This is a genomic window from Bacillus sp. BS3(2021), assembly GCF_021043345.1.
In the GTDB taxonomy this organism is placed as follows: Bacteria; Bacillota; Bacilli; order Bacillales; family Bacillaceae; genus Bacillus; species Bacillus paralicheniformis.
In genome coordinates this window covers 978,987-1,034,473 of record NZ_JAJNDM010000001.1, presented here as the reverse complement: position 1 = coordinate 1,034,473, position 55,487 = coordinate 978,987, and the positions used below count along the sequence as shown (strand labels likewise).

Sequence of the window (55,487 nt, the reverse complement as noted above, 5' to 3'; positions counted from 1 at the left end):
TCAACATACGCTTTCAATTCCTTTGCTTTTTTCAGCGAGTCGCCAACATGTTTTTCGATCGCTTTCGCATGGGAATGCGCTTTTATTGTTCCATTATGTGAAATTTTCACAGTCTCTCCGCTTACTTTCGGATTGGCCGCTTGATAGTTGTAGTATCCATATCCGTCCATGACTCGGCTGTTCCTCCTCTACGCCTTTTTCTCTTCAGCTTCAGCTTTTGCTTTATAATACTCCCACTTGCTTTTCGCCTTCGACTTGGCGCTTTGAATGTCATCGACCATATCTTTAAAATGCTTGACCAATTCCTTCAGCTTGGCATCCTTTTCATGGCGTGTATCCTCAAATTCGTGGGAAGGGATTTTCAAGTCCGGGAGATTGCTGTTGTATGCTTTCAAACTTGCATCAACTTCTGCTAATTTCGTCTTAACATCGCTTTCTTTATCAGATAAAAAGTCGTATAAATTTTTATACTCGTCGCGTTTTCGTTCATTTTCCGTGTAGGATATGTGCAAAAAGTTGCCTACTGAATCCCAAAAACCTTCGCTCAAAGCAGCTGCCCCTTTCATTTATCCTAGTCAATAAAAACTATTTTCCTGTAGTGGATGATATTGTAATAGGTTTATCTTACAGGATGGTCCTAGGCGAATGAATAGGTTAAAAGGATTGTTTTTTCGACGAAAAAATAAAATAACCGGTCTTCGAGAGATTTTTATAAGCAAAAAGGATCAGTCTGTTTTCCCCTCTTTTCCGACCGGTCATTTCCTGAGAAATATTTTCTTTTGAAGAACATTCCATTATAATGAAGTTGGTTGGATTTTACATCATGAAAGGAGAAGCGCTATGCGTGAACATAAAGGATGTATCAAGTGCGGAAGTACAGATGCGGGGCAAAAAGAAATCGCGACGACCGGCACCGGCCTGTCAAAATTGTTCGATGTGCAGCATAACCGTTTTCTCGTCGTTTATTGCAAAAACTGCGGGTATTCGGAACTGTACAACAAACAATCTTCAACCGCCGGAAACATTCTCGACCTGTTCTTTGGAGGATGACGGCCCGAAAGGAGAAACGGTTATGAGAGAAAAATACGGATTATTGATTGCCATATTTATTTTGGCTTTATGTGTGCACTCCAATATCGTCGTAGAACATGCACTCTTACAGGCGATCATAAAAACAGTCTCACTATTCGTGATGATCGCTTCGGCGCTTGCAGCATTTGTCAAAGGCATCAGACAGCCGTCATAATCACTGGGAGAGGGGGTTAGTCATTGCCCCGTTCCCAGTGATTTGACTAAATCGAGAATCCATTCTTTCACGTCGACAAGGCGATTGTATGCCGGCTTTGTATCGGTTCCGGTGATGATCATGGATACGAGGGAGTCCTGCTTGTGCAATGCACCGTGGCTGGCTCCTCCGACGTGCGTCGGCGACCCTTCGCCGATAAATTCGTATCCAGGCTTTGCATTGGCGATCAAAAAGTCGCCTTCATGCGAAAAAAATGAAGTGTACAGTCTGGCCAGCGCATCGGGAAACTTTCCGTATGTCATGCTGCTTTGCTCGACCGTCAAATCGAGAATGTTTACATCCCCTTCCAGCGTCCACGTTTGTCCAAATTCATCCGTGTATTTGCCTCCCGGCCGAAATGTGAGCTTCCCGTGCTGCTCCCCCGAAACGACCTCAATTGAATCCGTTTCATTTTTCCAGCCGATGATGTCGATCCTCTCGTCCTGTTGCAGAATATCCGCGATCCTCGCGAGCGGAAGCTTCGCTTTATCGAGCGAATAGATGAACGCCATTCTTTCGTTAACGGCAAGAACGATGTCGTCATCGTCCGCCACGCCTTTCTTTAATTTCACAATGCGAAAGGCGTCCAGAAGGCTTCTCAAATCAATCAATGCTTCTTTTTTATTGCCGCTGATCCAGGCCTGTCCGTTATCCCCCATCACGATCCAAATGTGATCTTTTAAAGCGGCTTCCCATGACGGAAAGCTGTCTAAAATCTTTTGAACATGCCGGTCTGCTTTCGCGACCCCTGCTGCGTCGTTTCTCCCGTGTTTATGTACGTGCTGGTCGAGATCGGGAAAATAGACGAGTGCAAGAGGCGGCACTTTGTTTGTTTTGATCAGATGAACCAATTCATTCGCAGAAAACCGGTCATTAAAGCCGAATTTTTTGAAAAGCGAGCGGTTTGCCGGATTCACTTTGGAAAAACCGCCGTACGAGAACAGCTGGGACGTGTTGATTTTGACTGATTGGTTTAATCCGGAAATTATTGAAAAAAGAAAAGGAACCTGTAAATAGCCGTCCCGGCTCCCCCTGTGCAAAAGTGCATTGATCGAGCACGTTTCAATTCCTTTTTCATCAAGCTCTTCGTGAAGCGTCTTCACCTGTTGGCTTAAATGAACCTGATTCAAATTGTAAAAGACGTCTCTGGAGGATTGTTTGATGCCTAATTTCAGAAGCTCTCGAATATGGCTGCCATAATTGATGATCCGTTTTTCCTTCGCGTTGTACCACACAAGACCCGGAACTTTATGGCGGTCGCTGCTCGCCCCTGTAAGCAATGTGCTGTCAACATTGACGGACATCGTCGGAAAAGGGCTGATCATATCAGGGACATAGCGCCCGTTTTCCAGAAAATATCGCAGACCAGGAGCCTGTCCGGTTTTCACGGCTTCTTGAAGCGATTCATCCATTAATGAATCAATCAGCAACATGACGACTGATTTCTTGCGGCTCTCAGACATCGTTCTTCCTCCTTCCTTATACGTGAGCATTCCCTAAACCGCTCCGGTTATGAATGATCCCGTCTAAAATGTCGCTGATATCCCGGTCCGATTTTTCACGCAAATATTGACCAACGCTCATTTGATAGCGTCTGATGTCTTCTTCCGAACGGAAAAAGGAGAGCAGCTGCTGTTCAATCGGCTCCTGTTTTTGCTGATTCAGTTCAATGACAAGGTTTTTCTTTTTCAGAATATCGAGATTCATCTCTTCCTGTCCGGGCAGCGCATGGTAGATAAATACCGGAAGCTGTTTTTCAATGCACTCGCTGATCGTGACGCCGCCGGGCTTCGTCATGATGCCCGACGCCTCCTCGTATAAACGGTTCATTTCTGCTTTGCTTTCGATATAAGGCAGCGCTGTAATGTATGGATTGTTTAAATCATGAACATACCGGTAGAGCTTTCGGTTTTTTCCGCATAGTATTTGGTATGCGACATCCCCATTCGGCGACAGCTCCTGCACAAGCTTAAAAATGCCGCCCACCCCCATGCTTCCGCCGGTTATGAGGATGTTGCACACCGCTTTTTTGTCCCCGTTCTGCCCAGGCTTTCTCTCCATTTTATAGGAACGATGCACGGGTATTCCGGTCAAAAAAATCTTCTCTTCATCAACGCCTTCTGCGATCAGCTGTTCTTTGATGTCTTTGATCGGCGCAAAATGATAATCAATCTTTTCTCTTCCCCAAATTCGGTTGACGAAAAAATCGGTATAGACATTGACCACTTTCATGTCGGGAAATCGGCCTTTTAAGCGGTTCAGCAAATAGGAGGGCAATGCATGCGTACAGAACACGATATCAGGCTTTTTTTCCGCAATGATCTGCTGCATATCCTTCAAAAAGATCAGCTCGTACAAGAGGTGGCGCTTTGCGGTTTGATGGCGCCCGCACGCCAGGAGATGATAGACCGAGCTGTAGACTTTCGGAAAATACTGAATCCATGACAAATACGCCGCAGAAGAGGCTTTTTCAAGCCGCCGATAAGCATGTGAAAAAATGTCGATTTTTTCACATTGATGGGATTTGAGAAGCAGTTCTGCCTGCAGTGAATCGGCAACGTGATGATGACCGGTGGAAATGCTTAAAAAAGGGAAAATCAGAATCTTTGTCATCTCCATCCTCCATTTCAGAAGAAAAATGTTTTCCATTTATATTTTTCAAATATCCAGCCAAAATATAAGTGTATTTTTTCAGGAAAGGAAAGTGGCGACTTGAGAAACTGTTTTTTGTCGATTTGGAGTGTAATTGACCCGTTTTATTATTTTTTTTCAAGACTGACACTCATTGATCAAACGAAATCGAGCATTTTTCGCGTCCGTCTCACAAGGTACAAAGGGATCGATGTGGTGTTAAACGATGGGACGGTTATTAAGAAGAACGATGTTCTGATCAAAATTCATCTGCATAATATTAAGCTGATCAAAGAGCTTCAAAATATTGAGAGCGCTGTCAGAAGAGGCATCCTCATTTATCAAAAGGCGTACTTTTCAATGCCGATCCTGGCCGAATATGTTAAAAACCATCACCGGACAGACCAAATCAAAGGCATCATCGGCATTACGACGCTGCATAAAGGCGTTGAAAGGCTCGGTTTTGAAGCCGTTGAGCCCGCAAACCAGTTTTACAGAGTCTTTAAAAAACTGACGCAGATTCCGATTTTATATTTAACAACAAAGCAATTTTCTCTTCGTAAAATTCCTCCTTCCCAATATTTGTTTATCTCGAAAGAAAAATTGTTCAAGTCCTATCTGCAGAAATAACAAAAAAAAGAGACTGATCCCTCAAAACAGGAACAGCCTCTTCTTTTTATGAAATGTGATGGAACGTCATTTCCGGACGGCTTCCAATGCGGATATTCGCTCCCGTCTGGCCCAATCCCTCGCTGATATAAAACGGTTTGTCATGATGATAGTGAAGACCTTTAATCATATTCATTCGCACAAGCTTTCCCATCTTCAGAAGATGATAAGGCTTCGGCCAATGAATCTGACCGCCGTGAAAGTGCCCTGACAGAAGATAGTCAAAGTGAAATTCCTGCATATCAAGCACAACGTTCGGATCATGCGTCAATACAAGGTTGTACCCTTCCTTCAGCTCTTTATATGAAGCGGCAATATCGCTTCGCTTCGTGCTGTAATCATCAATCCCGATAATGTTGAGTGCCTCACCTTCCACTTCAATCGAGACATGCTGATTTCGAAGGGTGATGCATCCGTTATCTTCCAGCACACGTTTCAGCTTCCGAAAGTGTTCACCTTTCAATACGTAGTCATGGTTGCCGAATACAGCGTACATCCCGTATGCCGGCTTTAGTTTTTGCAAAGCTTTTAAGTAGTTTGCAAGCTTTGGTATATTTCGTTTCCTATCAAGAAAATCTCCTGTTAAAGCAATGAGATCCACTCGTTTTTTATTGGCAAGTTCAAGAATCTGTTCAGGTGAAATCGAAATGTTTTCTAAATGAAGATCAGACAGATGAAGAATGTTCAGCTTTTTCTTTAAAGCGGGAGCCTGGACGCGCTCGACCGAAATCGTGTTGACTTTCACATCTTTTGTATTGTGGTTCGCTTTATAAAAAATAGGCATTAAACCTAAGATAATCAATAGACATGCGATAATAAACATTTCAATATCTCCTCCCTCTTACTAGTATAGTAAGTTGGCAGGCAGTTTTATAGTGGGAAATAATAGGATATCATTCTTTTTACCTATAATAAAAACCGATTTCCAGCTGGAAATCGGTTCGTAATTTTACAGAAACAAAATGAACAGAAGAAGCCCTAAAATGATGCGATAGATGGCAAACGGGACAAGCTTGATCTTATTGATCAGCCTGAGGAAAAAGCGGACGACAAAAAGAGCGACAATAAAAGCGCTGATAAACCCTGTAATAAAGAAAGGAAACAGGTCTGCACTTAAATATGCCCAGTTTTTAATTAAAGAGAGCAGGCTGGCTCCCATCATGATCGGAATCGCCATGATGAAGGTGAAATCGGCGGCCGCTCTGTGGTTCAAGCCGAGAATAACACCGCCCGAAATCGTCGAACCCGAGCGCGAGAAGCCCGGCCAGAGCGCCAGACATTGAAACAGCCCCATACCGAGCGCCTGCTTATACGTCATCCGGTCAACCGAATCTGTCGTCTCCATGCGCCGGTTAATCCAGTCGGCCGCGAGCATCAGCACCGCGCCGGCGATGAGACCGACCGCAACGGTGTGTACGGAAAACAGGTACTGATCAATATAGTCTTCGAATAAAAAGCCGAGCACAGCGGCGGGAACAAGTCCTACAGCGATTTGGGCAATGGAAAGGCGGTTTCCCGATTTCTGCTCTTCCGTCATGTTTTTCTTCACACCTAAGAGGTTGAGAATCCGGTCTTTAAATACGATGGCGACAGCGAGGATGGAGCCGAGTTGAATCACGACTTTAAAGGTATTCGCCGCCTCCGGCGTGAGCAGTTCTTTCGATTTCAGCCAGACGTCGTCAACAATGATCATATGCCCTGTTGACGAAACAGGGGCATATTCTGTTAATCCTTCAACAATTCCGAGTATGATGGCGACAAAAATATCCCAAATGTTCATATGTCATTCCTTTCGCTTCATAAAACTTGTCCTCTAATAAACTATTTATATCGCCTTTAAAAGCCGATTATGCAAGCGGGATTCAGACTTCTTCGTTTTTTTCATAAAGGTGTGAACGCTGTTTAAACCATTCAAACAAATGCGTGACCACCACTTTGATGACCGCGTATCCGGGGATGGCGAGAATGACGCCGATCACGCCGAACAGCTTGGCTGCCGTCAGCAGCACAAAGATGATTGTTACCGGATGGATGTGCAGGTTTTTTCCCATAATTTGCGGCGAAATAAATTTTCCTTCAAACAGCTGCACCACAGTCCAAACGATGATCAGCTTCACAAGCATAAACGGGGAAGTAACCAGGGCAATAATGATTGCCGGCGTGATCGCAATCGTCGGTCCGAGATACGGAACGATGCTCGTACACGCCGCCACAAGGGCCAATAAGGAAGCGTAATCAAGACCGATGATCATATATCCGATAAACAATAGGCAGCCGATACAGAAGCTGACGATGATCTGCCCCCTGATATACGAACTGAGCCGGTGATTCATCTCGGACATCATCACATACGTCTGTTCCCGCAAGCGGACCGGTACGAGCTTCAAAATAAAGAGCGGCAGTTTTTTACCATCTTTCAATAAGTAAAACAGGATAAACGGCACGGTCACAATCGAAATCACAACTTCTGTCACGGCGCCTATGAACGTTCCCACTCCGGTAAATGTGCTGTTTAAAATAGTGGTGGCCTGATCGGATAATTTGCTTGCCAAATCGGTCAGATTGATGTTCAGCGTCTGCTGGACCTGATTAAAAAACTGGCTTCCGATCAGCTGTTTAATTTGGTCTTCCACAATGTGGACATACCTTGGGAAATTATCGACAAGGCTTGTGATCTGTTCCCTTAACAGCGGGATAACGGAGACGATCGAAATCGTGATCAGACCGATGATCACAATATAGAGAAGAAGAATCGAATAAATCCTTTTCACATTTTTCCGCTCTAGAAAATCAACGATCGGATTTAACAAATAATATACGACACCTGTCAGCACGACAGGCAGGGCGATGGTTTCCACAAGAACGATGAAAGGCGTGAAAATAAACGATGCTTTTGTAAATACAAGGATGTTCAATCCGATCAAGAGCAGAACGAGCAGAAACAAAACGAATTTATTGTCTAAAAAAAACTTCTTAAATCTGCCGCCCCACATATTCAAAGAGTCCATGGCGATCCTCCATTAACGTTGGTTTTATACATTAAATTGTACACTATTACTCCTCATACTAAAAATAAAACCATTGCTATTGGTCTTTTTTTCCGCTTGCAAATGTTTATTGATGATATACATATACGCCGGTGCTTCCGGCTTTTTGTCTTTCGCCGGCAAAAGAAAACACTGTATAATAAACATATCCTACAGCGAAAGGGGAAAATAGCATGATACGGTTCGGGGTAGTCGGAACAAATTGGATCACCGACCGGTTTCTTGAAGCGGCCCGTTTGGTCGGCGATTTTCAATTAACCGCGGTATATTCAAGGAGCGGGGAGCGCGGACGTGAATTCGCGCAAAAATACGGGGCCGAGGCGGTTTTTACCGATATCAGCGAAATGGCTGAGAGCGATGTTATTGATGCGGTATATATCGCAAGTCCCAACTCTTTACATAAAGAACAGGCCGTCACATTCATGAAAAGCGGAAAGCACGTCCTGTGCGAAAAACCGCTTGCGTCCCATGTCAAAGAAGCGGAAGAAATGGTAAAAACAGCGCAGGAACACCGCGTGACATTTATGGAAGCGATGAAAACGACATTTCTTCCGAATTTTAAAAACATCGAACGCAACCTGCACAAAATCGGCAAAGTCCGCCGTTTTACAGCCAGCTACTGTCAATACTCTTCCCGCTATGACGCCTATAGAAACGGAACCATCTTAAACGCATTTAACCCGGCTTTATCGAACGGTTCCCTGATGGATATCGGCGTCTATTGCGTCCATCCCGCGATCGTCCTGTTCGGCAAGCCCCTCGAAGTAAAAGCAAACGGGCTGATCCTTGAGTCGGGGGCGGACGGTGAAGGAACAGTGCTGTTAAAATACAAGGAGCATGAAGCTGTTTTGATGCACTCGAAAATCTCCAATTCCTTCACTCCTGCTGAAATTCAAGGGGAGGAAGGCTCTATCGTCATTGATAAAATCCACCGACCTGAAAAAGTCGACATCCGCTATCGGGACGGACGGGTTGAACATCTTACGCTGCCGGATGACAAACCGGCCATGTTTTATGAAACAGAGGAATTCATTCATTTAATTAAACAAGGGCGGATCGAGTCTTCGCTCAACACATTTGAACGCTCTATCAACACCTTGGCTGTCATGGATGAAGCCCGCAAACAGATCGGTCTCGTTTTCCCCGCTGATCAAAAATAAAAAATGAGCCGCCTCGATTCGAATGAACGGGCGGCTCATTTGTTTTAGGATTGCGCCAAAAGATCGGCAAAGGCTTTGACATAGATCGGCAGGTCCGGCGGGCGGCGGCTTGACACGATATGACCGTCGACGACCGCTGCTTCATTTACCCATACCGCTCCGGCATTTTCCATATCGTCTTTGATCCCAGGTGTGCTTGTGACCTTCCTGCCTTCCAATATTCCTGCGGAAATCAGCACCCAGCCGGCATGGCAGATTTGCCCGATAGGCTTCTTCCTTTCGTTGAACCACCGAATCATCTCCAGTACCTCGGGATATCTTCTGAGCTTGTCAGGCGCCCAGCCTCCCGGAACCAGAACTGCGTCGTATTCCTCAATATTCACACTTTTCAGCTCATAATCAGAGACAGCAGGTACGCCGTATTTGCCCTTATATTCATGATCCGCTTTTTCACCAATGAGGTGTACGATCGCGCCTTCTTCTCTCAGCCTTAAAACTGGATACCACAGTTCTAAATCTTCGAAGTCATCGCTGACAAGCGCGATCACTTTCTTGCCTTCCAGTCGCATGATTTATCCCTCCTGTACAACCAGTGTACGATAGATGACAGTCTGTTTAAACCTATTTATCCCCTTCCCCGTCCCTTTTTAAAAATGCTTTTCCCGCGTAAAAGGCTACCGGATCGCCGGCAGCCTGATGTTTAGTCAATCTTAAATTTTTTCGTCAAATCGCGCAGTTCTTCAGCCATTTGTTCAAGCGTAGCCGCAGAAGAACTGATTTCTTCCATTGAAGCGAGCTGTTCTTCAGCCGAAGCGGCGATGTCTTGAATGCTTCCTGAGCTTTCACGCGATACGTCTGCAATTTCTTCAACCGCTCCCGCGACATGCTGTGACCCTTCTGACAGCTCTTCAACTGCCGCATTCATCGTCTGCAGCTTGCCCGCGATTTCGTTTGTCATGTCATAAATCTGCTTAAAGCTTGTATCTGTTTCATCTGTGATGGTAAGTCCCGACTGTACTTCACGGTTGACGTCCTGGAACATGTCCAGCGACTTTCCGATCTCATTGACGATTTCCTGAATGAGCGCTTCGATTTCTTTTGCCGATGAGGCGGATTGCTCAGCCAGTTTGCGCACCTCTTCAGCCACTACTGAAAACCCTCTCCCGGCTTCACCGGCTCTTGCGGCTTCAATTGCAGCGTTCAACGCGAGCAAATTCGTCTGATCTGCGATGCCGTTGATCACCCGCAGGATTGCCGTAATGTCTTTTGACTTGCTTTCAAGTCCTTTCACGACGGATTCTGCCTGTTTAACGGAATGATCGATGGAATTCATTTGTCCGACCGTTTTTTGAACAAGCTCTCCGCCTGTACCGGCAATGTCCGTCGATTGAATGGATGATTCTGTAATCGATGCTGAAACTTTGGACATTTCATGCAATTGGCTGTTCATGTCAGCCAGCTGCTGTGCACTGACTTCCACTTTCTCGTTTTGGCTTTCGTTTCCGTTTGAAAATTGTTCGATCGCAGATGTAATATGTTCTGTCGCCTTGCTTGTCTGATCCGCGCTCGCGGTCAGCTGCTCTGACGAAGAAGCGACGTTTTCAACTGATGTCTGAATGACGCTGATTAAAGAGCTCAGCGATTCGGCCATTTCGTTGAAGCTTGATCCGAGCTGTCCGATTTCATCTTTTGAACGGACAGTGATTTTTTGCGTCAAGTCGCCTCCGCTGATGCTTTTCGCAGAGGAAACGAGTTCGCGGAGCGGACCTGTGATCGATCTGATGATGAAAATCATCAGAAGCACACCGATGATGATGCTGACGCCCAACGTAATCAAAGCTGCATTCAACACAGGCTGTGACGCTTCTTTTAGTTCAGTGATATACATGGTTCCGCCGATTTTCCAGCCGGTCAGTTTATTGGTCGCGAATGCCATCTGCTTTTCGCCGTCAGACGTATATTTGATTGTTCCTTTGTCATTGGCGTATAATTTTTCAACCCAGCTGCCTTCGATGTCTGAGCCCGCATCATGTTTCGGGTGGGCGACAAACTTTTTATCGGCGCTGGTGATAAAGGCAAAGCCTTTTTTCCCGATGGTCACGCGTTCTGTCGCTTTAATGAGCTCTTCGATTTTCATATTGACGGCGACCACGCCGGATCCGTCTTCATGCATCTTGGCGATGGTGATAACCATCGTTCCGGTTGACGCCGTTTTGTAAGGGTCTGTAATAATGACTTCGCCCTTGTGTTCGACGGCTTTTTTATACCAGTCCCGCTCTACCGGATTATATCCGCTCGGCATTTCCTGATCCGGGTAGCGGATGAACTTTCCGTCCTTTGATCCGGTAAAGATCCCTTCCACATCGGGATGGAGCTTGGCGAACTGTTCGAATTTCACTTTTAAAGCGTCACTTTCTTTTCCTTTAAAAGAGTTTTCTTTAATGAACCCGCTGAAATAGGACATGGCATTTGTTTTCTGGCTAATATTCTGATTGATGATTTCGTTCAGCTGATTAACGTTTTCGCGCGCATTGTCCATGATTTCTCCGTCAAGCGTACTGCTTGCCGTTTGATACGCGCTATAGGAGAGGACGATGATTGGAACGGTTAAAATAAGCAAGAATGAAAGAATTAATTTCTTTGCAATGGAGGGACGTTTCACCCAATTTATAATATTTTCCATAGAATTGTTGACTCCTCTTTTCTGTTATATTTCTAATATCGGATTCTTTTAAAAGTTTTTATACGCGTTTTATAACTTTTTATAGTCTAAAATAACTAAAAAAACATCCGGAGGAAAACCGGATGTTTTAAAGCTATTCAATCTTAAATTTCCGTGTCAAATCACGCAGTTCTTCAGCCAGCTCCGCCAATGTGGTGGAAGATGCGCTGATCTCTTCCATAGAAGCGAGCTGTTCCTCGGCTGAAGCGGCGATGTCCTGAATGCTTGCCGAACTTTCTTTCGATACATCAGCGATTTCTTCGACCGCGCCCGCGACTTGGCGGGAACCTTGCGTCAATTGTTCGACAGCGGCATTCATCGTCTGCAGCTTGCCTGCGATATCATTGGTCATATCGTAAATCGTTTTGAAGCTTGTCTCTGTTTCATCTGTGATTCGAAGTCCTGACTGTACTTCATGATTGACCGATTTGAACATGTTCAGGGAGTTGTCGATTTCCTTGACGATTTCCTGAATTAAATGTTCAATTTCCTTCGCCGAACCGGCGGATTGTGCGGCGAGCTTCCTGACTTCTTCAGCCACTACCGAGAAGCCGCGGCCCGATTCCCCGGCCCTTGCCGCTTCGATCGCTGCATTGAGCGCGAGCAGATTCGTTTGATCGGCGATTCCGTTAATCACACGCAAAATGCTTGTGATGTCTTTTGATTTGGCTTCGAGCCCTTTGACGACCGCTTCCGCTTGCTTGACAGACCGATCGATCGAGTTCATTTGGCCGACCGTCTTTTGAACAAGCTCTTCCCCTTTGCCTGCAATCTCAGTCGATTTCAGCGACGCATCAGTAATCGCGGCTGAAGTTTTTGACATGTCATATAACCCGTCGTTCATTTCATTCAGCTGATGCGAGCTTGCTTCGACTTTTTCTTTCTGGCTTTCATTACCGTCAGAAAACTGTTCAATGGCCATTGTAATATGCTCAGTCGCTTTGCTTGTCTGCTCTGCGCTGGCATGAAGCTCTTCAGATGAAGAAGCTACATTGTCAACTGATGATTGAATGACGCTGATTAAAGAGCGCAGCGATTCGGCCATTTCATTAAAGCTTGTACCGAGCTGACCGAATTCGTCTTTTGAACGGACTGCGATTTTTTGTGTCAAGTCGCCGCCGCTGATGCTCTTTGCGGATGACACGAGCTCGCTTAACGGCTTGCTGATTCCGCGGATAATGAAGTAGATGAGAATCCCGCCGAGCACGATCGCGGCTGCCAAAATGATGATCGCCATGTGGAAGACAGGCTGAGCAGCCTCTGATATCTCATCCGTGAACATCGTTCCGCCGATTTTCCAGCCGGTCAGCTTGTTCGTCGTAAAGGCCATTCTCTTTTCTTTTCCTTCAAATGTATATTGAAAATCACCTTTTTCACTGCCGTACATTTTTGTAACCCAGTCGCCTTTGCCTTCGGTTCCGGCTTCGATCTTCGGATGAGCGACATATTTTTTATCATTGCTTGAGATAAACGCAAAGCCGCTTTTTCCGATGTTGACGCGTTCTGTCGCTTTGATAAGTTCATCGATTTTCATGTTAACGGCAACAACCCCTGAGCCGTCCTCCGTCTGCTTTGCAATCGTAACGACCATCGTTCCGGTCGACGCTGTTTTATAAGGGTTTGTGATAATCGCTTTTCCTTTATTTTCAACGGCTTGCTTATACCAGTCCCTATCCGCCGGGTTATAATCTTTCGCCATTTTTTCAGCGGGATAGCGGATGAACTTGCCGTCTTTTGAACCTGTGTAGATCGCTTCCACATCCTGGTTCAGCTTGGCGTACTGCTCGAATCTCTCGACAAGTGATGCGTTCCCTTTTTCTTGATAAAGCTTTTCATTCACCCAGCCGCTGAAAAAGGAAACAGCCTGCTCTTTCTTTCCGATATTCTGGTCTATGATCTCATTCAGCTGTTCGACATTATCGCGCGCGCTTCTCATGATTTCCGTTTCAAGAGAGCTTCCCGCCGTTTGGTACGCACTATAGGATAAGGCCAAAATCGGCAAAGTTAAAACCAATATAAAGCTGAAAAACAGCCTTTTTGAGATAGACGGACGTTTAAGCCAGTCCAATACCTTTTTCATTTGATATAACTCCTTTAGCTTCTAGATTATGAAACTAATATCGGAGCTTTCATTTACTTTTGCATATTAAAAAACTTTAAAAAGTATTTCTGAAGATTCTTAAAAAAGAGCTTAAAAAAGAGGCTGACCAGCAGCCTCTTTTCATCAAATTGTAAACTTTTTCGTTAAGTCGCGCAGTTCTTCAGCCATTTGTTCGAGCGTCGCAGCGGATGAGCTGATTTCTTCCATTGAAGCCAGCTGTTCTTCCGCTGAAGCAGCGATGTCTTGAATGCCGGCAGAGCTTTCACGCGATACGTCGGCGATCTCTTCGACCGCGTCGGATATTTCGTGAGAACCTGTTGACAAATGCTCTACGGCGGCGTTCATCGTCTGCAGCTTGCCTGCGATTTCGTTCGTCATGTCGTAAATATGTTTAAAACTCGTTTCCGTTTCTTCCGTAATTTCGAGCCCTGACTGTACTTCTTGGTTGACCGATTTGAACATGTTGAGCGAATGTTCGATTTCCTTGACGATATCCTGAATCAGCTCTTCGATTTCTTTTGCCGATCCTGCTGATTGGGCCGCAAGCTTTCTGACTTCTTCAGCGACAACCGAGAATCCTCTGCCTGATTCGCCGGCCCGCGCTGCCTCGATGGCGGCGTTCAGCGCCAGTAAATTCGTTTGATCAGCGATTCCGTTTATGACGCGCAGGATCGCGGTGATATCTTTCGATTTCGCTTCTAGCCCTTTGACAACCTGTTCGGCCTGTCTGACGGACTTGTTGATCGAATTCATCTGCCCGACGGTTTGTTGGACGAGCTCTCCGCCTGTTTCGGCAATTTCCGTCGATTTACCCGAGGATTCTGTAATCGATTCCGATACGCCTGCGATTTCATTCAGCTTGTCATTCATTTGGCTGAGCCGCTGTGAGCTCGCTTCGACTTTTTCATTTTGACTTTCAGCGCCGCTTGAGAACCGCTCGATGGCTAATGTAATGTGCTCCGTCGCTTTACTTGTCTGGTCGGCGCTTGCCGTCAGCTGCTCTGATGAAGATGCCACATTGTCGACCGATTCCTGAATTGTGCTGATCAGCGAACGCAATGAGTCAGCCATTTCGTTGAAGCTTGCGCCCAGCTGTCCGAATTCGTCTCTGGAGCTGACATCGATTTTTTGTGTCAGATCTCCTTCACTGATGCTTTTTGCAGAAGAGACGAGTTGATTTAAAGGCTTGCTGATCGCGCGGACGATAAAGTAAACAAGAATGCCGCCCAGAATAATCGCGCCTGCCAATGTCATGACTGCCATGTGAAGCACAGGCTGTGCAGCGTCTTTAATCTCTGCTGTATTCATCTCTCCGCCGATTTTCCAGCCGGTTAGTTTATTGGTCGTGAAGACCGTTTTCTTTTCTTTGCCTTTTTCATTAAATGTGAACAAGCCGCTCTCTTTGCTGAACATCTCCTCTGTCAGATCGGCTTCTGCTTCTGTGCCGGCTTTCATTTTCGGATGGGCGACATACGTTTTCCCTTCGCCGATGATGAATGCATAGCCGGTTTTTCCGATGCTGATGCTGTTTGCCGATTTGATCAGCTTGTCAATGTTTAAGTCAAGGGCGACTACTCCTGATCCGTCTTTGTTCTGCTTGGCGATCGTGACGACCATATGGCCTGTTGATGCAGACTCATAAGGTTCAGTTACAATCGTTTTCCCTTTTTCCTGGACAGCCTGTTTGTACCAGTCGCGTTCTACCGGGTCATACCCGTCAGGCAATGGAGCATTCGGATATTGTGCGTAAACGCTATCCTCCGAACCGGTGAATACGAGTTCGACGTCGGGATTTTGTTTTGCAAATTGCTCAAACCGCTGTTTAATGGCGGTCTGCCCTTTCTCTTTGTACGCTTTTTGATCAATCCATTCGCTGAAATACGCAATAGAAGTCTCCTTGCTGCCGATATCTTGCTGAATGATGTCGTTCAGTTCATCGATATTGTCTTTCGCACTTCTCAAAATCTCATCCTCAAGCGTGCTGCTGGCCGTAAAATATGAAGTAGCCGAAAGAACCAAGATCGGAATTGTTAAAATGAATATAAATGAAAAAATTAATTTTTTAGAAATAGAAGGCCGTTTCATCCAATTTAAAAGCTTTTTCATGTGTGATTCCCCTTTCTCTACTTTTATCGGAGACGGGGTCTATTTTTTAAGTAAAAAAAGCGGAAAATTAGACCGTTTTCCTGCCCAAGCATCAGGCATACGCTAATAAAAAAGGGAAAAGGGTGTATCCTATGATAAGTGTTTCGGGCTACTGGCTCCGTCCTGAGGATATCGAAAAACTGAATGTCAGTCAGACGCAAAGAGACATTGCCAACCGGATGCTGGCCATGCCGTCCAGATATAGATACGGTTCAATCTCAGAACTGTTATTTGAGCTGAGATTCAGAGTGCATACCGTCGAATCAGCCAGAGAGCTGATCAACAGCGGAGCAAAGTTTGCCACCTTTTCAAAGACATACGGGAATGAAGAGTTTTGGAGGGTGACGCCTGAGGGGGCTTTGGAGTTGAAGTACAGAGCGCCGGCTTCAAAGGCGATTCGAAATATTTTTGAAAGCGGCTCTCTTTATGCTTTTGAGTGCGCAACTGCGATTGTCATCATTTTTTATATGGCGCTCCTCAAAACGATCGGCGATCAGACATTTGACCGGAATTATCAAAGAATCATTTTATACGATTGGCATTATGAGCGGCTGCCGATCTATACGGATAAGGGGAACGACTACCTTCCGGGAGACTGCCTGTATTTCAAGAACCCTGAATTCGATCCCGAAAGACCGCAGTGGCGCGGAGAAAACGCTATTTTACTTGAAAATAATCTCTATGCGGCACACGGTCTGGGGATCTTAAGCGGCGAAACGATCATTGAAAAACTGAACGGGCTGAGAAAGCCTCATGCACAGACGTCCGCCTATCTGCTTTCTCAAGTGACACGGGTTGATATTCCTGCATTAATACAAATGATCAGATAGCACATCGGCAGGCGCAAGCTGATCCATCAGCTCCTTCACCGTCGTTAGCCGGACGGAGGCCCGCACGCCCTGCCCGGACCACAATGACATGCCGTCCGGATTCCCTTCAAGCTTCGCCTGTTTTCTCATCGGCTGCGTCAGCGTATTTTGCAGAGGATAAGGCAGCGCTTCAGCTTCGTCCGGGCGCCTGTCTTCCATCCATTGATTGACGATGCCTCTTGCCGGCTTCCCTGAGAACAAACGGGTCAGCCTTGTGTCTGTTTCAACCGCTTCGAGCAATTTTTGTTTGTATGCAGGGTGTGTTCCGCTTTCTTCGCACGTCAAAAAAGCGGTGCCGATTTGAACGCCCTGTGCGCCGAGGGCAAAAGCTGCCGCAACACCTCTTTTGTCAAAAATGCCGCCCGCTGCAATAATCGGAACCGACACATGATCTGCCGCTTGGGGAATTAAAGCCATCGAGCCGACAGCGGGTTCTCCCTTCGTTTTCAAAAAGGCACCCCTGTGGCCGCCAGCTTCACTTCCTTGAACAACGATGACATCCATCCCCAATTCTTCAAGCATCAAGGCTTCTTCAACCGAAACGGCGGTGCCCATTAAACAGCAGTTTCGGTCTTTCAGTTCTTTGACGGCATCGGCCGGCGGCGGGCCAAACGTAAATGAAACGGCGCTGACCCCTTCCCTTAAAATGATTTCGATTTTCTCGTAAAAATCGTCCCAATCGTGTTTCTCTTCTGGCACAGGTGAAGCCGAACGCGCATAAGGTATCTTCTCTTTCCACCCTTCATATTCTTCCCGTCTGACGTTTTCCCGTTTTTCCGGAATGAAGAGGTTGACTTGAAACCCGGCTGATGTCAGCTTTTTAGTCTCCAGAATCTGTTGTTGAAGAACTTCCGGCGTCAAATAGCCGGATGCAAGGCTGCCTAAGCCGCCGCAATCTGATACGGCGGCGGCGAGCCTTGGTGTTGTCGGTCCACCCGCCATCGGCGCCTGGATCACAGGCTTTGATAAAGAGAGACGTTCCATGAACTGATTCATTTTATTTTCTCCTTTCAATCGGCTGTGATTTTAAAATAGCATGTCCGGTGCCTCGGGCCGTCGAACTCGCAAAAATATATGCCCTGCCAAGTCCCGAGGACAAGCCAGCCCCCTTCAATGATCATATGTTGCGATGCCCCGACCGTGCTCGCTTTCAAATGCGCCGCGGTATTCCCTTCCATATGGCGGTCAAGCTCATGTTCCCACGGATACACTTCATCGAACCGTCTCAGCATATCGCGTTTAACATCGGGGTCGGCATTTTCATTAATCGTAATGCCTGCCGTTGTATGCGGACAGTAGACAATAACAGTGCCGCTGGAAACGCCATTTTCTGAAATGAATCTTTGGACGTCATTTGTAATATCAAGCATTTCATCGCGCCGGTTTGTTTGAATCTGTATTTTTTTCAACATACGAATCCGCTCCTTTCCTGGCACCCTTTCTCTATTCGTTATAAATCGCCGATTTCCTGTCTGATCATGTAAACGCGCGCCTCATAAGGCTTCATCACAAAAGATGTAAGGTGCTTGTGCGCGTTGATATCAGCATTTGACAGCAGCAGTCCGTCCGTACATAACGGGTATGCGGGATGATGGTAAAACGCCTGGCGCGCGCTAAGGTTGACGATCACGATGGCCGTTTCTTCCCGAAGCTTTCGCAAGTATGCGAAAATCTGCCGATCCTCAGGCAAGAGCAGTTCATATGATCCGTCGATGAAGACGTCATACCGCTTTCTGATCGCGATCAACCGTTTATAAAAATGATAGACTGACCGGGGGTCATGCTGCTGATGAACCGTATTGATCAGCTTGTAATTTTCGTTCATGCAGAGCCACGGTTCTCCTTTAGTAAAGCCGGCATTTGGCCGATCCGTCCATTGCATCGGCGTGCGGGCGTGATCCCTGCTCTTTTTCCAAACCGCCTTCATGATGTCTTCGTGTGAGCGGCCCTTTTCTTTTTGAATCCGGTAATCATTTTTAATCGATACGTCATCATAATCATCTATATCGAAGAAAATCGCGTTTGTCATTCCGATTTCCTGCCCTTGATAAATAAACGGGGTGCCTTTCATCAAAAAATACATCGCAGCTAAGGCCTTGGCGCTGTCTACTCTGTATTTCCCGTCATCTCCCCAGACTGAAACGGCCCGGGGTTGATCATGATTTTCGATAAAAAGCGCGTTCCACCCTTTCCCCTCAAGAGCCGATTGCCAGTTTGACAATATCCGCTTGAGTTCGGGGAGATCGAGTTCTCCGCCTTCAATCCCCCAAAGACCGAGGTGTTCAAATTGGAAAATCATGCTGAATATCCCGTTTGATTCTCCAACCCAGTCCTCCGCTTCTTCAGCGCTGACACCGTTTGCTTCGCCGACTGTCATGATATGGGGATACCCGGCGAACGTATTTTCTTTTAGTTCCTGCAATAACGCTATAATCCCGTCGACATTCATATGATAAGCAAATGAAGGCACAAAAGAGAGCCCTTCCGGATTCGGCAGATCCGGAAGTCCTTCTTTTTTCTTAATGTGTGAAATCGCGTCAACCCTGAACCCGTCGATTCCTTTTTGAAGCCACCAGTTGATCATGTCATAAAGAGCGCTTCGCATGTCACTGTTTTCCCAATTCAGATCCGGTTGCTTTTCGTGAAACAAGTGCAGATAATATTGCTCTGTTTTTTCGTCATAAGTCCAGGCTGAGCCGCCGAATATGCTTTCCCAGTTGTTCGGTTCGCTCCCGTCCTTTCCGTCTTGCCAAATATACCAGTCCCGCTTCCCGGAATTCCGCTCTGCCCTTGATTCGATAAACCATGGATGTTCATCGCTCGTATGATTGATGACGAGATCGATGATCAGTTTCATTCCGAGCTGATGCGCTTCAGTCAGCAGAGCGTCAAAGTCGTCCATCGTGCCAAATTCCGGCATAATGCTTTGATAATCCCTGATGTCATAACCGTTATCGGCATTGGGAGAATCAAAGACCGGACAAATCCAAATGGCATCTGCCCCGAGCTCCCTGATATACGGAAGCTTCTCTCTGATCCCGTTGATATCTCCGATGCCATCCCCGTTCGAATCCATAAAACTGCGCGGATACACTTGATATATGACAGCCTCTTTCCACCATGCCCTTGTCATTCAAACACCCCTTGTTGTATGAATAAAATATTTTTAGACTCCGAACATAAACATCCTATAAACTTTGATATACCAACGATTATACGTTTCTCAATACTAAATATGCTTTGCGGCTTATAAATCCTTTGAAGGCAGCAAGGGTGATGGCAAGTAGTAGGTGAAAGAAGCTTTAATCCTTTTGAAACGGAGCATCTGTTAATACAGAATATGTAAAGCATAAATTACAGTTGCTTTTTTACCTATCGGTAAGTAAAATAAATATACAGATTATGCTAAGGATGATTTCAATGAAAAAGAAAATGAACACCCAAGATGCGATTGTTGAAGCAGCATTTACTCTTATTGCCCAACACGGCCTAAAAGGCACGAGCCTTTCAATGATTGCATCGGAAGTCGGCATTTCTAAACCGGCTATTTACTATTATTTCCCTTCTAAAGAAGAGCTGGTGGATTATCTATTTCACATTGTATTTGATGATCACAATTTCTCTGAATTTTTTTCAATCAATGAGTACACGAAGGAGAACTTTAAAAAACGATTAATAACAGACGGCATACGCTATTTTGAAGAGTATAAACATAACTCTCCTGCTTTAAAAGTGGTACACGAGTTTGTTTTAAGTGCAGCACAAAAACCAAGGTATGAGAAAAAGCTTAAATCTATCATGGAACAATTCTTAGAAGGTTTTGAAGCTTTGCTTTCTTACGGTGTCGAACTCGGTGTCATCTCTTCTAAAAACACCAAAGTGAATGCACACTCCCTTGCCCTGATCATTGATAATTTGGGTAACTTTATGATTTTAGGAATCGAGATGGATTATAAAAAAATATGGGAAACAGCAGTCAGTCATGTGATGAAAGGCAGTGAAAGATTTTGAATCAGGAAACGATTATTGGATTATCTAAAATAGAGAAAACCTTATATTGGATCATTCCACCGGTTTTAGGAGCTGTTCTTGGATGGTTTTTGCCTGTTATAGCCGATTGGGTATTGACCATTCCAATCGTTCCTTTTAAAGGGCCTTTGGAATTTATCACATCACTAAACAATTTCTGGGTTTCAATTATCGCTGCAGTTATCGGAATCGTTGCCGGCCTATTTTTTTCACAATATATTTTCACTGAAATTCTTCAGGTGTTCATCTCTGATCAAAATGTGAAGCTGTTGTTTAAAGAGAAAGAAGAAGTGATTGAGAAAAAAGACATTTCTGCAGTTTATCTTGAGAATAAGGATCTTGTTGTTCTTGATCATAAGGGTACTGAATTGTACCGTGAACAACTTGAATCAAAGAGAGCCCTTGCAGAAAGTGCTTTTAAACATCACGGCTATAAATGGGCAGACGAAGATCCTTTTAAGAATGAGTATCAACGCTGGGTTGCGGATCACCCCGATTTTCCCTCGCATATCAATACGCTACTTTTAGCCAGAGAACGAGCTTTACTGGATAATAAACATGAAGAAGCAAAAATTCTGCGCAAAGACCTGGCAAAGCTTGGAGTGGTTATACAGGATGAAGATAAACGGCAATACGTAAGGATGGTATCGTAATATTTCAGTTGCGAACGTCTAAAAAAGAACATTTGGAATAAATTAAACACCGCTCTTTTTGTGAAAGAGCGGTGTGAATCCATCAGCGGACTGTTACGTCCCAATTGGAAATATTAATTTGTCCTGTGCCTCCGAAAACTTCCGTCCCGAATTCCACACTGCTGACATACTTTGTTTTGGAAAGCCAATGTTTGGAGTCGGCAAGATAATTCGTGAAATCCCGAACATTCAGGTTCGCACGTTGGGTGTTTGCCGTTCTGACAAATGAAAACACGTTCCATCCTTTGCCGCTTCCAGCATCAATATAGCCTTTATATACTTTCCAATTGTGCCCGCCGATCGAAACAGTTTCGACATAAGAACCGGCAGGTCCGGCATTTGTGTTATTGAGCCAGATCATAATCTCATCGGTTGGAGCCGAACCCCAGCTTGCCTTGTTTGTATTGTGGAGCCAAATGTCATATGCGGCATTGTACGTGCCGTTCGCACTGATCGAATAGCTGACTTTCGTGTTGATGTTTTTTTGATCTGACAATCGGGTCGGGAAGCCGCTGCCCGCAGTATAGCCTTCAGTCCAATGCCAGCCGCTGACGATCGACGGATAAGCTTTTACTGTGCTTGTATTGCTCGGCCAATTCCATACCCAGCCCATGTCTGAATCATTGTTATGATAAATGGTCTGCCACCAGCCGCTGACCTGGTCGGCTCCCCAAACATTGTTGAATATGTAGTATTTTTTGTTTTTAAAATACAATTTATCCGACGGGTTTGATGACGAAGCAGCAAGCGCTGAGAGCGGCCCCGTCAGCAGCATGATACATACAGCTCCCCATAGCAGGATAGCTTTTAGCAAATGGTTGTTTCTCACGTATTGAAAACCTCCTCATATTTATACACCCTATTATAAAAAAGAACGAAACGGAGTACATTCGTAAAAAGTCATGAATTTCCATAGATATATCCTCTTATCTTTGAAAAGATATCCATTTTATTGAAATAAAGAACGGCCATCGAACTAAAAAACAGCCGCGGTCGCCCGCAGCTGTCTTTTTAAAATTCCGTTTTTTTCACTTCAATGAAACGGATATGATGATCTTCAGCATCAAGAATTTTAAATTCGCATCCCTCAGTTTTGAAGATGTCACCGTTTTTCAGCTCCATCTTTTGCGTCAGAAGCCAGCCGGCAATCGTATCGACTTCTTCGTTTTCAATCGCGATATGAAGGAGGTCATTCACTTCGTCGATTAAAGCCTTTCCGTCCATAATATAATGGTGTTCGCCTTTTTTTATAATGTGCGGCATTTCGTCCTGATCAAACTCATCCCGGATTTCCCCGACGATTTCCTCCAATATGTCTTCAACCGTAACCAGTCCTGCCGTTCCGCCGTACTCATCAACAAGAATGGCCATATGAATCCGTTCCTTCTGCATGCGAATCAAGAGCTCCTGGATCGGTATGTTCTCAATCACCCTGATGACAGGCCTCATTAAGTCCGTTAAAGGAATCGTCTCGTCGAGAAAATACGATTTAAACAAATCCTTGCTGTTGACAATTCCGATAATATGATCTTTATCATCCTTAATGACCGGATATCTCGTATAGCGTTCATTAATGACGGTTTCAATCGCTTCTTTTATGGATTGATCGGCCAACAAGGTAGCCATCTCCGTTCTCGGCACCATGATTTCCCGGGCCAGTCTGTTGTCAAATTCAAAAATTTTGTTGACGTATTTATACTCAGACTGGTTGATTTCTCCTTTTTTATAGCTTTCAGACAGCATAAGCCGCAGCTCTTCCTCACTGATTGCCACTTCATGCTCTTTAACCGAATGGAACCCGAACAGCTTCGTTAACAGCCGGGCCGAGCCATTCAGCAGTTTGATAAACGGGAACATGATTTTATAAAACAAAATGAGCGGCTTCGCCGTCCATAAGCTGACGGCTTCCGCTTTTTGAATCGCAATCGTTTTTGGCGCAAGCTCGCCGACCACAACGTGCAAAAATGTAATGATGACAAAGGCGGTAACAATCGAAGCCACTCTTAAAACGGATTCAGGCAGGCCAAATAGTTCAAAAAGCGGATGGATGATCCTTTCGAATGTCGATTCTCCGAGCCAGCCGAGCCCTAATGCGGTGATGGTAATGCCGAGCTGGCAGGCAGACAAATATTCATCAAGATTTGTCACCACTCTTTTGGCCGCAATCGCCCGCTTATCCCCGCTTTCAACAAGCTGATCGATTTTTGTGCCGCGGATTTTGACGATCGCAAATTCGGCGACAACGAAAAAAGCCGTAGCTGCAATTAAAAGTATGACGAGTATGAGATTCAGGATATTCAAAAAAAGCCCTTACCAAATATGGTAAGGGGCCACCTCCTTAAGACGAATGGTTAGTCATTACGACCGGACAGGAAAATTGCGACGAAGCGCAGCAGCTCAAACAGCGAAACAAGCGCTGCAGCAACATATGTCAGAGCCGCGGCATCCAGCACCTTGCTGACGCCTCTTTCTTCCGTGTTGCGGATCATTCCTTCTGAAACGATGATCCTTTTTGCCCGGGAGCTTGCGTTAAATTCAACAGGCAGTGTCACAAGCTGAAAGAATACGGCCGCCGAAAACAAAATGATGCCGAGTCCGATCAGATTCAGGCTTCCGAGCAGCATTCCGCCGATAAACAAAAACGGCGCCACTCCCGAAGAAAAGTTCACGATCGGAAACATCTTATGCCTCAAAACAAGTGCGCCGTATGATTCCTGATGCTGCAGGGCATGTCCGCATTCATGGGAAGCAACGGAAACCGCTGCAATTGAACGGCCGTAATATACGGGTTCGGACAGGCGCACAACGCGTGCTGTCGGGTCATAATGGTCTGTCAAGGTTCCTCTTACCGGTTCAACCGGGATATCGTAAAGGCCGTTTTGGTCGAGAATCTGTCTGGCCACTTCGGCTCCAGTTCTCCCGCTTGACGCCTCTACTTTTGAATATTTTTCAAAGTTGCTCTTTACTTTAAATTGTGCCCAAATCGATAAACCTAATGCAGCAAATGTTAACAAGTAAAAAATCATGCTCATGCAATCATCTTCCCTCTTGTGATAAGTCGTTTAAAATTTTAATTGTAAATATATTTTATCCCGAGGGATTTCCTTTTGTACAGAAAAGTGCACTACCTTTTTCTTCGCGGTAAACAAACCCCGATAAAGATCAGCACCATTCCTGACACCATGATATAGAAAGGCGGCCTTGTGGACAGCTCCTTGAAAAACTCCCTCCAGAATACCTCATCAGAGGAATGATAAACGGCGTTTAAATCAAAAATGAATTGAATGGATGCCGCCGCCATCAGCTGGACTCCGACCAGTATGAAAAAGAGCCTCATTAAACAGGACATTCCGCTCCCATCCCTCATCCGTTTATAAAAAGTGTATGGAAGGACGGGAACCGATATGACGCCCCAGTAAAAATCTTCAGCTCTACCGGTTATTGTCGGTTATCGAAGGTTTATTTTTACCTGAAAAATTTTTGTAAAATAGGGATATACTGAATAAAAAGGAGAGCACGGGTGGTGACACGGTGAAAGTAACGGATCAGGAAAAAGAACAGTTAAGCACGGCGATTGATAAAATGAATGAAGGGCTTGATGCGTTCATTCTTCTCTATAACGAATCGGAAAAAGACGAGCAGCTGATCGAATTTGAAGAAGAAACGGCAGAAATGATCAGACAAGCCATTGAACAGCACGGGAAAGTAAGCACCAATCAAAAGTTAAATGCAATCATCAAAGAGATTTTATCATTTTCCCTGCGGAAAGACGGTGAAGAAACATGAAATCAAACCGTGTATTTATCGCATGGCTGAGGTGGCCGATATATGTCCGCATCGCAATCATTATCCTTTTATTGATCATCCTTTTCGGCCAGCTGATCACATTCGTCGAGCCGCAGCAGTTTTCAAACGTTTTTGAAGGCGTATGGTGGGCGCTGATCACCGTGTCCTCAGTCGGATATGGCGATTTTGTCCCTAAAACCGCACTCGGCAAAACCGTCGGCATGCTCCTTATTTTAATAGGGGCAGCGTTTGTCACGGCCTATTTTGCAACGATGGCGACGGCCGCTTTTAGCAAGCAGCAGCGCTACGCCGAAGGCAAGGTCAACTACAGAGGCAAGGGACATATGATCCTGATCGGCTGGAACGAGAAATCCAACAAGCTGATGAGGACGCTCCAGGCCGCCGATTCAAACAAAACGATCGTGCTCATTGATGAAACACTAAAGGAAGGCCCCCTGATGGAAAACATTCATTTCATCAGAGGACCCGCTGCGGATGATGCCACACTGCAAAAAGCCAATATTGAAGAAGCTGAAATCGTCTTTATTACCGCCGATCAGCATAAAAGCGAAATATCTGCAGATATGCAGTCGGTCTTAACATTGCTGGCTGTTAAAGGCTTGAACCCGTCGGTGTATTGCGTTGTAGAAATCTTGACGGAAAAGCAGAAAAAAAATGCCGAGCGCGCCGGAGCGAACCAAATCATCAGTACGGCGGACCTTTTAAAAACAGCGATGCTGCAGCATTTTCTCATTAAAAATCAGCTTTCTGATCCGCTATTTAAGGAAGCCGATATTCATTTCAAAGTCCATCGGGTTCCGCTTCCGAAGACGATGGAAGGTGCGTCTTTTCAAGAAGTGATTCACCATTTCATGAAGGAAGACATTTTCGTCATCGGTATTCACCAAAAAGACGGGCCTGTGCTGTCTCCTTCATTTTCGTACAAGCTTCAGCCGACAGACCAGCTGCTGTCACTTTAGGAAAGAAGCGCCTTTTCGAGTTCTTTTACATACGATTGGCCAAGCTTTTCATAGACGCCGGGAATATCGGCGTCTTTTTCTTTTGGTTCAGCAAACTGGTCAAAAGATGCGCGAAAATTCCCCTGAACGACGTAGTCGTCCAGCGCTTCCTGATAGACGTGGCGAAGCAAAAACGGTGTACCGAGCTTGACCGTCGCATTTTGCGAATCAAGCTGTCCGTCCTCCGCTTCAAACGGAATCCGCAAAAATAAGTATCCTTCCTCATCATCAATTTTATAGTCAAAAAAGCCGCGGTCATATTCCCAGCCGCCGCTGATTACATAACCGAGAGGCTTGAGCGTCTGTTCGAGATGATAAAGAGAAAACGACCGGTTTTCCAGTTCAGAAGGTAAGCTTATCATAAAAAAACTCCTTTTTTCGTTTTTATACTTCAGGGCCCTAGCGCAATTGTTTATCAGGTTCGTGCAGGTGCCCTTCATTGATTTCCTTAAACAGATTGTCCTCCGGCTGCTGCAGGTTGTTTTGCATGCGGAGGAATTTTTTATACTCTCCCATAGTAAAAGGCTTTGCATCATCCGATAACTCGTAGCCGATCTGGCCGTTTGATTCGAGCGTTACGTTTTTCACGTCCGATAATTTTGAAATCCCCTGTGTCCTGAGCCTCATTTCCAGCTGGTCGACAGTCAGGCGGTGCTTTTTTAGGTTCTGCTTCTGAAGCTCGCCGTTTTCGATTAATACAACGGCTTTCCCCGCAATCAGGCTTTCAAAAAAATCAAATTTCATTTTCAAATACTCGATCAACAGAAGGACGATGATAAAGATCGATGCAGCTGCCACCGTTTTAAAAATGCTGTCTTCAATGATCGGCTGAACAATGATCGTTCCGATGGAAATCATGACGACGGTGGTGGCTATCGTCATCTGTGAAATTGATTTCCTCCCCGAAATTCTCAGCAGAACAATACCCGTTAAGATGAGAAACAACGTTTCCAATACAAATAACATGATGTCACTTCACCCGTTTTATTTTTTAGTATGGATCAGAAGCTTGTGCGGTATGAGTATATTTAAACGAATAGGGAAAGACAAAGGTATGAGCTTACAATGGGGAGGGACTTTTATTGAAGAAGGAAAAAATAGCAACGGCTGTCATCGTGTTTATTGCTACATATGCACTGTTTTCACTGGCGGGCGTTTTATTCCCGGTAGACCGGGAATGGTATGAGTCATTGAACAAACCGGATTGGACACCGTCAGGCCGTTTGATCGGAACCATCTGGAGCGTGCTGTTCGCCTTCATTTCATTAGCGGCGGCGCTTGTGTATGCCACATATGATCTGAGAAAAGCAGCGGCGCCATTTTGGATCATGCTGATCATTAACTATTTGTTTAACCAGGCATTCAGCTATTTTCAATTCACGGAAAAAAACGTACTTGCTGCCGCGGCCGACTCCTTTTTCGTAGCCTTGACCGCTCTTGCGCTCGCCTTGATTATACTTCGCATTCATAAAAGAGCAGCACTTCTCCTTGTCCCTTATGTGTTGTGGAGTTTTTTCGCGACTTATCTCGCGTTTACGATTTACGGGATGAATCATTAGGTTAACGAGCCCCGCCGGCTATTGCCGTGTTAAAATAAGGTGAACAGCTGCCTTACAAGGGGGACCGGAATGGAATGAAGCACTGCTTTCTGCAAACAACACGCATCTGCTTTTCTTTATGGGCTAAAGAGAATTTGAATTTGGCAAAGACATTGTGGGGAAATCGAGATGTGGCCAAATATCTGACAGCAGACGGAATTATGACCGATAGCGAAATAAGAAATCGTTTGCTGCTTGAGATCGAACAATACAAAACACACGGTGTGCAATACTTCCCGATATTTAAAACAGGAAACAACGAATTCATCGGATGTTGCGGACTTCGCCCCTATGACCCGGAAAATGATGTGTACGAGCTTGGTTTTCATCTCGTCCGTTCGGCTTGGGGGAAAGGTTATGCATCTGAAGCGGCTGAGGCCATGATTGAATACGCATTTAACAAAATCCGGGCAAAAAAGCTGTTTGCGGGACATCACCCTGAAAATACAGCTTCACAAAAACGACTGGAAAAATTGGGATTCGTCTACACTCATGACGAATTTTATCCGTCTACTGGACTTCAGCATCCGTCATATGAATTAAAACAGCCTCCTGGACAATAAGTCCGGAGGCTGTTTTTTCGTTTATTGATCCAAACGTTTCTCAAGCTCTGCTTTTTTCTCTTCGAAGCCAGGCTTGCCGAGGAGAGCGAACATATTGACTTTGTACGCTTCCACTCCAGGCTGGTCAAACGGGTTGACGCCGAGCAGGTATCCGCTCATTGCGCAGGCTTTTTCAAAGAAGTACACGAGGTAGCCGAACGTGTAAGCGTTCATTTCAGGTACGTTCACGATCAGGTTCGGCACATTACCGTCTGTGTGCGCGAGCATTGTGCCTTGAAACGCTTTTTTATTGACGAAGTCGACCGTTTTGCCGGCAAGGTAGTTTAAGCCGTCAAGATCATTGTCCGCTTCTTCGATTGTCAGCTCATGTCTCGGCTTTTCAACGTTCAGCACCGTTTCGAACATGTCTCTTCTTCCTTCTTGTACGTATTGTCCAAGAGAGTGAAGATCCGTCGAGAAGTTGGCTGAAGATGGATAAATGCCTTTTTCGTCTTTTCCTTCACTTTCGCCAAAGAGCTGCTTCCACCATTCTGCGAAGTACTGAAGGCCCGGCTCGTAGTTGATCAGCATTTCAATCGTTTTGCCTTTGTTATAAAGGACATTTCTGACGACCGCGTATTGGTAAGCCGGATTGTCTTCAAGCTCTGATGTGGAGAAGTCTTTGCTCGCATCGCGGGCGCCCTTCATCATTTCATCGATATCGGCTCCGCTGACTGCGATTGGAAGCAAGCCGACCGCTGTGAGCACAGAAAAGCGGCCACCGACATCGTCAGGAATGATAAATGATTCAAAGCCTTCCTCATTAGCAAGCGTTTTTAATGCGCCCCGCTCTTTATCAGTTGTTGCATAAATGCGGCGTTTCGCTTCTTCTTTTCCATACTTTTCTTCAAGAAGCTTGCGGAAGATCCGGAAAGCAATCGCCGGTTCTGTCGTTGTGCCTGATTTAGAAATCACGTTGATTGAAAAATCAGCGTCTTCAAGAAGATCCATCACGTCTCTCATGTAAGAAGAGCTGATGTTGTTGCCGATGAAAATCACTTGCGGCGTTTTACGCTTTTCTTTCGGCAGCACATTGTAAAATGAATGATTCAACATTTCGATCGCCGCTCTTGCGCCGAGGTATGAACCGCCAATTCCGACAACCAGCAAAACATCGGAATCATTTTGAATTTTTTCAGCGCATTTTTTAATGCGGGCGAATTCTTCTTTGTCGTAGTCAGTCGGAAGATCCACCCATCCTAAAAAGTCGCTGCCCGCACCTGTTTTTTCGTGAATGGTATGGTGGGCGACTTTCACGAAGTCACGCAGATATGTAAGTTCATGTTCTTTAAAGAATGGCAATGCTCTTGAGTAGTCAAAACGGACATGCGTCATATTATTAAACCTCCAGTACTAGCTGTTTTCTTCCATATACCCGCCAGCGCTTTCATTTTCATGAGAGTGCGGGCCAAAGGGTTTTAAAACATGTCGATTTTCGGCGACAGCCTCTTCCCTTTTCACTTTATATGAACTCCTTCGTTAAATCAAGTGACGAAAAAAAGGAGGATGGAGGCAGGCGCGCAAAAATGCATGTTTTTCAGCCGCCACGCGCAGTTTTGTCAAAAAGATAACAAATGAACAACGGCTCAAGGTATGGCGGTCCTCCTTGAGCCGTCAAGAAATCTTATAAAGAAGCCTTCAAAATAGACAGAACATCGTCTTTATTCAGCGTTTTAAAGCGGCCGAATTCGCCGTTTGCCATCGCTTTGTCGGCAATCAGATCCAGCTTCTCATCTGTGATGTCATAATCAGCAAGACGATTTGGCGCGCCAAGGCTGGTCCAGAATTCAGACAGCTTCTCGATTCCAACAAGCGCCACTTCACGATCGGTTTTTCCTGTTTCATCTACGTCAAAAACGCGTACGGCAAGCTGTTTAAAGCGGCCGACATTTTCGGAAAGCGTGTGCTTCATCCAATTCGGGAACAGGATCGCAAGCCCTCCCGCATGCGGAATATCGTAGACGGCCGAAACAGCGTGCTCGATATTGTGCGTCGCCCAGTCTCCGCGTGCGCCCATTGATAGCATACCGTTCAGCGCAATGGTGCCTGTATAGAGAATCGTTTCGCGCAGCTCATAGTTTTCAAGGTCTTCAATGAGCTTAGGAGCTGTTTCAATCACCGTTTTGAGCAGGGATTCGCACATCCGGTCCTGATAAGGAGTATTTTCGGTATGGTGAAAATATTGCTCAAACACGTGGGACATCATGTCGACAATGCCGTAAATCGTGTGGTCTTTCGGAACGGTAAATGTGTTGACCGGATCAAGAATTGAAAATTTAGGGAATACGAGCGGGCTTCCCCAGCCGTATTTTTCATTGGTTTCCCAATTTGTGATCACAGATCCCGAGTTCATTTCCGATCCTGTTGCTGCCAACGTTAAAACCGTTCCAAACGGCAGCGCATCAGCAGGAATATGTTTTTTTGTCACAATATCCCATGCATCGCCGTCGTATTTCGCTCCGGCGGCGATCGCTTTCGTACAATCGATGACGCTTCCGCCGCCGACTGCCAATAGAAAGTCAATATCGTTCTCTTTGCAGATCGCGACTCCTTTATTCACAGTGGCAACACGCGGATTCGGTTCGACACCGGGCAATTCATGGACGGTCGCGCCTGCCTTTTCAAGGATTGAAATCACTTGATCGTATAAACCGTTTCGTTTAATGCTGCCTCCGCCGTATACGAGCAGGACATTGCGGCCGTAGTGTTTCACCTCTTCTGCCAGCTTTTCAACTTCTCCCCGGCCGAACATCAGCTTCGTGGGATTCCAATATGTAAAATTATCCATCTATATCTCCTCCTTTATTTACTATTATGGGAAATCGCCGAATGCCCTGTAAAGCGATCTGCTCCTCAAGCGTATAATGTTTCCAAATCCGTCGCAATCTATAAATGTGAAATATAGGACTTCAAAAAGGAGGAAAAACAAATGAATGCACTTCAACGTATTGCATTGGTATTAACAATCATTGGAGCAATCAATTGGGGACTGATAGGATTTTTTCAATTTGACTTGGTTGCAGCCATTTTTGGCGGTCAAGGATCCGCTTTAGCCCGGACCGTTTACGCGCTTGTCGGAATTGCAGGTCTGATCAACCTCGGACTTTTATTTAGACCGGCTGAAGAGACTGCTGGCGAAGACGCCAAGCAGCCGGAAATGCGATAAAAAAACTCCGGCTTTTGCCGGAGTTTTTCAATTATTTCTTAATAAGATCTTTTCTGTTGGACTGCTCGATCCACTCTTCAAGTTTGTCTTTTAACGTGTTGAATCCTTGTGGAGCAGCTGTATCTTCGGCTTGAACAGCCTTTTGTCTTCTAGGCTTGCTTTCTTTTCGTTCAGGAGCTGCCTGTGTAGCGCGGATAGAAAGGCTGATTTTGCCTTTTTCCTCATCTACAGAAAGAACCTTCACTTGCACCTCATCACCGATCGCCAAGTGCTCATTAATATCTTTAACGAAACCGTGTGTTACTTCAGAAATATGCACGAGTCCCTGTGTTTCTTCATCTAATGCAACAAACGCTCCGTACGCCTGTAATCCAGTCACTTTTCCAGTGTAAACACTGCCTACTTCAAATTTTGCTGTCATAACTAACAACTCCTAAATCATATGAATTTAACTCTTTTTATACGCAATAAAAAATTATATCATACAAGTCTTTATTAAGCAAAAAAACTTTTTTAAGCATTGTATGTTTAAAACCGAGCTGAAAGGGGAATACTAAAGAACAACTAAGGCTTTCTAGTATTCCCCCCCTTATGTTGATGCGGACCTTTTAGGTGCGCATTTTTTTATTGAACTGCACCGGTCTTCTGGACAAAGCGTTTCATTCTGACGAGCGCTTCCTGAAGCTGTTCAAGCGAGGAAGCGTAAGAACATCTGATATAGCCTTCGCCGCTCGGCCCGAAAACATTGCCCGGGACGACGGCGACTTTTTCTGCGATGAGAAGCTCCTCAGCAAACTGTTCTGAACTCATGCCCGTTTTTTTAACGGACGGAAACGCGTAAAAAGCGCCCCCCGGCTGATGACAGTCAAGCCCGATCTCGTTCAGTGAATCCACAAACACATTCCTTCGGCGGCGATAGCTTTTTTTCATCTTTTCGACGTCTTCGAGACCGTTTTTAAGGGCTTCCTCCGCCGCAAATTGAGCCATGCTTGGCGCGCACATCATCGAGTACTGGTGAATTTTCAGCATAGGGTCCCTTAAATATGCAGGAGCTGCGACATATCCAAGGCGCCAGCCTGTCATGGCAAACCCTTTCGAAAAACCCGATATCAATATCGTCCGCTTTTTCATTCCGGCGATTTCCGCAAAGCTTGTATACGCTTCATCGTATGTCAGCTCGGCGTATATTTCATCCGCTATTACAATCAGGTCATGCTGTTCAGCAAAAGCCGCGATCTCTTCCAGTTCTTTTTTTGAATACACAGAGCCTGTCGGATTAGACGGGGTGCAAAGGATAATGGCCTTCGTACGTTCAGTCAGAACGGCTTCAAAATCGGCTGCACTCGCTTTAAATCCGCGCGCTGCGTTCGTGTGAATATGAACCGCTTTTCCCCCCGCCAAAGAAACAAGCGCTTCATAAGCGACAAAACAAGGCTCGGGAATCAGCACTTCTTCTCCGGGATCAAGGATCGCCCTGACCGCAATATCAAGCGCCTGGCTTGCTCCGACTGTGACAATCAGCTCGTCATCAGGAGCATAATCCAGATGAAAGCGTTTATTCAGATAAGCGCTGATCTCTTTCCGCAAAGAAAGAAGACCCGCGTTTGCCGTATATGACGTGTAGCCCTGTTCAAGGGAAAGGATGCTCGCTTCCCTGACATTCCACGCCGTTACAAAATCGGGCTCTCCGACGCCCAATGAAATCACGCCTTCCATTGTGGACGCAAGATCAAAAAATTTGCGGATGCCCGACGGTTTGATTTGCTGGGCTGCTTTCGAAATATAAGTTGTCCTCATTTAAGGAGACACCACGATTCTTTTGTCATCATCACCGGAGTCAAAAACTTTACCGTCATGCTTGTATTTCTTTAAAATAAAGTGGGTGGTTGTCGACACGACCGATTCGAGCGTCGATAATTTTTCGGACACGAAATGCGAAATATCCGACATCGTTCTGCCGCGGATGACAACAGACAGATCATATACGCCTGACATTAAGTAAACGGATTCAACTTCCTGAAAACGATAAATCCGCTCGGCCACTTCGTCAAATCCGACGCCGCGCTTCGGTGTTACCTTCACATCGATCATCGCTGTAACGCCTTCATGGCCGTCGACTTTTCGCCAGTCGATCATTGCCGAATAATCGATGATGACCTTTTCTTTTTCAAGCTTTTCGATAATCGCTTTTGTTTCTTCCTGTGAAATGTTCGCCATTTTAGCAATGGTTTCAGGTTCGAGGCGGCTGTTTTCCTCTAATATTTCCAATATTTCTGTTTCTTTTTCTGTTAGCTTCATCTCGTTATCACACCTTTTATATGTCAAGAAATCTTCTGAATATTATAGCACGTTTTTGAACGAATGTAAGGCGGTAAAAAAAGCGAAAACAAAGCGTGAAAAAAATTTTTTCGGGTACGATAAATAACGTACTCAGGACTTAGGCGACAACATGCAGCCAGATTGTTTGAACATGAAAGAAAAACATTCGGAGTGATTTGGATCATGCTGTTAACAAAACCTTCTATTGAAACCATTCAAGGGGTCAATATATATTATGAGCATTACGAGAATCCGGGCAGGCAATCGCTCGTTTTAATACACGGCTTTCTTTCTTCCTCGTTTTGCTACAGAAAAATCATTCCTCTTCTGAAGGATGAGTTTAATTTAGTCGCCGTTGACCTGCCTCCCTTCGGCCAATCAGAAAAATCCAGCACCTTTGTGTATACCTATCAAAACATGGCCAGGGTGGTCATCGAACTGATCGAAAGGCTGAGGATTAGAGACGCCGTGCTTGTCGGACATTCGATGGGCGGCCAGATTTCACTTTATGCGATAAAGGAAAGGCCTGAACTGTTTAAAAAAGTCGTCCTGCTGTGCAGCTCAGGCTATTTAAAGCGTTCCCCCCGCCCGCTCATTTTCGGGAGCCATATTCCTTATTTTTATTTGTACATCAAGCGCTGGCTGTCAAAACAAGGCGTCCTGAAAAATCTCATGAATGTTGTCTACGACAGATCTCTGATCGACCAGGAGATGATCAATGGCTACCTGAAACCGTTTCTCGACGATCAAATTTTCAGGGCGCTCGCGCGTCTCATCAGACACCGGGAAGGCGATTTATTACCGGACGATTTGAAGAAAATCGAGACGCCTTCCCTCTTAATCTGGGGCGAAGAGGACCGCGTTGTCCCTGTACAGATCGGCAAAAGGCTTCATCAGGATTTGCCCAATTCCATTTTCTATTCCCTGCGGGAAACCGGCCACCTCGTCCCCGAAGAAAATCCGGATTATGTATCAGACAAAATTGCCGATTTCATTTTGACATGAATATAAAAAAAACCGCCGTTTGGCGGTTTTTAAATTTTGATCAGCACGAACTGCTGTCTTTGATCGCAAGGAGCCGTTCAGCCAGCTGTTTGCATTTTGCCAGCGGCAGCGTCTGATCAAATGATACTTCAAAAACGGACTGGATAGCTTCGCCCAGCCGCTCTGCGTCGTTTTCCGTGTAGACGGCCTGAACAATCTCGGCCGCTTCCGTTTCATAAAAATCGGGTCCGGCTTGAAACGGATCCCATTCCTTTATGATGTGGATGATTTGTGCTGCTGCCTGACTTTCTTTCATCATGATCACCGCTTCATTGTAATGTTTCAAAAGCTATTGTATCATAACGCGCCGGCTTGTCGATAAGGAAAGCACCAGGCTATCGGCCGGCTTGTCTCCGCTTCCTCCGCCAGGCGATCAGCAGCAGCCCGATGCCGTTGACGAGAATCAATCCGAACACGGTATTTCCGAGGGGCGCCCAGCCGTTTTCCCCCGTCAGCATCACTGACAGCACAACCTTGCCGATCAGCGTCACATTCAATACCGCAAGTCCCCACCCTAAGGAGCGCTTCCAAAATGCCGCGCCAATCAACACGAGAAACCCCATCATAAAAGCGAGCGTGAGCACGGCAGAAAGCGGGTTGGACAAAAGCATCTGCTCGTAATCCAAAACAGCCTGCATCTCCGGATTGATCCGCTCGGGGACGGGAAACCAAAACATGCTGCTCGTCATCAGCAAAAAAGTAACGATGACGCCTTTCCAAGTCCGCCTATAGCAAAAATACGCAAGCGCCACGAGAAAGACCGGGCGAATATACCAGCTCATAGGGTTGAGATGACGCTGAAAAGCCCACTCAGGGCACACTGCTCCACTCCATCGGATGCCACTCCCTTTACTTTATAAAAGCTTTCATGGTTAAAACATTGCAATCTATCCTTATCACAGTTAATGTATAACATATGAAAAAGACATGAGGTGAGATCATGGATTTTAATACAGAACATAACAGACGCGGGACCCAGTCTGTGAAGTGGGACTTAACACAGGAATTATTCGGTGTAGATGACGCGCTTCCAATGTGGGTGGCTGATATGGATTTCCGCGCCCCCCAGCCCGTTATCGACGCTCTTCAGCAGCGCTTGGAGCACGGGGTTTTTGGCTATACATCTGCAAGCGCGGGCACGAACGAAGCTGTCACCGATTGGCTCAGCCGCCGGCACGGATGGAATACTGAACCGGGGCTTATCACTTTCAGCCCGGGCATTGTAACAGCGCTAGCCCAAGCGGTGCAGGCGTACACAGAGCCCGGCGAGCGGGTGGTCGTACAGCCGCCTGTATATACGCCGTTCTTTGATATTGTTGAAAAAAACGGACGGGTTGTGTTACACAATCCATTAATCGAAAAAGACGGCCGCTATGAAATGGATTTTTCCGACCTTGAAAAAAAGCTTGGGGAACCGGATGTGAAGATGTTCATTCTTTGCAATCCGCACAATCCTTCCGGACGTTCATGGTCGAAAGAAGAGCTGACAACGCTGGGCGAACTCTGCCTTAAACACGGTGTCACAGTTGTTTCCGACGAAATCCATTCAGACCTGATGCTGAACGGACTGAACCATACGCCGTTCGCCTCTTTATCTCCGGAATTCGCGGATATTTCGATCACATGTATTGCACCTAGCAAAACGTTTAACTTGGCCGGGTTGCAGGCCTCAGCCATCATCATACCCGACAAGGCGAAGAGAACCGCCTTTGCAAAAGTTATGCAGCGTCAGGGACTGCATTCTTTAAATACATTTGCAGTTGCAGCAATCGAAGCGGCCTATTCAAAAGGCGAACCGTGGCTCGATCAGCTTATCCCTTACATCGAACGAAATATGGAAGAAGTCCGCCGCTTTTTAGCAGAGGAGCTGCCCGAGGTCCGCATGATGGAGCCAGACGCCTCTTACTTGGCATGGCTTGACTGCCGCAAGCTCGGATTGACGGATCAGGACATCAAACGGCTTCTCCTTCATAAAGGAAAGCTGATTCTGGAGCCGGGACCAAAGTACGGACCGGGCGGAGAAGGATTCGTCAGAATGAATGTCGGATGTTCGCTCTCTGTTGTAAAAGACGGGCTCAGACGTCTGAAGACCGCTTTTTCATAAGCGTTCCGGCTGAAAAACGGGCGCTTCTAAGAGCGCTTGTGGATGGTTTCATTCAATTCTCTTTCCAGCTTTTCCGCTTTTTCAGCTTCTTTTTTGGAATGTTTAATGATCAGCCGGAATACAACAATTGCGATGATAAAGAAAACGGCCAGCGTAATAAAAGAAGGGATATATTCTCTTTTGTCTTCAGGAAAATAGAGCATAAACTGAATCAGAAACGGCGCCATTTTTCTTCCTCCCTGAAATGATTTTTTTACCATTTATTTATTATGATACCATTAGGAGGCAGATGCAGTGAACAACCAATTTCAAGTCGGCGATCGTGTAAAGGGCTTTTATAAGACAGGCGTCTACATCGGCGAAATTACGGATGTTAAACCGATGCACTACCTTGTCAAAATCCTCGCCGTGCTGACCCACCCGAAGCAAGGCGATCTTCACCATCCCAACAAGGCAGACGTCCCTTTTTTTCATGAACGAAAAGCGCTCGCTTTCGGTGAACAGACAAATATCCCGCATCGTATGGTGAAGCCGTTCGATGAAGCTGTACCGGATTATGCGGATTCGCTCCGCTCAGCTTTAAACCGTTTAAAAACGGATCTGCAAAACGATTCGTCCGAATACGCGGCAAAATCGCTTGAACTTATTCATGCGCTTGAAAATGAATATTTCCCGCACAAATAACCCAATCTGTTCGCCAGATTGGGTTATTTATGTGGCGTGCGGAAAAACTTTTGAAAGATCAACCCGTTCGCCGATCGTCGTCGGTTTCGGATTTTCCAAATACTTCTTATCCCGTTCTACGAGCCGAAACAGCTTATACGTTGTCATCGCGTCGTCTAGCGCTTTATGCTGTTTTCCCGTTCCTGAATCGCCGTACTCTTCCGCTGCTTTCCACAAATTCGTCAATGTTTTGTCACCAAAGAATTCCTTGTACTCCATGGAAAGATCCCTCATCTCTCCTTTAAACGGAAACGGAACATGGTTGAACATGCAATTTTGCTTCAGCACTTTCATATCCATGTTTCCCCATGTAATGATGGCGCTGTTTTGGTCAGGATCAAGCTCCCGCAGCTTTTCAATCAACGCGTTAAACGTGATGCCTTGGTCAACCTGTTCCTGCGTAATGCTGAGAAATTTTTTGCAGCGCCTCGTTAATTTAGGGAACTTCTTCGGCTTAATATAGCTTGAAAATGTCTCAACCACCTCATCATGAACCGCCTTTACAATCCCTGCTTCTATGATTTCCGGGAAAAAATTTTGCGGGTGATACTTTCCCTCAGGCATTGTAAATTCAAAATCAATAATCAGTAAGGTGCTCGCTTCCAACTTTCACACCTGCCTTTCTATCTCAATATAAAAAACTTATGGATGTAGCGCAGCGGATGGAAATCGTCCAAGCCTAAAGCCTTCTGAATGTTTTCCAAAGTACGTTCATATTTCTCTTATTATATCATTATATTTCTATATTTAAGGTTTTAATTTCTGAAAATGTTGAAAATTCCTTCAAATACCCAATTTTCATTTTTCCAATGAGCAGCGATTCCATACAGCTTCCACATTTCATTTATAATGAAGGAAATTCAAACTTTTTAAGAAGGTGATTCGCATCTCTGTTTATAAGAAAAACCTTGTGATCATGTGGTTCGCGAATTTTTTCGTGGCCGCAAGCTCTACAATGGTTCTGCCGTTTCTTTCCCTCTATATCGAAACGCTCGGCAGCTATTCGGACGGATTTACGGCAAAATGGAGCGGATACGTTTTCGGCGTCACATTTTTGATGGCCTTTTTGGTTTCTCCTTTTTGGGGAAGGTTCGGAGATAAACACGGCTATAAAAAAATCCTCTTGATCACGGGCACCGGCATCGGCACTTGCATTCTTCTCATGTCCCTTGTCTCTTCCGTATACGAACTGTTTTTTTTGAGAATGGCGATGGGGCTCGTAACCGGGTTCATTCCCACTTCCCTTGCCATGATTTCGGCTCAGACGCCGAAAAAAACGGCTGGCAAAGTGCTCGGCACGCTGCAGATGGGCACGGTCTCAGGAGGGTTATTCGGCCCCTTGCTCGGCGGTCTGCTCGCCGATCGCGTCGGTTTTACATATACGTTTTTCATTACGGCATTTGCCATTTACAGCGCCGTTTTCCTCGTGTTTATCGGAGTGCGTGAACGTCCTTTGAAGGCGAAGCGCGATGCCTCCGCCGGGTATACGAGAAAGCAGGTGCTGCAGACGATTTTGCACCAGCGCCCGCTGATTACGGCGATGATCCTCACCGCTGTGATTCAAGTGGGAAACTTCAGTGTTCAGCCGCTGCTTGCCTTATATGTCAGCGAGCTGCACGGAACTGACAATCTCGCATTTTTCTCAGGGCTGGCTTTTTCTGCAACCGGCCTTGGAAGCCTTCTCGCCGCGAGAAAATGGGGCGTCTTAGGCGATCGGTTCGGCCATGGAAAAATATTGATGATTCTCGCGCTGGCTGCCGCGGTTTGCGTTATCCCGCAAGGACTTACATCTCAGTATGAAATGCTTGTGTTCTTCCGCTTTCTGTTCGGAATCGCGCTTGGCGGGATGATTCCCTGCATCACCGCCTTAATCCGAGTTGAATCTCCGGGGCCTATTCAAGGGGAAGTGCTTGGCTATAATGTAAGTTTCAGATTTTTGGGCAATGTCATCGGCCCGGTGCTCGGCGGCGTTCTTTCCAGCTTTTTCGGAATTTCTTCCGCTTTTTACGCAACTGCCGTCCTCTTTTTCGGCGGAGCATGCCTTCTGATATTCCAAAGGTCCCAGCAAAAAAAATCAGAGGCAAAAGCAAGCTGAAATCGGATAAAAAACTGCCAATCTATCAAATTATCCTTCTCGATATCGAAAAAGAATGGTACGATATGGCTAGAATTTAGCGAAAAGAGAGTGACAAAGTTGCGTTCATTTTTTGGATGGATTTTTCTGTTGATGTTAATTCCTATATTTGTCTTTACCTTAATGGCCTCCGGCCGGGAAGCTCAGGATATGAAGCCTCTCGATCAGGTGCTCGATGAGAAGATCAATATAAAAGATATCGGCCTTGTACAAAACAGCTACATGTATGACAGGGACGGCGCCCTGATTTCAGAAATTGTTTCAGATCACCAAAACCGGGTATTTGTCCCCTATAAAAATATCCCTGATCATGTGAAGCAGCTGTTTCTCACTTCAGAGGATCGCCATTTCTTTCAGCATAAAGGCTTTGATTTTATCGGAATGGCCCGGGCCGCCGCAGCCAATGTCAAAAAAGGCGGCATTGATCAGGGAGCCAGCACGATTACACAGCAGCTTTCGAGAAACTTGTATTTGAACCATGAACGAACCTTCGACCGCAAGTTCACAGAGCTCCTGTATTCCTATCAGCTGGAAAAAAAGCTTTCAAAAGAAGAAATTTTTGAGAAATATTTAAACACGATCTATTTTAATCATGGGGTCTACGGAATTGGATCCGCGTCTTATTTCTATTTCAGCAAGCCTTTGAAATCTCTCAACCTTGCCGAAACGGCGTTTATTTGCGCGATCCCTAATAACCCTACATTATATGATCCTTTGAAACATTTTGACTACACAAAAACCCGCCAAAAGCGGCTGCTTGAAGGGCTGAAAAAAGCGGGCGTGATCACTGAAAAAGAATACAGCAAAGCCGTAAAGCAAAAAATTACGCTTCATGTAAAAGAAAAGAAAGACGCTTATCCCGACTATACGACTTATGTCAACGAGGAATTCACCAAATTGGTGTCTGCTTCGGAAGGGTTTGACGAACGGCTGAAAAAGGCAAAAACAAAAGAAGAAAAGAAAAAAATCGAAAAAGAGCTGTCTAACCGCATCAGCTCCCTCACGACGAGCGGGATCAAAATTTATACGGCGCTCGATACCGGGATGCAAAACCGGGTCGTCCAGCAAGTGAATAATCGCCTCCCTTATGAAGGCGTACAAGGCGGAGCGGTGGTGATCAACCACCAAACCCATCAAATCGTCGCCATGTCCGGCGGGAAAAACTATAAAAAGTATGATTACAACCTGGCATTCCAGGCATACAGGCAGCCGGGATCATCGATTAAACCGCTCCTTGACTACGGGCCGTACATTGAAGAAACGGGTGCGACGGCAGGCAGCATGATTGACGCAAGCAAATTTTGCAGCAAAGAATACTGTCCGAACAACTTCAACGAAAGAACATACGGAACCGTGTCGATCAAGACAGCCTTTAAAAATTCGTATAATACACCGGCCGTACGAATGCTGAACCGGGTCGGCGTGCAAAAAGGATTCAGCTATTTAAAACCGTTCGGATTTGATAAAATCGTTCAAAATGACTACCGTCTTCCTGCTGCACTGGGCGGATTTACATGGGGCTTCTCACCGCTGGAGATGGCCGATGCCTATACGACTTTCGGCAATAACGGCAGCTATACATCCAGCCATGCCATCACAAAGGTGACGGACTTAAAAGGCAAAACGCTTTACAAATGGAAAGACAAACCGCAGCAAGTATTCAGCATGCGGACAAACAACCAAATGCGTCAGCTCTTATCAGCGGTTGTCAAAGAAGGAACCGGGAAAAAAGCGAATTTCAGCGGCGGATATGTAGGAGGCAAAACCGGAACATCCAACGGGTACAGAGACCTTTGGTTTGTCGGATTGACGGATACGTACACAATGAGTGTATGGGTCGGAAAAGAGGCAAAAGGCAATGTCGAGTACCTGCATCACGCGGGACCTCAACTTTTGATCTGGAGAGGAACGCTTGCATACGCATCTTAAATCAAAAAAGGGGTGGCTGAAAGTGGCTGATATGCCTGAGCGAATCGTTCTGTTTGACGGCGTGTGCAACTTTTGCGACGGAGCCGTTCAATTCATCATCAAGCATGATCCAGAAGGCTTATTTTCATTCGCTTCCCTGCAATCTGATGCCGGGGGGAAGCTGCTCAAGCAATATCAGCTCCCCTCCGATCATTTTGACAGCTTTATTTTGATCGAAAACGGACGGGTATATCAGAAATCAACCGCGGCCTTGCATGTGGTGAAAAGCCTTCCTGGTCTTTGGCGGGCCGCTTCCGCCCTCTTGATCATTCCCAGACCGCTACGGGACGCCATCTACAGCGTGATTGCGAAAAACCGTTACAAATGGTTTGGGCAAAAAAGCGAGTGCACCATTCCCGGTCCTGAGATCAGAAAACGATTTTTGTCATAAAAAAACCGGAGCCGCCGGACAAACGTCCGCGCTCCGGTTTTTTGCATGGCTCAAACGGGCAGGCTCGCCATGACGCTGTTATATAGCTTGATGACGATATACACCGTGCCGATTAAAAACGTAAACCAAAACAGCAGCTCAAACATAATAAAGCCGATTAATGACATAAATGAAAGCGTGCTGTGGATCGCATAAACGATAAAAATTAAATATACGAGTGTTGCGAGTAAAAAAAGCGCTGCAATTCCAGCGGTATATTGGACAAAAATAAAGGATAAAAGGCTTGCTCCCAGATACACGGCAGAACCGACCCTGATTTTCCTCAGGTTCGCTCCTTCAGGATCTTTGGCGAAAAATAAGAGGGCAAGCTCTGTCACTGTATTGGCAATCAGCTTCAAAGCGGAAAATACCATGAAAAAAATCAGCGTAAACACAGCAAACAAAGCCATCCGGATGCCGCTCTCAGAGAAAAATTCGAGCATTCCTTTGTAAATGCCGAGAGAAGACAGTATCCCCATGGCATAGATAACGGAAGAAATCGCAAGAGATGAACTGAAAAGAAGAATTGCGATAAAAGGAAAAAAGCCTGTTACATACGTATTTTTCATAAAAAAAGTCCCTTTCTGATATGTTCCTCATTCATTATGTACGACTTAGGACCTGTTGACAAGAATATTTTCCATATTTTTAATTTCTGCTGTTCGCGGCAGAAAGGGGCAGGATTCTTCACAAATTCGCCATTTACTTGTAAAGTATTATGTGTTGACTAATCAATAGATCGCGAGGAATCGCCGTTGAAAAAAACATTAAAACTGCAGACACGATTAACGATATTTGTCTGCGTCGTCGTTTTGATTTCTTTATTGATCGCGTTTTTTATGGTCGGGTCCGAGACCGCAAGGAACATTCGGGAGCAGGAGCAGCAGATTGCCCTGCAGACGGCGGAGATGGTCGCCGAAGCTCCGATTACGGCGCAATCGCTGGAAAGCGGCGAATACGATGAGCTCCGAACATACACCGCCCGCGTTCAAAAAATCACCGAGACTGAATTCGTCGTTGTCATGGATATGAACAGCATCCGTAAAACCCACCCGGATCCGAATAAAATCGGAAAGAAATTTGCCGGCGGGGACGAAAAAGAAGTGCTGAAAGGCCGCCGCCACATTAGTACGGCAAAAGGCACGCTCGGTGAATCACTGAGGGCTTTTGTTCCCATTTATAATAAAACGGGCAGCCAGGTCGGAGCGGTAGCGGTCGGAATCACCCTTAACGAGATTGAGCAGATCACCCAGCAAAATCTCCGCCCTTTATATACGGTTATCGTCCTCAGCATCTTCGCCGGAATCATCGGAGCTGTCATCGTGGCGAGGAAAGTAAAAACGATTATGTTCGGTATGGAACCGTATGAAATTGCAACGCTTTTGAATGAACGAAGCGCGATGCTTGAATCGACAAAAGAAGGGATACTCGCCGTTGACCGAACAGGAAAAATCAAGCTCGCCAACGCGGAAGCGAAGCGCCTGTTTCATAAAATGGGGATCGAAGAGAATCCGATCGACCGGGATGTCACCGACATCTTGCCAAACAACCGCCTGAAACAAGTGATCGATACTCAGAAGCCCGTTCTGGACCGCGACGTTAGAATCAACGGGCTAGAACTTGTCTTTAATGAAGTTCCGATCCACTTAAAAAAGGGAAACATCGTCGGAGCGATTGCCACATTCCGCGACAAAACCGAAGTGAAGCACTTAGCTGAGCAGCTGTCCGGTGTTAAAATGTACGCAAACGCGCTCAGGGCGCAGTCGCACGAGTTTATGAACAAGCTCCACGTGATTCTCGGTCTCGTTCAATTAAAGAACTACGACGAGCTTGGAAACTATATAAAAGACATTGCGATCTATCAGCAGTCTGAAGCGAGCGAAATTATCAACCATATTAAAAACTCGGTGCTCGCCGGCTTTTTGCTCGGCAAGCAGAGCTATATCCGGGAACAGGGGGCCTCGCTGGAGGTTCATTGCAGCACGAGGATTCCGGATACAGCCAACACAGCGGTGATACACGATTTAATCACCGTTATCGGGAACCTTCTCAACAATGCCCTGGATGCCGTTTCCTCAACTGATAAGAAAAATATCTCGATTTCATTCCGCCACCATGACGGACAGCTTGATATTGAAGTCACGGATACGGGAGTCGGCATATCCAAGGAGGAACAGCAGAAAATGTTTGATCAAGGCTTTTCAACAAAGGGCTCCAACCGGGGGTTCGGGCTTTATTTCGTCGAACAAAGCCTTGAAAATTTAAATGGACATATCATCGTGACAAGCGAAAAGAATGAAGGAACGACATTCAGTCTCCGCATTCCGTATGAACCAAAGGAGGATGACCATGATTGATGTATTAATTGTTGAAGATGACCCGATGGTAAGAGAGCTGAATAAACGTTACCTCAGCCAGGTAGAGGGATTTCAGCTGAAGGGAATTGCCGCTTCTTTTCAAGAGGCTCTCACCTTCCTCAGGGAAGAGCACATCGATCTGATCCTGCTCGATATTTATATGCCGGGCAGGAACGGCGTCGAGCTGCTCACTGAGATCAGACGCCAGAATCAAGCTGTCGACGTGATCGTCATCTCAGCGGCCAGTGAAATGGATGTTGTTCAAAAAACGCTGCGGTACGGGGCTGTCGATTACTTAATCAAGCCGTTCGAATTTGAGCGGTTTCAAAGCGCCCTAACCGATTACAAACGGAAGCAGCAGCTTTATGCAAGCAACCGGAATATCAGCCAAAAAGAGCTGGATTTCGAACTTTTTCAAAAAAAACGCGCACCCGAAAAGATGCATTTGCCAAAAGGGCTGACCAAAAGCACGCTGAATCTCATTTGGTCAAGCATCAGATCGTTTGACAGCTTGACGTTCACAACAGAAGATTTGGCCAATCACACGGAAATCTCTCAAGTTTCAATTCGCAAATACTTGAAGTTTCTGGAGGAAATCGAAGTTCTCAACGTAGAAATGGCCTACGGCACGATCGGCAGACCGGTTTTCCAATATAAATTAAATACAAATGACTTGAACGTGATTAACCAATATCTATAACATGTCCCCTCCCCGCCCGCTGCTTCCTAAAGACAGCGGGCGTTTTTTTGTGACGGTCACGCTTGACTTCTCGCATGCCGCCGTTACCGGACAAGGATTTATCGCGCTCGCTGCGCTTAGGGTTCGGAAAATGGAACTCGATCGAATCCGCTCTGTTCTTCGGCTTCGCTCAAAGCTATCAACAGCATCGGGTCCACGCTTCCCTTCTTTAAAGAAATACCAAGCGTCTGATGCTGATTTCGCCTTGCGTTTGACGATTCCCGCGCTGGCCTGATATATCGGCTTATATTAAAGGAAAACGCGAACCGAACGATAGAATAAGAGAGCGTCTGCTCTCTTATTCATTTTTTTGTTACCTTAACAAAATATAAATTTTTTTGACGCCGCCAGTGTCTTTACCACTTTTATGGTATGATGAAAAAGTCTGGTTATCAATCATTTCAGGAATTTTATTGCAGACAGGAAGCAAATCGTATACAATTTAATATTGTTTAATTTCTATATAAAACGTTTTTATTTAAAGGATGCGAAAACATTGAATAAATCAGTCATACCTTCTTTAATTACGATTGGAAACTTTGTTTCGGGCATCTCTTCAATATTGCTTGCATTCAGAGGGTATTTATTCTTAGCCATTATATTTGTTCTGATCGGCGCTATCTTGGACAGCCTTGACGGCATGGCCGCGCGCAGATTAAATGCCGTCAGCCCGTTTGGAAAAGAATTGGATTCTTTGTCTGATATTATCACTTTCGGAGTCGCCCCGGCCATCATCACCTATTCAATCGTTTTTTATGATGCACCGATCTTAGGCCTTCCTTCGACATTGTTATTCCCTGTTTGCGGAGCGCTTCGGCTGGCGCGATTTAATATTCAATCAGAGAACCAGGATTATTTTACAGGCCTTCCGATCACCGCAGCCGGAACAATTCTGGTTTGCTTAAACCTTTTATCAGAGATCCTTGGCAAAAAGCCGTACATTTTGATTATGCTGTTCCTGTCCTTTCTCATGGTCAGCAAAATCAAAGTCATCAGCCTGAAGGGGAAAAAACTATTGAAGAAAGTGAGCTAGTTTTTCATGGAGTTGGCAAAAGAATTGATTTCCCAATACGGGTATTTTGCGATATTCGGGATGCTTGTTCTCGGAATTGTAGGCCTGCCGATACCCGATGAAGTCATGATGACATTTGTCGGTTATCTGTCTTCTATTCATCTATTAAACTATGAGCTGTCTCTTTTGATCAGCTTTTCAGGTGCGGTATCAGGGATGCTCATCAGTTACTTTCTAGGGAAGAAAATCGGTAAACCGCTGCTCGATAAGTTCGGGAAATGGATCGGTCTGACGCCGAAAAGACTGGACACCGTGCACCGCTGGTTTGAAAAATACGGCCCGTGGACGATTCTTTTCGGCTACTTTGTTCCCGGAATCCGCCATGTGACATGCTATCTGTCCGGCATGAACGAGATGGACATGAAAAGGTTCCTGATTTATGCCGGATCAGGGGCTTTTATTTGGTGTCTCGTTTTTATTACGATCGGATACACAATCGGCGTGATTTAAATACCGCTTGCATCCCGTGTGATCAGTAAAGGAGTGAACAGCTTGAAAAAGCGGCTTTACCGGTTTTTGATCGAGTTGACGAATAAAAAGGGCGTGTCCCGGATGCTGAAAAAGTTTGCTCAGTCAAAGCTCAGCAAACCTCTCATCCCCTCCTATATCAAAACCTTTCATATCAATACAGAAGAGATGCAGGAAGATGTCCGCTCTTTTAACAGCCTGCACGAGCTGTTCATCAGAAAATTAAAGAGCGGTGCACGCCCCCTTCCCGCTGAACCAAACAGCCTGGTCAGCCCTGTGGACGGAGTCATCGAAGAAATGGGCGCCATCACGCGCGACAAGCAATTTACCGTCAAAAAAAAGCTCTATTCCGTAGAAGAAATGATCGGGCGATCCGAGATCGTGAACCGCTATATCGGTGGAACCTATATCATCATCTATTTAAGCCCGAGGGACTACCACAGAATTCACAGCCCGGCTGACGGTACACTTGAAACGCAATATTCGCTGGGAAGCACGTCTTACCCCGTGAATCAAATCGGTTTGACCTACGGAAAATCGCCGCTGACAAAAAACTACCGGATGATTTCCGAATTTAAGCATCAATATGGGTCCGCCCTGCTTGTGAAGGTCGGGGCGATGTATATTAACTCGATCGTGATGCTCGAGGAGTCAAAAGAATGGCGTCAAGGCGACGAAATCGCATATTTCTCTTTCGGCTCGACCGTTATCCTGCTGTTTGAAAAGGATACCTTTATTCCTGATGAGCGCCTTCACCCCTCTCTTCAAGTGAAAATGGGAGAGGCGTTAGGAGCTCTTGTCAAAAGAAAATCATAATGCAAAGCCCCCGAAAACAGCTTCGGGGGTTTTTTAAATTGCTGCTTTAAAAAAGCTTTCTCCCCGGACAGGGAATTCCCTTTTTTACCTGGATACGACTCCCTAATAAACCAAAAGACCTATAAATTGATCAAAATCAAGCAGATTCCTCCTCTTTTCCCGCTCTTTTTCGCTTTAATTTAATTATCAATCGATTATTTTAATTTAAAAAACGCACAGAATTGACACTTTTCTTCTACAATTGAACACATACAAACATGGGGGTGTTTTTGATGGAAGCAGCAAAAGATTTGAAACCGATTACAAATCACGGTCATAAAGAAAATAAAAATTTTTTCCAGAAGTTGATCAATTGGAAAATCGGCGTGATTCCGTTTCCGCTATACATTGCGCTTGCGCTGATTATTTTTCTAGCAGCTTACTATAACGAATTGCCGAATGACATGCTTGGCGGTTTCGCGATCATTATGATTCTCGGTATTATTCTCGGGGATGTTGGACAGCGCATTCCGATTTTAAAAGATATCGGCGGACCTGCCATTCTCTCGCTGTTTGTTCCTTCGTTTTTAGTCTTTTTCAAAGTGCTTAACCCCGCATCTATGGAAGCGGTTACGACTTTGATGAAAACGTCGAATTTTCTGTATTTTTACATCGCATGTTTAGTCGCGGGAAGTATTTTAGGAATGCATCGCACGGTTCTGATTCAAGGTTTTATGAGAATGTTCGTTCCGTTGTTGGCCGGGACGGTCGCAGCGGTTGCCGCCGGTATTCTCGTCGGTCTGTTGTTTGGCTACAGCCCTTATGAAGCTTTCTTCTTTATTATTGTACCGATTATTGCCGGAGGCATCGGCGAAGGAATCCTGCCACTGTCACTCGCTTACTCGCAAATTTTGGGACAATCCACAGATGTATTTGTTTCACAGCTCATTCCGGCCGCTATTATCGGAAACGTCGTTGCCATCATCTCAGCCGGACTGATGAAAAAGCTTGGCGAAAAGCGGCCTGAGCTGAATGGTAACGGCAGGCTCGTCAAATCGAAAAAAGACGATGAAATTTTCAACCAAAAAGAAGAGGAGCCGAAAATCGATTTGAAATTAATGGGTGCCGGCGTTTTAATCGCATGTTCCTTCTTTATTTTCGGCGGTTTGGTCTCCAAGTTCATCGCAATTCCGGGAGCGATCCTGATGATCATCGCGGCGGCTGCCGTAAAATATGCAAAGCTTCTGCCTGCAAGCATGGAAAAAGGCGCACACCAGCTTTACAAATTCATGTCATCAAGCTTCACTTGGCCGCTGATGGTCGGGCTCGGCATTCTTTACATCCCGCTTGATGATGTGGCGTCCGTTATTTCCCTGCGCTTCATCGCCGTCTGCGCTTCAGTCGTCATTGCCATGGTGACATCAGGCTACTTTGTCGGCAAATTAATGAACATGTACCCTGTTGAATCAGCGATTGTCACCGGCTGTCACAGCGGTCTCGGCGGTACGGGGGACGTGGCTATTCTTTCGGCTTCAGGCCGGATGGGGCTGATGCCGTTTGCGCAAATCTCAACGCGTCTCGGCGGGGCAGCAACCGTCATTATGGCGACCGTTTTACTAAGGTTCTTCACCTCGTAAGGGCCGCATAAAAAAACAAAAAGGAGTCTGATCTATACGATCGGATTCCTTTTTTGTTTTCAGCGTTTCTCAACTCTGATATATTCTCTCGGTTTAAAGGGAGCTCTTTCTTTTCCCGTTAAGGACTGATCTTCCGCTCCCGTCTGAAGCGGCGTATAATCCCCGTGATATTGAGGGCCTTCGTCCGTTCCTATCCCCGGAGTCTGTTCACGCGTCATTTCCCTGTTGATCATAAACGCTCCCGCAAAAAGCGAACAAAATAAACTTAAGCTGATAAAAGCTTTCCTTCTCATCTTTCATCACCTCAAATTCATCTTGTTCAAAAAAACTTTCCATTATACAAATGCCGCATTTTTTGTTAAAATTGTTTTCAGGTTCATAAGACCGCATAAACCGCGGTTATCATGAGATCATGCAGCCGATTAAAATTTGAGTTATAATTTGTCTAGGTCACCAGTTCTAAAAAAGTACATAACGTTTGAAAATTTTAGTATGGAACAGAATGTATTTATACATGCTACCTTAAAGGGAGGTTAATATGACGGCTTTACATATTGCAATTTTATCGCCTTTTGCACTCGCCTTTTTGATTCCGCTATTGGCGAAAAACGTCAGAAAGATTCATACAGGCTGGTTTGTCCTGGTTCTTCCTGTTCTATTATTTATTTATTTTTTCCGCATGATCAAAATGACGGCGGATGGCGGAACATTAAAGGCTGTACTGGAATGGATTCCGTCCTTTGGCATTAACTTTACCGCATACGTTGACGGACTCGGATTGCTATTCGCCCTTCTGATTACAGGGATAGGGTCTTTGGTTGTCCTTTACAGCATCTATTATCTATCTAAAGAAAGAGAGCAGCTCGGACCGTTTTACGTTTATCTGCTCATGTTCATGGGGGCAATGCTCGGCGTTGTTCTCGTTGATAACGTCATTGTACTTTATTTATTTTGGGAATTGACCAGCATATCGTCTTTTTTGCTCATCGGCTATTGGTACAAGCGGGAAAAATCAAGATACGGCGCGACAAAATCGATGCTTATCACCATTTTCGGCGGTCTTTCCATGCTTGGAGGCTTCATTCTTCTTTACACGATTACGGGTTCATTCTCGATTAGAGAAATGATCAACCAAGTTGATTTAATTTCGGGCCACGGCTTTTTCATTCCGGCTCTCGTGCTGGTGTTAATCGGAGCCTTCACTAAATCTGCGCAGTTCCCTTTTTACATCTGGCTTCCTGACGCGATGGAAGCACCAACGCCTGTAAGTGCTTACCTGCACTCCGCCACGATGGTAAAAGCGGGAATTTATATCGTTGCAAGATTCACCCCTGTGTTCGCTTTTTCCGGGGAATGGTTTTGGATCGTGTCCCTCACGGGGATTGTCACGCTTTTCTGGGGTTCGTTCAACGCCGTCAAGCAGACTGATCTGAAAGCGATACTTGCCTTTTCTACGGTCAGCCAGCTCGGAATGATCATGTCGATGCTCGGCGTCGGAGCCGCAGCTCTGCACTATCAAAATTTTGAATACTATATGGTTGCAGTGATCGCTGCCGTTTTTCACCTGATCAACCATGCGACATTCAAAGGCAGCCTGTTCATGGCGGTCGGAATCATCGATCATGAAACGGGAACGAGGGATATCCGCAAGCTCGGCGGTCTGATGACGATCATGCCGATTACGTTTACGATTACGCTGATCGGCGCGTTTTCAATGGCTGGTTTGCCGCCGTTCAACGGCTTTTTGAGCAAGGAAATGTTTTTCACCAGCATGCTCAGGATTACGGATTTTAATTTGTATAACGCCGACACATGGAGTTTTGTGCTTCCTGTTCTGGCTTGGATCGGAAGCGTGTTTACGTTCATTTACTGCATGGTTCTGCTGTTTAAAACGTTCGGGGGGAAATATCAGCCTGAAAAACTTGAAAAACAAGCGCATGAGGCTCCACTCGGCATGCTGATTTCGCCGATTGTCCTCGTCTCTCTCGTGGTGATTTTTTTCTTTTTCCCGAACATTCTGTCATACAGCATCATTGAACCGGCTGCATCGTCGATTATGCCGACCCTTTTGGACGGAGACGAAAAATTCAAGGTTCATATTTACATGTGGCACGGCTTTTCATCTGAACTCTACATGACAATCGGCGTCGTTGCTCTCGGCGTTCTCGCCTATTTGACCTTGTCAAAATGGCGGAAGGTCTACGGCCTCTTCCCGGAAAAACTGACGCTCAACAAACTGTACGACAGCTCGTTGTCTGGGCTTGAAAAAGGCTCCAACAAGATTACAAGAACGTATATGACCGGGTTTCTTCGCGATTATCTCGTCTATGTTTTTGTCTTCTTTATCGTGATCATCGGCGGATCGCTCGTTGTTACCGGAGGCTTTTCATACGATGTGAAAGGCAATGCTTCAATCGGCATCTATGAGCTTGTTCTGTCAGCCGTCATGATTGCCGCAACATTTACCACCGTTTTCGCAAGATCAAGACTGACGGCGATTATCGGGCTCGGCGTCATCGGCTACACGCTTGCGCTGTTCTTCGTCATTTTCAGAGCGCCGGATCTCGCGCTGACGCAGCTGATTATCGAAACGATTTCAGTCGCATTGTTCCTGCTTTGCTTCTATCATTTGCCGAAGCTCAGATTCAAGCCGAAGTCGGCTAAGTTCAGGTTAACAAATGCGCTTGTCTCGGTCGGAGTCGGAACTGTTGTGACGCTGCTCGCACTTTCTGCAAACAGCCAGCGCTCCCTTGAAAGCATTGCATCGTATTTTATTGAAAACAGCTATAAACTCGCAGGCGGCCACAATATCGTCAACGTGATATTGGTCGACTTCAGGGGATTTGATACATTGTTTGAAATTACTGTACTTGTCATAGCCGCTTTAGGAATATACGGCATGATCAGGCTCAGAATGGGGAAAGGAGGGGAAGAGCATTGAAAAAGGTTCAGACGAATGATGTGATCCTGCAAACCGTTACAAAGATTGCATCCTTTATCATTCTGCTCTTTTCTTTCCATCTGTTTTTTGCCGGCCATAATAACCCGGGCGGCGGTTTTATCGGCGGATTGATGACGGCGTCTTCGCTCGTCCTTCTGCTGCTTGCCTATGATTTAAAAACGGTGCAGAACATTTTGCCCGTCAACTTTATCTATGTGGCGGCCGTCGGCTTATTCATTTCCGTTTCCACCGGAATCGGCTCATTTTTATTCGGCGCTCAGTTTCTTTCCCACGCGTTTGATTACTTTAACCTTCCGCTCTTGGGGAAAACGGAGCTTGCCACCGCGGTATTGTTTGATATCGGGGTTTATCTCGTAGTGGTCGGCGTGACCATGACCATTATTCAGACGATTGGGGAGAGAGAATAATGGAGATTTTAATGTCTTTTATTGTAGGAATTTTGTTTATGGCGGCGACATATCTCTTGCTTTCAAAAAGCCTTCTGAGGGTGATTATCGGAACTGCCGTTCTCAGCCATGGCGTCCACCTGCTTCTGCTGACAATGGGAGGGTTAAAAAAAGGAGCGCCCCCCATTTTAAATGAAGAGTCGTCAACCTATGTCGACCCTCTCCCTCAGGCGTTGATTTTAACGGCGATCGTCATTGCTTTCGGGGTCACCTCGTTTCTCCTGGTCATGGCTTTCCGCGCCTACCAAGAGCTGAAAATGGATGATATGGATCAAATGAGGGGAAATGATCAACATGAATAATCTTGTAATTCTGCCAATACTGATTCCTTTAATGGCCGCAGTTCTGCTCATCTTTATGAACAAGTCGATCGTGCTGATGCGTGCATTCAGCGCCATATCTTCCATTGCGGCGATCGCGGCGGCCGCTGTTCTTGTGCAGACCGTCTATACGGACGGAATCCAGACCTTGTATCTCGGCGGGTGGAAGCCGCCGTTCGGGATCAGCCTTGTCGCTGATCAATTCGCCAGCCTTCTGGCGTTAACGACAGCCATTATCGGATTTCTGACGGTTCTTTATTCGTTTCGCTCCATCGGCGAAAAACGCGAGCGTTTCTTTTATTATCCCGCGGTCCAGTTCCTGCTTGCCGGAGTTAGCGGCGCTTTCTTGACCGGGGACTTGTTTAACCTGTTCGTATTTTTTGAGGTTCTCCTGATGGCTTCGTATGTGCTGATCGTCATTGGCGGCACGAAGATCCAGCTGCGGGAATCTCTGAAGTACATCGTCTTTAACATTATCTCTTCCGCCCTCTTTGTCATCGGAGTCGCTTATTTATATGCGGTGACGGGCACATTAAACATGGCGGATTTGAGCGTTCGGATCAGTGAATCGGGCCAAACCGGGCTGATCACGGTCATCGCTGTTTTATTTTTGATCGTCTTCGGTTTAAAAGGCGGCATCTTCCCGCTGTATTTCTGGATGCCTGGTTCTTATTATGCGCCGCCTGCCGCTGTGTCCGCACTGTTTGGCGCACTTCTGACCAAAGTCGGCCTGTACGCGATCACAAGGGTGTTTACTTTAATTTTCACCCAAGACGCGGCTTTTACTCATCAATTAATGGTCTGGCTTGCGGCCCTTACGATCATCTTCGGTGTCATCGGCTCGATCGCCTACTGGGATGTTCAAAAAATCATTATCTACAATATTGTGACTGCGGTCGGTGTGATCTTATTCGGTATCGCCGCCAATACGCCGGCTTCGATCGAAGGATCTGTCTACTATCTGATTCATGACATGATCATTAAAGGAGCGCTGTTTATGCTTGGCGGAGCGCTGTTTGCTCTGACAGGGACAAACAACCTGAAAAAAATGAGCGGCCTGATCAAAAACCATCCGGTGCTCGGCTGGATGTTTATGATTTCAGCTGTTTCATTGGCAGGGGTCCCTCCTTTCAGCGGATTCATCGGCAAACTGAAAATTGCAGAGGGCGGCTTTCTAAGCGGTGAATTCGTGATTACGCTGCTGATGCTTTTATCCAGTCTGCTCGTCTTGTATTCCGTCATGAAAATATTTATCAACGGCTTCTGGGGGGATGAACAGGAAGATGCTCCGGCCAAAAGACCGCTAAAAGGCTACATGTATCCGGCAGCGGTACTGCTCTTTCTGTCGCTTGCCATCGGACTCGGAACCGAGCTTATCGCGCCGTATTTCCATCAGGCGGCTGATACGCTCGTCAACCCCGAAAAATATATTGAAGCCGTTTTGAAGGAGTAGATCGCATGGCATTACAAATATTGTTGAACTTTATTCTTGCGTTGTGCTGGATGTTTCTGAACAATGACTATACCGCTGCCGGGCTTGTCGTCGGTTATGTGATCGGATTATTCTCGCTCTTTCTGATGAGGCGTTTTTTCCGCCGCCGCTTTTACTTGATTAACATTTGGGCGATCATTAAACTGCTGTTTATTTTTATTAAAGAGCTCGTTCTCGCAAACGTCAGCGTATTAAAGACGATCTTATCCCCAAGGTTAAAAAATAAGCCCGGCATCTTTGCCTTCAAGACAGACCTTAAAGCGGACTGGGAAATCACGACATTGGCGAACCTGATTACGCTGACACCGGGCACATTGGTTGTTGATATCTCTGATGACCGTTCGATTCTTTATATTCATGCGGTCGATATCGATGATGCTGAGAAAGCCATCAGTGATATCCGCATTTCGTTTGAAGAGGCCATTAAGGAGGTAAGCCGCTGATGTTTGAATTTATTTTGCAATTGTCACTCGGCATTTTGGCGGTCTCCACTTTTCTGTATGTCCTGAGGGTCATTAAAGGGCCGAGCATCCCAGACAGAGTGGTGGCGCTTGATGCGATCGGCATCAACCTGATCGGAATTACGGCTCTCGTGTCCATCTTGTTAAATACGACAGCATATTTGGAGGTCATCCTCTTGATCGGTATTCTGGCCTTTATCGGCACCGTCGCATTTTCTAAATTCCTTGAGAAAGGAGAGATTATCGAAAATGATCGAAGCCGCTAAATTGCTTATCGCCGTCTTGGTCCTTCTTGGCGCACTGATATCGTTAGCCGCTTCCTTTGGAACGCTGCGTCTGCCTGACGTATACTCAAGAATCCACGCCGCTTCTAAAGGAGCGACATTGGGGATCATCAGCGTGCTGCTCGGCGTATTCTTTTACTTCTGGTTTCTGCACGGCTTCATTACGGCCAAAGTGCTGCTCGGTATCGTCTTTGTATTTCTGACGTCTCCT

General features: G+C 45.8%; 62 protein-coding genes and 1 pseudogene (2 of these 63 cut by a window edge). 32 read left to right on the top strand and 31 right to left on the bottom strand.

Annotated elements, in window-relative coordinates; genetic code table 11:
• Together LQ247_RS05145 and LQ247_RS05140 are read right to left on the bottom strand one after the other, a co-directional pair.
• Window positions 1-170 carry the 5' end (the start) of a WXG100 family type VII secretion target gene (locus LQ247_RS05145; protein WP_020452734.1) on the bottom strand. 181 nt of this gene lie to the left of the window's left edge, so 170 of the gene's 351 nt are visible here — the first part of the coding sequence; the start codon lies at window positions 168-170; the stop codon falls past the left edge of the window.
• Window positions 171-188: 18 nt separating this feature from the next.
• Window positions 189-548: a hypothetical protein gene (locus tag LQ247_RS05140; RefSeq protein WP_023856112.1), complete on the bottom strand. Its 360-nt coding sequence runs from the start codon at window positions 546-548 to the stop codon at window positions 189-191.
• 292 nt (window positions 549-840) lie between these two features.
• Here LQ247_RS05140 and LQ247_RS05135 point away from each other — a divergent pair, with 292 nt between their 5' ends.
• Both LQ247_RS05135 and LQ247_RS05130 read left to right on the top strand, forming a co-directional pair.
• A complete protein-coding gene (locus LQ247_RS05135) occupies window positions 841-1,050 on the top strand; it encodes a zinc ribbon domain-containing protein (protein ID WP_003184724.1) in 210 nt (69 codons plus the stop codon).
• Window positions 1,051-1,072: 22 nt separating this feature from the next.
• The gene (locus tag LQ247_RS05130; RefSeq protein ID WP_020452736.1) at window positions 1,073-1,246 is read left to right on the top strand and encodes a hypothetical protein; all 174 of its coding nucleotides are present in this window, start codon (window positions 1,073-1,075) and stop codon (window positions 1,244-1,246) included.
• A gap of 20 nt (window positions 1,247-1,266) precedes the next feature.
• Here LQ247_RS05130 and LQ247_RS05125 read toward each other — a convergent pair whose 3' ends face one another.
• Window positions 1,267-2,748, bottom strand: coding sequence for an alkaline phosphatase family protein (locus LQ247_RS05125; protein WP_231005637.1), 1,482 nt, complete (start codon window positions 2,746-2,748; stop codon window positions 1,267-1,269).
• A gap of 16 nt (window positions 2,749-2,764) precedes the next feature.
• The gene (locus tag LQ247_RS05120; RefSeq protein ID WP_035337557.1) at window positions 2,765-3,898 is read right to left on the bottom strand and encodes an MGDG synthase family glycosyltransferase; all 1,134 of its coding nucleotides are present in this window, start codon (window positions 3,896-3,898) and stop codon (window positions 2,765-2,767) included.
• Between the two features lie 99 nt (window positions 3,899-3,997).
• On the opposite strand from LQ247_RS05120, the gene LQ247_RS05115 reads away from it, so the two are divergent.
• On the top strand, window positions 3,998-4,546 hold the full coding sequence (locus tag LQ247_RS05115) for a YkoP family protein (RefSeq protein ID WP_023856115.1): 549 nt from the start codon (window positions 3,998-4,000) through the stop codon (window positions 4,544-4,546).
• 46 nt (window positions 4,547-4,592) lie between these two features.
• Here the strand turns inward: LQ247_RS05115 and LQ247_RS05110 are convergent, their stop codons facing one another.
• The 3 genes from LQ247_RS05110 to LQ247_RS05100 all read right to left on the bottom strand — a co-directional run bounded on the left by LQ247_RS05110 (window position 4,593) and on the right by LQ247_RS05100 (window position 7,593).
• Window positions 4,593-5,408 carry a metallophosphoesterase gene (locus LQ247_RS05110; RefSeq protein WP_020452740.1) on the bottom strand — a complete coding sequence of 272 codons (816 nt, stop codon included), beginning with the start codon at window positions 5,406-5,408 and terminating at the stop codon, window positions 4,593-4,595.
• 126 nt (window positions 5,409-5,534) lie between these two features.
• A complete protein-coding gene (locus LQ247_RS05105) occupies window positions 5,535-6,365 on the bottom strand; it encodes an undecaprenyl-diphosphate phosphatase (protein WP_231005636.1) in 831 nt (276 codons plus the stop codon).
• Window positions 6,366-6,447: 82 nt separating this feature from the next.
• Window positions 6,448-7,593 (bottom strand): AI-2E family transporter, encoded by a 1,146-nt coding sequence (locus LQ247_RS05100; RefSeq protein WP_025809685.1) that lies wholly within the window; start codon window positions 7,591-7,593, stop codon window positions 6,448-6,450.
• A gap of 212 nt (window positions 7,594-7,805) precedes the next feature.
• Here LQ247_RS05100 and LQ247_RS05095 point away from each other — a divergent pair, with 212 nt between their 5' ends.
• The gene (locus LQ247_RS05095) at window positions 7,806-8,792 is read left to right on the top strand and encodes a Gfo/Idh/MocA family protein (protein ID WP_144498826.1); all 987 of its coding nucleotides are present in this window, start codon (window positions 7,806-7,808) and stop codon (window positions 8,790-8,792) included.
• Window positions 8,793-8,836: 44 nt separating this feature from the next.
• Here the strand turns inward: LQ247_RS05095 and LQ247_RS05090 are convergent, their stop codons facing one another.
• The 4 genes from LQ247_RS05090 to tlpB (LQ247_RS05075) all read right to left on the bottom strand — a co-directional run bounded on the left by LQ247_RS05090 (window position 8,837) and on the right by tlpB (LQ247_RS05075) (window position 15,700).
• The gene (locus LQ247_RS05090; protein WP_025809689.1) at window positions 8,837-9,361 is read right to left on the bottom strand and encodes a type 1 glutamine amidotransferase domain-containing protein; all 525 of its coding nucleotides are present in this window, start codon (window positions 9,359-9,361) and stop codon (window positions 8,837-8,839) included.
• A gap of 131 nt (window positions 9,362-9,492) precedes the next feature.
• Window positions 9,493-11,475, bottom strand: a complete 1,983-nt coding sequence (tlpB, locus tag LQ247_RS05085) for a methyl-accepting chemotaxis protein TlpB (protein WP_145608192.1) — start codon at window positions 11,473-11,475, stop codon at window positions 9,493-9,495.
• Window positions 11,476-11,608: 133 nt separating this feature from the next.
• Window positions 11,609-13,594, bottom strand: coding sequence for a methyl-accepting chemotaxis protein TlpB (gene tlpB / locus LQ247_RS05080; protein ID WP_144498830.1), 1,986 nt, complete (start codon window positions 13,592-13,594; stop codon window positions 11,609-11,611).
• 144 nt (window positions 13,595-13,738) lie between these two features.
• On the bottom strand, window positions 13,739-15,700 hold the full coding sequence (tlpB, locus tag LQ247_RS05075; protein WP_442860827.1) for a methyl-accepting chemotaxis protein TlpB: 1,962 nt from the start codon (window positions 15,698-15,700) through the stop codon (window positions 13,739-13,741).
• Window positions 15,701-15,852: 152 nt separating this feature from the next.
• Here tlpB (LQ247_RS05075) and LQ247_RS05070 point away from each other — a divergent pair, with 152 nt between their 5' ends.
• Window positions 15,853-16,590, top strand: a complete 738-nt coding sequence (locus LQ247_RS05070) for a protein-glutamine gamma-glutamyltransferase (protein WP_020452748.1) — start codon at window positions 15,853-15,855, stop codon at window positions 16,588-16,590.
• Here the strand turns inward: LQ247_RS05070 and LQ247_RS05065 are convergent.
• Genes LQ247_RS05065 through LQ247_RS05055 form a run of 3 tightly spaced genes read right to left on the bottom strand, consistent with a single transcriptional unit; the run spans window position 16,570 to window position 19,762 of the window.
• Entirely contained in the window at window positions 16,570-17,625 is a 1,056-nt protein-coding gene (locus LQ247_RS05065) for a nitronate monooxygenase (protein WP_023856121.1), read from the bottom strand. The genes LQ247_RS05070 and LQ247_RS05065 overlap by 21 nt on opposite strands.
• Before the next feature lie 14 nt (window positions 17,626-17,639).
• Window positions 17,640-18,041, bottom strand: coding sequence for a secondary thiamine-phosphate synthase enzyme YjbQ (locus LQ247_RS05060; RefSeq protein ID WP_145608184.1), 402 nt, complete (start codon window positions 18,039-18,041; stop codon window positions 17,640-17,642).
• Between the two features lie 38 nt (window positions 18,042-18,079).
• Complete coding sequence (locus LQ247_RS05055) at window positions 18,080-19,762, bottom strand: glycoside hydrolase family 13 protein (RefSeq protein WP_105979951.1); 1,683 nt, start codon at window positions 19,760-19,762, stop codon at window positions 18,080-18,082.
• 287 nt (window positions 19,763-20,049) lie between these two features.
• Here LQ247_RS05055 and LQ247_RS05050 point away from each other — a divergent pair, with 287 nt between their 5' ends.
• Together LQ247_RS05050 and LQ247_RS05045 are read left to right on the top strand one after the other, a co-directional pair.
• Window positions 20,050-20,640 carry a TetR/AcrR family transcriptional regulator gene (locus LQ247_RS05050; RefSeq protein WP_016886099.1) on the top strand — a complete coding sequence of 197 codons (591 nt, stop codon included), beginning with the start codon at window positions 20,050-20,052 and terminating at the stop codon, window positions 20,638-20,640.
• Window positions 20,637-21,311, top strand: coding sequence for a YqeB family protein (locus LQ247_RS05045; RefSeq protein ID WP_023856124.1), 675 nt, complete (start codon window positions 20,637-20,639; stop codon window positions 21,309-21,311). Before LQ247_RS05050 ends, LQ247_RS05045 begins: the two co-directional genes overlap by 4 nt.
• Before the next feature lie 82 nt (window positions 21,312-21,393).
• On the opposite strand, the gene LQ247_RS05040 is transcribed toward LQ247_RS05045, so the two are convergent.
• The 4 genes from LQ247_RS05040 to LQ247_RS05025 all read right to left on the bottom strand — a co-directional run bounded on the left by LQ247_RS05040 (window position 21,394) and on the right by LQ247_RS05025 (window position 24,699).
• On the bottom strand, window positions 21,394-22,179 hold the full coding sequence (locus tag LQ247_RS05040; RefSeq protein WP_020452753.1) for a GH12 family glycosyl hydrolase domain-containing protein: 786 nt from the start codon (window positions 22,177-22,179) through the stop codon (window positions 21,394-21,396).
• 182 nt (window positions 22,180-22,361) lie between these two features.
• Window positions 22,362-23,651, bottom strand: a complete 1,290-nt coding sequence (locus LQ247_RS05035) for a hemolysin family protein (RefSeq protein ID WP_026580038.1) — start codon at window positions 23,649-23,651, stop codon at window positions 22,362-22,364.
• A 50-nt stretch (window positions 23,652-23,701) separates the two neighbouring features.
• Window positions 23,702-24,376 (bottom strand): zinc metallopeptidase, encoded by a 675-nt coding sequence (locus LQ247_RS05030; RefSeq protein ID WP_023856125.1) that lies wholly within the window; start codon window positions 24,374-24,376, stop codon window positions 23,702-23,704.
• A 98-nt stretch (window positions 24,377-24,474) separates the two neighbouring features.
• A complete protein-coding gene (locus LQ247_RS05025; protein WP_023856126.1) occupies window positions 24,475-24,699 on the bottom strand; it encodes a hypothetical protein in 225 nt (74 codons plus the stop codon).
• Window positions 24,700-24,881: 182 nt separating this feature from the next.
• Here LQ247_RS05025 and LQ247_RS05020 point away from each other — a divergent pair, with 182 nt between their 5' ends.
• Window positions 24,882-25,136, top strand: coding sequence for a membrane-integrating protein MstX (locus tag LQ247_RS05020; protein ID WP_020452756.1), 255 nt, complete (start codon window positions 24,882-24,884; stop codon window positions 25,134-25,136).
• Window positions 25,133-26,116 carry a potassium channel family protein gene (locus LQ247_RS05015; RefSeq protein ID WP_231005634.1) on the top strand — a complete coding sequence of 328 codons (984 nt, stop codon included), beginning with the start codon at window positions 25,133-25,135 and terminating at the stop codon, window positions 26,114-26,116. The genes LQ247_RS05020 and LQ247_RS05015 overlap by 4 nt, the downstream gene beginning before the upstream one ends.
• Here the strand turns inward: LQ247_RS05015 and LQ247_RS05010 are convergent.
• Both LQ247_RS05010 and LQ247_RS05005 read right to left on the bottom strand, forming a co-directional pair.
• The gene (locus tag LQ247_RS05010) at window positions 26,113-26,517 is read right to left on the bottom strand and encodes a YugN-like family protein (protein WP_020452758.1); all 405 of its coding nucleotides are present in this window, start codon (window positions 26,515-26,517) and stop codon (window positions 26,113-26,115) included. The genes LQ247_RS05015 and LQ247_RS05010 overlap by 4 nt on opposite strands.
• Before the next feature lie 37 nt (window positions 26,518-26,554).
• On the bottom strand, window positions 26,555-27,121 hold the full coding sequence (locus tag LQ247_RS05005) for a DUF421 domain-containing protein (RefSeq protein ID WP_101561526.1): 567 nt from the start codon (window positions 27,119-27,121) through the stop codon (window positions 26,555-26,557).
• Between the two features lie 116 nt (window positions 27,122-27,237).
• On the opposite strand from LQ247_RS05005, the gene LQ247_RS05000 reads away from it, so the two are divergent.
• A complete protein-coding gene (locus LQ247_RS05000) occupies window positions 27,238-27,714 on the top strand; it encodes a TspO/MBR family protein (RefSeq protein WP_144498836.1) in 477 nt (158 codons plus the stop codon).
• Window positions 27,715-27,788: 74 nt separating this feature from the next.
• Window positions 27,789-28,316: a GNAT family N-acetyltransferase gene (locus tag LQ247_RS04995; RefSeq protein WP_144498838.1), complete on the top strand. Its 528-nt coding sequence runs from the start codon at window positions 27,789-27,791 to the stop codon at window positions 28,314-28,316.
• Between the two features lie 21 nt (window positions 28,317-28,337).
• Here LQ247_RS04995 and LQ247_RS04990 read toward each other — a convergent pair whose 3' ends face one another.
• Both LQ247_RS04990 and LQ247_RS04985 read right to left on the bottom strand, forming a co-directional pair.
• Window positions 28,338-29,690 (bottom strand): glucose-6-phosphate isomerase, encoded by a 1,353-nt coding sequence (locus LQ247_RS04990; protein WP_020452762.1) that lies wholly within the window; start codon window positions 29,688-29,690, stop codon window positions 28,338-28,340.
• 289 nt (window positions 29,691-29,979) lie between these two features.
• Window positions 29,980-31,143, bottom strand: a complete 1,164-nt coding sequence (locus tag LQ247_RS04985) for an iron-containing alcohol dehydrogenase (protein WP_101561525.1) — start codon at window positions 31,141-31,143, stop codon at window positions 29,980-29,982.
• A gap of 141 nt (window positions 31,144-31,284) precedes the next feature.
• Between LQ247_RS04985 and LQ247_RS04980 the strand changes: the two genes are divergently transcribed.
• Window positions 31,285-31,521, top strand: a complete 237-nt coding sequence (locus LQ247_RS04980) for a DUF378 domain-containing protein (protein ID WP_020452764.1) — start codon at window positions 31,285-31,287, stop codon at window positions 31,519-31,521.
• A gap of 31 nt (window positions 31,522-31,552) precedes the next feature.
• On the opposite strand, the gene yugI is transcribed toward LQ247_RS04980, so the two are convergent.
• From yugI to LQ247_RS04965, 3 genes are all read right to left on the bottom strand, one after another.
• Window positions 31,553-31,942, bottom strand: coding sequence for a S1 domain-containing post-transcriptional regulator GSP13 (yugI, locus tag LQ247_RS04975; RefSeq protein ID WP_020452765.1), 390 nt, complete (start codon window positions 31,940-31,942; stop codon window positions 31,553-31,555).
• A gap of 203 nt (window positions 31,943-32,145) precedes the next feature.
• Entirely contained in the window at window positions 32,146-33,318 is a 1,173-nt protein-coding gene (locus LQ247_RS04970; protein WP_101561524.1) for an aminotransferase, read from the bottom strand.
• Complete coding sequence (locus tag LQ247_RS04965; protein WP_003184796.1) at window positions 33,319-33,819, bottom strand: Lrp/AsnC family transcriptional regulator; 501 nt, start codon at window positions 33,817-33,819, stop codon at window positions 33,319-33,321.
• Window positions 33,820-34,023: 204 nt separating this feature from the next.
• Between LQ247_RS04965 and LQ247_RS04960 the strand changes: the two genes are divergently transcribed.
• Complete coding sequence (locus tag LQ247_RS04960) at window positions 34,024-34,845, top strand: alpha/beta fold hydrolase (protein ID WP_023856136.1); 822 nt, start codon at window positions 34,024-34,026, stop codon at window positions 34,843-34,845.
• Between the two features lie 40 nt (window positions 34,846-34,885).
• Here the strand turns inward: LQ247_RS04960 and LQ247_RS04955 are convergent, their stop codons facing one another.
• Window positions 34,886-35,140 carry a DUF1871 family protein gene (locus LQ247_RS04955; RefSeq protein WP_023856137.1) on the bottom strand — a complete coding sequence of 85 codons (255 nt, stop codon included), beginning with the start codon at window positions 35,138-35,140 and terminating at the stop codon, window positions 34,886-34,888.
• 79 nt (window positions 35,141-35,219) lie between these two features.
• Window positions 35,220-35,718: pseudogene (locus tag LQ247_RS04950) on the bottom strand (hypothetical protein).
• Between the two features lie 106 nt (window positions 35,719-35,824).
• Between LQ247_RS04950 and LQ247_RS04945 the strand changes: the two are divergent.
• Entirely contained in the window at window positions 35,825-36,988 is a 1,164-nt protein-coding gene (locus LQ247_RS04945; RefSeq protein WP_026580044.1) for a MalY/PatB family protein, read from the top strand.
• Between the two features lie 26 nt (window positions 36,989-37,014).
• Here the strand turns inward: LQ247_RS04945 and LQ247_RS04940 are convergent, their stop codons facing one another.
• On the bottom strand, window positions 37,015-37,215 hold the full coding sequence (locus tag LQ247_RS04940) for a hypothetical protein (RefSeq protein WP_020452772.1): 201 nt from the start codon (window positions 37,213-37,215) through the stop codon (window positions 37,015-37,017).
• A 67-nt stretch (window positions 37,216-37,282) separates the two neighbouring features.
• Between LQ247_RS04940 and LQ247_RS04935 the strand changes: the two genes are divergently transcribed.
• Entirely contained in the window at window positions 37,283-37,672 is a 390-nt protein-coding gene (locus LQ247_RS04935; RefSeq protein ID WP_023856140.1) for a kinase-associated lipoprotein B, read from the top strand.
• A 27-nt stretch (window positions 37,673-37,699) separates the two neighbouring features.
• Here the strand turns inward: LQ247_RS04935 and kapD are convergent, their stop codons facing one another.
• Window positions 37,700-38,317 carry a 3'-5' exonuclease KapD gene (gene kapD / locus LQ247_RS04930; RefSeq protein ID WP_023856141.1) on the bottom strand — a complete coding sequence of 206 codons (618 nt, stop codon included), beginning with the start codon at window positions 38,315-38,317 and terminating at the stop codon, window positions 37,700-37,702.
• 310 nt (window positions 38,318-38,627) lie between these two features.
• On the opposite strand from kapD, the gene LQ247_RS04925 reads away from it, so the two are divergent.
• The 3 genes from LQ247_RS04925 (at window position 38,628) to LQ247_RS04915 (ending at window position 42,204) form a co-directional block, all read left to right on the top strand.
• Window positions 38,628-39,806 carry an MFS transporter gene (locus LQ247_RS04925; protein WP_025809721.1) on the top strand — a complete coding sequence of 393 codons (1,179 nt, stop codon included), beginning with the start codon at window positions 38,628-38,630 and terminating at the stop codon, window positions 39,804-39,806.
• A 132-nt stretch (window positions 39,807-39,938) separates the two neighbouring features.
• Window positions 39,939-41,774, top strand: coding sequence for a transglycosylase domain-containing protein (locus LQ247_RS04920; RefSeq protein ID WP_052252271.1), 1,836 nt, complete (start codon window positions 39,939-39,941; stop codon window positions 41,772-41,774).
• 31 nt (window positions 41,775-41,805) lie between these two features.
• Window positions 41,806-42,204, top strand: a complete 399-nt coding sequence (locus LQ247_RS04915) for a thiol-disulfide oxidoreductase DCC family protein (RefSeq protein WP_033155026.1) — start codon at window positions 41,806-41,808, stop codon at window positions 42,202-42,204.
• A 50-nt stretch (window positions 42,205-42,254) separates the two neighbouring features.
• Here the strand turns inward: LQ247_RS04915 and LQ247_RS04910 are convergent, their stop codons facing one another.
• Window positions 42,255-42,812, bottom strand: coding sequence for a YufK family protein (locus tag LQ247_RS04910; RefSeq protein WP_231005632.1), 558 nt, complete (start codon window positions 42,810-42,812; stop codon window positions 42,255-42,257).
• 186 nt (window positions 42,813-42,998) lie between these two features.
• On the opposite strand from LQ247_RS04910, the gene malK reads away from it, so the two are divergent.
• From malK to LQ247_RS04875, 7 genes are all read left to right on the top strand, one after another.
• Window positions 42,999-44,600, top strand: a complete 1,602-nt coding sequence (malK, locus tag LQ247_RS04905) for a malate sensor histidine kinase MalK (protein ID WP_231005631.1) — start codon at window positions 42,999-43,001, stop codon at window positions 44,598-44,600.
• Window positions 44,593-45,300, top strand: a complete 708-nt coding sequence (locus LQ247_RS04900; RefSeq protein ID WP_020452779.1) for a response regulator — start codon at window positions 44,593-44,595, stop codon at window positions 45,298-45,300. The genes malK and LQ247_RS04900 overlap by 8 nt, the downstream gene beginning before the upstream one ends.
• A 49-nt stretch (window positions 45,301-45,349) precedes the next feature.
• The gene (locus LQ247_RS04895) at window positions 45,350-45,574 is read left to right on the top strand and encodes a hypothetical protein (RefSeq protein ID WP_186438622.1); all 225 of its coding nucleotides are present in this window, start codon (window positions 45,350-45,352) and stop codon (window positions 45,572-45,574) included.
• 261 nt (window positions 45,575-45,835) lie between these two features.
• Window positions 45,836-46,372, top strand: a complete 537-nt coding sequence (pssA, locus tag LQ247_RS04890; protein WP_020452780.1) for a CDP-diacylglycerol--serine O-phosphatidyltransferase — start codon at window positions 45,836-45,838, stop codon at window positions 46,370-46,372.
• Window positions 46,373-46,378: 6 nt separating this feature from the next.
• Window positions 46,379-46,861: a DedA family protein gene (locus LQ247_RS04885; protein ID WP_020452781.1), complete on the top strand. Its 483-nt coding sequence runs from the start codon at window positions 46,379-46,381 to the stop codon at window positions 46,859-46,861.
• 42 nt (window positions 46,862-46,903) lie between these two features.
• Entirely contained in the window at window positions 46,904-47,695 is a 792-nt protein-coding gene (locus tag LQ247_RS04880; RefSeq protein ID WP_231005629.1) for a phosphatidylserine decarboxylase, read from the top strand.
• 272 nt (window positions 47,696-47,967) lie between these two features.
• Complete coding sequence (locus LQ247_RS04875; protein ID WP_023856149.1) at window positions 47,968-49,311, top strand: 2-hydroxycarboxylate transporter family protein; 1,344 nt, start codon at window positions 47,968-47,970, stop codon at window positions 49,309-49,311.
• Window positions 49,312-49,370: 59 nt separating this feature from the next.
• Here LQ247_RS04875 and LQ247_RS04870 read toward each other — a convergent pair whose 3' ends face one another.
• Window positions 49,371-49,604: a hypothetical protein gene (locus LQ247_RS04870; RefSeq protein WP_023856150.1), complete on the bottom strand. Its 234-nt coding sequence runs from the start codon at window positions 49,602-49,604 to the stop codon at window positions 49,371-49,373.
• 245 nt (window positions 49,605-49,849) lie between these two features.
• Between LQ247_RS04870 and LQ247_RS04865 the strand changes: the two genes are divergently transcribed.
• The 7 genes in view from LQ247_RS04865 to mnhG are tightly spaced (at most 5 nt apart) and all read left to right on the top strand, a layout consistent with a single transcriptional unit that may run on beyond the window.
• Window positions 49,850-52,252: a Na+/H+ antiporter subunit A gene (locus LQ247_RS04865; protein ID WP_080131483.1), complete on the top strand. Its 2,403-nt coding sequence runs from the start codon at window positions 49,850-49,852 to the stop codon at window positions 52,250-52,252.
• Window positions 52,249-52,680: a Na(+)/H(+) antiporter subunit B gene (locus LQ247_RS04860; RefSeq protein ID WP_003184834.1), complete on the top strand. Its 432-nt coding sequence runs from the start codon at window positions 52,249-52,251 to the stop codon at window positions 52,678-52,680. Before LQ247_RS04865 ends, LQ247_RS04860 begins: the two co-directional genes overlap by 4 nt.
• Window positions 52,680-53,021, top strand: coding sequence for a Na(+)/H(+) antiporter subunit C (locus tag LQ247_RS04855; protein WP_020452785.1), 342 nt, complete (start codon window positions 52,680-52,682; stop codon window positions 53,019-53,021). Before LQ247_RS04860 ends, LQ247_RS04855 begins: the two co-directional genes overlap by 1 nt.
• Window positions 53,014-54,492, top strand: a complete 1,479-nt coding sequence (locus LQ247_RS04850) for a Na+/H+ antiporter subunit D (protein ID WP_026580052.1) — start codon at window positions 53,014-53,016, stop codon at window positions 54,490-54,492. Before LQ247_RS04855 ends, LQ247_RS04850 begins: the two co-directional genes overlap by 8 nt.
• Window positions 54,493-54,497: 5 nt before the next feature.
• Entirely contained in the window at window positions 54,498-54,974 is a 477-nt protein-coding gene (locus tag LQ247_RS04845; RefSeq protein WP_020452787.1) for a Na+/H+ antiporter subunit E, read from the top strand.
• Window positions 54,974-55,258, top strand: coding sequence for a Na(+)/H(+) antiporter subunit F1 (locus LQ247_RS04840; RefSeq protein ID WP_003184842.1), 285 nt, complete (start codon window positions 54,974-54,976; stop codon window positions 55,256-55,258). Before LQ247_RS04845 ends, LQ247_RS04840 begins: the two co-directional genes overlap by 1 nt.
• Window positions 55,242-55,487, top strand: the 5' portion of a protein-coding gene (gene mnhG, locus LQ247_RS04835; protein WP_075751277.1) for a monovalent cation/H(+) antiporter subunit G. Its footprint extends 129 nt past the window's final position; only the first 246 of its 375 coding nucleotides appear in the window; it begins with the start codon at window positions 55,242-55,244; the stop codon falls past the right edge of the window. The genes LQ247_RS04840 and mnhG overlap by 17 nt, the downstream gene beginning before the upstream one ends.

Excerpts from the sequence above, each read along its gene's own strand:
- LQ247_RS05135 (WP_003184724.1), top strand. The coding sequence starts at position 841 with ATGCGTGAACATAAAGGATGTATCAAGTGCGGAAGTACAGATGCGGGG.
- LQ247_RS05130 (WP_020452736.1), top strand. The coding sequence starts at position 1,073 with ATGAGAGAAAAATACGGATTATTGATTGCCATATTTATTTTGGCTTTA.
- LQ247_RS05125 (WP_231005637.1), bottom strand. The coding sequence starts at position 2,748 with ATGTCTGAGAGCCGCAAGAAATCAGTCGTCATGTTGCTGATTGATTCA.
- LQ247_RS05120 (WP_035337557.1), bottom strand. The coding sequence starts at position 3,898 with ATGACAAAGATTCTGATTTTCCCTTTTTTAAGCATTTCCACCGGTCAT.
- LQ247_RS05110 (WP_020452740.1), bottom strand. The coding sequence starts at position 5,408 with ATGTTTATTATCGCATGTCTATTGATTATCTTAGGTTTAATGCCTATT.
- LQ247_RS05105 (WP_231005636.1), bottom strand. The coding sequence starts at position 6,365 with ATGAACATTTGGGATATTTTTGTCGCCATCATACTCGGAATTGTTGAA.
- LQ247_RS05100 (WP_025809685.1), bottom strand. The coding sequence starts at position 7,593 with ATGGACTCTTTGAATATGTGGGGCGGCAGATTTAAGAAGTTTTTTTTA.
- LQ247_RS05095 (WP_144498826.1), top strand. The coding sequence starts at position 7,806 with ATGATACGGTTCGGGGTAGTCGGAACAAATTGGATCACCGACCGGTTT.
- LQ247_RS05090 (WP_025809689.1), bottom strand. The coding sequence starts at position 9,361 with ATGCGACTGGAAGGCAAGAAAGTGATCGCGCTTGTCAGCGATGACTTC.
- tlpB (WP_145608192.1), bottom strand. The coding sequence starts at position 11,475 with ATGGAAAATATTATAAATTGGGTGAAACGTCCCTCCATTGCAAAGAAA.
- tlpB (WP_144498830.1), bottom strand. The coding sequence starts at position 13,594 with ATGAAAAAGGTATTGGACTGGCTTAAACGTCCGTCTATCTCAAAAAGG.
- tlpB (WP_442860827.1), bottom strand. The coding sequence starts at position 15,700 with ATGAAACGGCCTTCTATTTCTAAAAAATTAATTTTTTCATTTATATTC.
- LQ247_RS05070 (WP_020452748.1), top strand. The coding sequence starts at position 15,853 with ATGATAAGTGTTTCGGGCTACTGGCTCCGTCCTGAGGATATCGAAAAA.
- LQ247_RS05065 (WP_023856121.1), bottom strand. The coding sequence starts at position 17,625 with ATGAATCAGTTCATGGAACGTCTCTCTTTATCAAAGCCTGTGATCCAG.
- LQ247_RS05060 (WP_145608184.1), bottom strand. The coding sequence starts at position 18,041 with ATGTTGAAAAAAATACAGATTCAAACAAACCGGCGCGATGAAATGCTT.
- LQ247_RS05055 (WP_105979951.1), bottom strand. The coding sequence starts at position 19,762 with ATGACAAGGGCATGGTGGAAAGAGGCTGTCATATATCAAGTGTATCCG.
- LQ247_RS05050 (WP_016886099.1), top strand. The coding sequence starts at position 20,050 with ATGAAAAAGAAAATGAACACCCAAGATGCGATTGTTGAAGCAGCATTT.
- LQ247_RS05030 (WP_023856125.1), bottom strand. The coding sequence starts at position 24,376 with ATGATTTTTTACTTGTTAACATTTGCTGCATTAGGTTTATCGATTTGG.
- LQ247_RS05025 (WP_023856126.1), bottom strand. The coding sequence starts at position 24,699 with ATGTCCTGTTTAATGAGGCTCTTTTTCATACTGGTCGGAGTCCAGCTG.
- LQ247_RS05015 (WP_231005634.1), top strand. The coding sequence starts at position 25,133 with ATGAAATCAAACCGTGTATTTATCGCATGGCTGAGGTGGCCGATATAT.
- LQ247_RS05010 (WP_020452758.1), bottom strand. The coding sequence starts at position 26,517 with ATGATAAGCTTACCTTCTGAACTGGAAAACCGGTCGTTTTCTCTTTAT.
- LQ247_RS05005 (WP_101561526.1), bottom strand. The coding sequence starts at position 27,121 with ATGTTATTTGTATTGGAAACGTTGTTTCTCATCTTAACGGGTATTGTT.
- LQ247_RS04995 (WP_144498838.1), top strand. The coding sequence starts at position 27,789 with ATGAAGCACTGCTTTCTGCAAACAACACGCATCTGCTTTTCTTTATGG.
- LQ247_RS04990 (WP_020452762.1), bottom strand. The coding sequence starts at position 29,690 with ATGACGCATGTCCGTTTTGACTACTCAAGAGCATTGCCATTCTTTAAA.
- LQ247_RS04985 (WP_101561525.1), bottom strand. The coding sequence starts at position 31,143 with ATGGATAATTTTACATATTGGAATCCCACGAAGCTGATGTTCGGCCGG.
- LQ247_RS04980 (WP_020452764.1), top strand. The coding sequence starts at position 31,285 with ATGAATGCACTTCAACGTATTGCATTGGTATTAACAATCATTGGAGCA.
- yugI (WP_020452765.1), bottom strand. The coding sequence starts at position 31,942 with ATGACAGCAAAATTTGAAGTAGGCAGTGTTTACACTGGAAAAGTGACT.
- LQ247_RS04970 (WP_101561524.1), bottom strand. The coding sequence starts at position 33,318 with ATGAGGACAACTTATATTTCGAAAGCAGCCCAGCAAATCAAACCGTCG.
- LQ247_RS04965 (WP_003184796.1), bottom strand. The coding sequence starts at position 33,819 with ATGAAGCTAACAGAAAAAGAAACAGAAATATTGGAAATATTAGAGGAA.
- LQ247_RS04960 (WP_023856136.1), top strand. The coding sequence starts at position 34,024 with ATGCTGTTAACAAAACCTTCTATTGAAACCATTCAAGGGGTCAATATA.
- LQ247_RS04955 (WP_023856137.1), bottom strand. The coding sequence starts at position 35,140 with ATGAAAGAAAGTCAGGCAGCAGCACAAATCATCCACATCATAAAGGAA.
- LQ247_RS04945 (WP_026580044.1), top strand. The coding sequence starts at position 35,825 with ATGGATTTTAATACAGAACATAACAGACGCGGGACCCAGTCTGTGAAG.
- LQ247_RS04940 (WP_020452772.1), bottom strand. The coding sequence starts at position 37,215 with ATGGCGCCGTTTCTGATTCAGTTTATGCTCTATTTTCCTGAAGACAAA.
- LQ247_RS04925 (WP_025809721.1), top strand. The coding sequence starts at position 38,628 with ATGTGGTTCGCGAATTTTTTCGTGGCCGCAAGCTCTACAATGGTTCTG.
- LQ247_RS04920 (WP_052252271.1), top strand. The coding sequence starts at position 39,939 with ATGTTAATTCCTATATTTGTCTTTACCTTAATGGCCTCCGGCCGGGAA.
- LQ247_RS04915 (WP_033155026.1), top strand. The coding sequence starts at position 41,806 with ATGCCTGAGCGAATCGTTCTGTTTGACGGCGTGTGCAACTTTTGCGAC.
- LQ247_RS04910 (WP_231005632.1), bottom strand. The coding sequence starts at position 42,812 with ATGAAAAATACGTATGTAACAGGCTTTTTTCCTTTTATCGCAATTCTT.
- LQ247_RS04900 (WP_020452779.1), top strand. The coding sequence starts at position 44,593 with ATGATTGATGTATTAATTGTTGAAGATGACCCGATGGTAAGAGAGCTG.
- LQ247_RS04885 (WP_020452781.1), top strand. The coding sequence starts at position 46,379 with ATGGAGTTGGCAAAAGAATTGATTTCCCAATACGGGTATTTTGCGATA.
- LQ247_RS04875 (WP_023856149.1), top strand. The coding sequence starts at position 47,968 with ATGGAAGCAGCAAAAGATTTGAAACCGATTACAAATCACGGTCATAAA.
- LQ247_RS04870 (WP_023856150.1), bottom strand. The coding sequence starts at position 49,604 with ATGAGAAGGAAAGCTTTTATCAGCTTAAGTTTATTTTGTTCGCTTTTT.
- LQ247_RS04865 (WP_080131483.1), top strand. The coding sequence starts at position 49,850 with ATGACGGCTTTACATATTGCAATTTTATCGCCTTTTGCACTCGCCTTT.
- LQ247_RS04855 (WP_020452785.1), top strand. The coding sequence starts at position 52,680 with ATGGAGATTTTAATGTCTTTTATTGTAGGAATTTTGTTTATGGCGGCG.
- LQ247_RS04850 (WP_026580052.1), top strand. The coding sequence starts at position 53,014 with ATGAATAATCTTGTAATTCTGCCAATACTGATTCCTTTAATGGCCGCA.
- LQ247_RS04845 (WP_020452787.1), top strand. The coding sequence starts at position 54,498 with ATGGCATTACAAATATTGTTGAACTTTATTCTTGCGTTGTGCTGGATG.
- LQ247_RS04840 (WP_003184842.1), top strand. The coding sequence starts at position 54,974 with ATGTTTGAATTTATTTTGCAATTGTCACTCGGCATTTTGGCGGTCTCC.